We start from the raw sequence: 55553 nt of genomic DNA on the forward strand, positions 1-55553 counted from the left end.
AAACCCAGGCATTGGTGGTGCTTGCTCGCAAGCTCTGCCGGGTGGCATTTGCCTTGATGAAAAATCAGAGCGAATACCAGCCGAAGCCTATGTTGCAGGGTTGCCCTGCAACATAGAATCTCCCACATTGGACTTGGGTTGTCCTGAAACCCTGTGGGAGCGAGCCTGCTCGCGAAGGGGCTGTCCAATTAGCGCATCAAACCGGCGGCAATCGCCAATCGATAGGCGCCTCGCCATGTTGTTCGAGGAACTTGTTGGCCCGACTGAAATGCCCGCACCCCAGAAAACCACGATAAGCCGACAACGGCGACGGGTGGACCGAAGTCAGCACCAGGTGCTTGGTGGCGTCGATCAGCTTCTGCTTGCCCTGGGCATGGGCGCCCCATAGCAGGAAGACCAGGTTCTGCTGGTGTTCGCTGACCACTTCGATGACTCGGTCGGTGAAGTGCTGCCAGCCCTTGCCTGCGTGGGCGTTGGCGGTGGCGCGCTCTACGGTCATGGTGGTGTTGAGCAGCAACACGCCCTGTTCGGCCCAGCTTTGCAGGTAACCGTGATTCGGGATGTCGATGTTCAGGTCGCGCTTCAATTCCTTGAAGATGTTTACCAGCGACGGCGGCGCTGGCACACCCGGCTGTACCGAGAAGCACAAGCCATGGGCCTGGCCCGGGCCGTGGTACGGGTCCTGGCCGAGAATCACCACCTTGACCTTGTCCAGCGGCGTGGAATTGAGGGCATTGAAAATCAGCGGGGCCGGTGGATAAATCTCCTTGCCGGCGGCGTATTCCCGACGCAGGAATTCGCGCAACTCTGCCATGTAGGGCTGGTCGAACTCGGCACGCAGTGCCTGCTTCCAGCTCGGTTCGAGTTTGATACGGTCGTCGGCAGTCATGGTTGCATCCGGTAAAAACAATGGGCGCACCCTAGGAAAGCCTACATGGCTTGTCAATTGATCTGACGCAGAACCAGCACTTTCCTGCGTAGCGGTCATACTGATTATTCAAATTTCTGATCGAGGTCACGATGAATCTGCACTTCGAAGAGCTCACCGGCATCGACGGTGCCCGTATCGGCATCGCCACCCTGGACGCCGAAAAATCCCTGAACGCCTTGTCCCTGCCGATGATCAACGCCTTGCGTGATCGTCTCGATGCCTGGGCCCGGGAGTCGCAGGTCGTTTGTGTGTTATTGCGCGGCAATGGCGCCAAGGCATTTTGCGCCGGCGGTGAAGTGCGCAGCCTGGTGGAGGCCTGCCGTGCCCATCCCGGCGAAGTGCCGCCGCTGGCTGCGCAATTCTTCGCGGCGGAATACCGCTTGGACTTCAACCTGCACACCTACCCCAAACCCTTGCTGTGCTGGGGGCATGGCTATGTACTGGGTGGCGGCATGGGGCTGTTGCAAGGGGCGAGTATCCGCATCGTCACGCCAAGCAGTCGCCTGGCCATGCCGGAGATCAGCATCGGCCTGTACCCGGATGTCGGCGCCAGTTGGTTCCTGTCGCGCCTGCCCGGCAAGCTCGGCCTGTTTCTCGGCCTGACCGGCGCCCACATGAATGCCCGGGACGCCATCGACCTGGACCTGGCCGACCGCTTTTTGCTGGATGAACAACAGGACGACCTGATCGAAGGCCTGCTGCAACTCAATTGGCAGGAACAGACCGAGATGCAGCTCAACAGCCTGCTCAAGGCCCTGCAACAGGAAGCGGTCGGCCAAATGCCCGAAGCCCAATGGCTGCCACGTCGGCAGAAAATCGATGAATGGCTGGATGTCAGCGATGTGCGCTGTGCCTGGAAAGCCCTCAGCCTGCTGGTGGACCACTCGGACCCGCTGATCGCCCGCGCCGCCAAGACCATGACCGAAGGTTCGCCCTTGACCGCTTATCTGGTCTGGGAACAGATCGCCCGTGCCCGGCATTTGTCCTTGGCCGGCGTGTTCCGGATGGAATACACCTTGAGCCTCAACTGCTGTCGCCATCCGGAATTCAGCGAAGGCGTGCGCGCGCGGCTGATCGACAAGGACCACAAGCCCCGTTGGCACTGGCCGGACATCAACCATGTGCCCGAAGCGGCGGTCGAGGCGCACTTTCACAAGGCGTGGGAGGGGCGGCATCCGTTGGCGGATTTGTCCAACGAGTAAAGCCCTGGGTGACACCTGTGGGAGTGACATTCTGTGAGAGTGACATTCTGTGAAAGTGACATCTGTGGGAGCAAAGCTTGCTCGCGATAGCGGTATGCCTGTCACCGGGAAGCTGTCCGATCCCCTGTCATCGCGAGCAAGCTCGCTCCCACAAGCGTTATCCCATCGGGTTTATTGCAGGCACAAAAAAAGCGGCGCTCAATGCGCCGCTTTTTGTTGCCCAAAGGTCAGCGGTGGCTGTTGCGTCCATCGCGATCGCCACGTCCACGATCGCGGTCGCCGCGTCCCCAATGATCACGTCCGCCTCGACCGCCTCGGTCGTCATTCCAGCCGCCCCGGTTATGGCCGTCCCAGCCACCCCGATTCGGATAAGACCGGTACGCCGCTCGCGGTGGCGAGTAGTAGCGTGGGCCTTGTTGATAGTAACGCGGTGCCGAGTAATAGCGCGGCGCCGGTTGGTAATACCGCGGTGCGTAATAGCCACGCGGAGCCGAATAATAACTCCCGCCACCGTAATAGACCGGCGCCGGTGAGGTGTAGACATCGGAACGGTAGTAGCTCGAGTCTCCGTCGTAATAAGGCACGCATGCCGAAAGAGTCAAACCGAGAAACGCAATGAGCAGCAGTCGTCGATACATGGCGGCCTCCTGGACCGCGAATGGGCCACATCAGCGACGCTGATGGGCGGCAGCCAACTTTGTGTGACTGACGCATATTCAGACAGCAAAATCGGAATCTGGTGCGACCTGGCAACAACTAGAAACATGTCGTTCGTCGCCCTCTTCCGGTGCGCGACGGCACCACAAGCAAGCACAAACCCGCCCTCAATCATCCCTCCTCAACAGCTGCCCTCTCTGGCTCGGGCTTTTGCCCGAATTGGCACGGCTCTCGCTTTAACAAATTCCGTGCAGGAGTCATCACAGGTTCGCGGCACCACAATTTGCAATGGCTGACTAGGGTTCCGGCTCGCTTCTGGCGAGTGGCTGGTCCGAGAGTTGGCGACCTCCAGTTGAGGTTACACGGCGGGACAAAAGCCCGGGAGACAAGCCACCGTTCGCGGTGCCGCGTTGCTCCTGTCCGCCCTTGATCAACTGGAGAACTACCATGCTCAAGCTTCGTCTGTCCGCCCTGCTCCTCGCCGCCCTCTCGGCCCTCGCGAGCTTCTCATCCGCCGCCGCCCAAAAAGACCACTTCAGCGTCTGCTGGACCATTTACGCCGGCTGGATGCCCTGGGAATACGCCGGTAGCCAAGGCATCGTCGATAAATGGGCAAAAAAATACGGCATCAAGATCGATGTCGTGCAGCTCAACGATTACGTCGAATCCATCAACCAGTACACCGCCGGTCAGTTCGACGGCTGCACCATGACCAACATGGACGCCCTGACCATTCCCGCCGCCGGTGGCGTGGACAGCACCGCGCTGATCGTCAGCGACTTCTCCAACGGCAACGACGGCATCGTCCTCAAGGGCGAAGGCAAGAAAGTCGCCGACCTCAAGGGCATGGACGTCAATCTGGTGGAACTGTCGGTGTCCCATTACCTGCTGGCCCGTGCCCTGGATTCGGTAGGCCTCGCCGAGAAAGACCTGAAAGTCGTCAACACCTCCGACGCTGATATCTCTGCCGCCTTCAACACCGACCAGGTCAAGGCCGTCACCACCTGGAACCCGATGCTCTCGGACATCAAGGCCCAGCCAGGCGTGAGCGAAGTATTCAATTCCAGCCAGGTTCCCGGCGAAATCATGGACATGATGGTGGTCAACACCCAGACCCTCCAGGACAACCCAGCCCTGGGCAAAGCGTTGACCGGCGCCTGGTTTGAAGTAGTGGCGCTGATGAACGCAAAAAACGCCGCGAGCAAGACGGCGCTGGAACACATGGCGAAAGCCTCGGGCACCGACCTGGCCGGCTTCCAGGCGCAACTGGACACCACCAAGCTGTTCGCCACCCCCAAGGAAGCCCTGAGTTTCGCCACCAGCGAGCAACTGCCCGCCACCATGGGCAAGGTGGCCGAGTTTTCGTTCCAGCACGGCTTGTTGGGCGAAGGCGCCAAGAGCACCGACGCGGTCGGCATGACGTTCGCCAATGGCGTGACCCGCGGCGACAAGGCCAACCTCAAGCTGCGCTTTGACCCGACCTACGTACAGCTGGCCGCCGACGCCAAGTTGTAAACCGGAGGACCTGGCATGCGCCTGATCAACCGCTACCCGGATCGTCCCAGCCGCTTGTTGCTGGTGATCCTGCCATTCGCGCTGGTGTTGTTCGCCTACTTCATGGGCTCGGCCGAACGGTTGACGGACAACCCCAACGACAAGCTCCTGCCCAGCGCCGTGCAGATGGCCGATGCGGTGAAACGCCTGGCCTTCACCGCCGACGCCCGCAGCGGCGAATACCTGCTCTGGCAAGACACCGCGTCGAGCCTGAGTCGGTTGGCCATCGGCCTGGGCATCAGCGCCCTGGCCGGGTTATGCCTGGGCATAGCCGCCGGTACGCTGCCACTGTTTGGCGCACCGCTGTCACCGTTGCTCACCGTGGTATCGATGGTGCCGCCGCTGGCCATCCTGCCGATCCTGTTCATCGTCTTCGGCCTGGGCGAACTGTCGAAAGTGATGCTGATCGTGATTGGCATCACACCGTGCCTGGCTCGCGACCTGGAACAGCGCGCCCGGGAAATTCCGCCCGAACTGCTGATCAAGGCCCAGACCCTCGGTGCGTCGACCTGGACCCTGCTGCTGCGGGTGGTGCTGCCGCAACTGCTGCCGCGCCTGTTGATTTCCCTGCGGCTGATGCTCGGTTCGGCCTGGTTGTTTCTGATCGCCGCCGAAGCCATCGCCTCCACCGATGGACTGGGCTATCGGATTTTCCTGGTGCGTCGTTACCTGGCGATGGACGTGATCTTGCCGTACGTGGTGTGGATCACCCTGCTCGCCTGGCTGATGGACTGGGGCCTCAAACGCCTGACCCGGCAAGCGTTCCCCTGGTACGAGGGGGCGAAGGCATGAGCTTCATTACGGTGAACAACGTCTGGCAACAATATGCCGACCAGGTGGTACTGGAGCGTTTGAACCTGAGCGTCTCTGAGGGTGAGTTCTGCACGTTGGTGGGCGCCTCGGGTTGTGGCAAGTCGACCTTCCTGCGCCTGTTGCTGGGCCAGGAACGCGCCAGCCGCGGACAGATTCTCCTGGATGGCGAACCCTTGGCCGGCGAGCCGGATGCCAGCCGGGGCGTGGTGTTCCAGCGCTATTCGGTGTTCCCGCACCTGAGCGTGCTGGACAACGTGGCCCTGGGCCTGGAGTTGCCGCGCTCGCCGCTGCTGGGACGGCTGTTCGGCAGCGCCAAGCGCCAGGCCCGCGAAGAAGCCGCGCAACTGCTGGACAAGGTCGGCCTCGGCCATGCGCTGGATAAATACCCGGCGCAACTGTCCGGGGGCATGCAACAGCGGCTGGCGATTGCCCAGGCACTGATCATGAAGCCGCGTGTCCTGCTGCTGGACGAGCCCTTCGGCGCCCTCGACCCAGGCATTCGCAAAGACATGCACGTCCTGTTGCTTGAGCTGTGGCGCGAAACCCGGCTGACGGTGTTCATGGTCACCCATGACCTGTCCGAAGGTTTCAGCCTCGGCACGCGCCTGCTGGTGTTCGACAAGGTCCGCAGCGACCCGCACGCCCCCGGCGCCTATGGCGCACGCATTACCTACGACATTCCATTGAACAGCGACCGCCGCACCGCCCGTGCCGCCGTCGACGCCCTGCCCGCCGAACTGGCCGGCACGTTGCGTATCGCTTGAAAGGAGCTCTCCCCATGACCGACTCGACCCAATTGTTTACACCCTTCGCCGAAGAACTGCTGCCCGGCGGCGGCCACCGTTCCTTCGTACTCAAGCGCGGCCAACTGCTGCGCCTGACCGACCTGCGCGGCGGGGCCAACGTGAGTCTGACGCTGCTCAACGCCAACGAAAAAACCGAACGCCTGAACCTGCCCGACAGCCTCAAATGCCAACACACCGCCAAGCTTACCGCCGGCCATTGCCTCTACTCCGACATGGGCCGGGTGCTGGCGGCCATCACCGCCGATACCTGCGGCTGGAGCGACAGCCTCGGCGGCGTGCTCTGCGCTGAGGAAGTCGCTGAAAAATACGGTCAGGGCCGCTACCAGGAACTGCGCAACGGCTTCTTTCGCAACGGCACCGACAACCTGCTGGTGGAGCTGGGTAAATGGGGTCTGGGCCTGTCCGACCTGCTGATGACCCTCAACCTGTTCAGCCGGGTCGATGTCGATGAGGCTGGCGGCTTTCACTTCGTTGAAGGCAACTCCCAGGCCGGCGACTACATCGAGCTGTACGCGCCGATGGACACCCTGGTGGTGCTGACCGCGCTGCAACATCCGATGGACCCGAACCCGCAATACGCCCCGCAACCGCTCAAGCTCAGTTGGATGAATGCCGACGCCAGCGTCGCCGAGCACTGTCGCCATTCGCGCCCGGAAAACCAGCGCGGCTTCATCAACACCGACCGCCTGTTCGCCTGAGGATCGTAGCCATGTCACTCACCATCGCCACCGCACACAAGCAACCCGATACCGCCGTCTACCGCGCCACGATTCCCGCCGGGGAACCGTGGCTGACAGAGGTCAAGGCCGGCCAGACCCTGCGCATCCTCGACCTGGAAGGCAACCAGGCGGTCGACACGTTGTTCTACAGCCTGGCCAACCCCAAGGAACGCTACGACGTGCAGCGCACCCTGCGCCGGCAGAACAGCGTCTACCTGAGCACCGGCAGCGTGCTGTATTCCAACCTCGGCCACCCGATGCTGACCATCGTCGAAGACACTTGCGGACGCCACGACACCCTCGGCGGGGCCTGCGCCCAGGAAAGCAACACCGTGCGCTACGCCCTGGAAAAACGCTACATGCACAGCTGCCGCGACAACTACCTGCGAGCCTGCGCCCACGACGGTCGGCTGGGCAAGGGCGACATCGGACCGAACATCAACTTCTTCATGAACGTGCCGGTCACCGCCGATGGCGGCCTGACCTTCGAAGATGGGATCTCGGCGCCAGGCAAATACGTCGACCTGCGGGCCGAGATGGACGTGATCGTGTTGATCTCCAACTGCCCGCAACTGAACAACCCGTGCAACGCCTACAACCCTACGCCAGCGGAGCTCTTGATATGGAACTGAAACTCACCCGCCTGCGCCGCTGGTTGTTTGTGTTGTGCCAGAGCCGGTCGGGGCAGTGCATCAAATAAACACAGATTTTATGAACACCACCCATCCCCTGTGGGAGCGAGCCTGCTCGCTCCCACAGGGGGGTAGTGGTGTTTGGAGGTTTGTCGCCAGGGACGACCCCGGCGGCCATCGAAAACTGCGGGACGGCCCGCATCCCAGTTCAGGCAGTACGCATGCCTGAGGGGGCAATGCCATGTTCGAAAAAATCCTGATCGCCAACCGTGGCGCCATCGCCTGCCGCATCTTGCGGACCTTGCGTGAGCTGAAGGTCGAAGGCGTCGCGGTGTATTCCCAGGCCGACGCCGCCAGCTTGCATATCTTGCAGGCCGATGAAGCCCACTGCCTGGGCGAAGGCGCGGCGGCCGGTACTTACCTGGCGGTGGACAAGCTTTTGGCGATTGCTAAAAGCAGCGGCGCGACCGCGATCCATCCCGGCTACGGCTTTCTCTCGGAAAACGCCGCCTTCGCGCAAGCGTGCGAGGCCGCTGGCATCGCCTTCATCGGTCCGACGCCAGAACAACTGCGCGTGTTCGGCCTCAAGCACACCGCCCGCGACCTGGCGCGCCGACATGGTGTGCCACTGCTCGAAGGCACCGAACTGCTCGACAGCCTCGATGCCGCGCTATTGGCGGGCACTCAGCTCGGCTATCCGGTGATGCTCAAAAGTACCGCGGGCGGTGGCGGCATCGGCATGCGTGTGTGCCGCAGCGCCGCCGACCTGAGCGAATCCTTCGAAACCGTGAAGCGCCTGGGCCAGAACAACTTCAGCGACGCCGGAGTGTTCATCGAGAAGTACATCGAACGTGCGCGGCATCTGGAAGTGCAGGTATTCGGCGATGGCCTGGGCCAGGTGATCGCCTTGGGCGTGCGCGACTGCTCGGTGCAACGGCGCAACCAGAAAGTCCTCGAAGAGACCCCGGCGCCGAACCTGCCCGAGGGCATGGCCGATGAACTCTGCGCAGCGGCGATCCAACTGGCCCAGGCCGTGAACTACCGCAGCGCCGGCACCGTGGAGTTCGTGTTCGACAGCGACGCGGGGCGCTTCTATTTCCTGGAAGTGAACACCCGCCTGCAAGTGGAGCACGGCGTCACCGAGCAGGTGTGGGGCGTGGACCTGGTGCGCTGGATGGTGCAACTGGCGGCCGGTGATTTGCCGCCACTGAGCGAACTGGGCCAAGGTTTGAAAGCCGAGGGCCACGCGATCCAGGCGCGCTTGTATGCCGAGGACCCAGGCCGGGATTTCCAGCCAAGCCCGGGGCTGCTGACTGCGGTGAGATTTCCCCAGGCCGACGGCAAGGCACTGCGCATCGACACCTGGGTCGAGGCCGGTTGCCAGATCCCGCCCTACTTCGACCCGATGATCGCCAAGGTCATCCGCTGGGCGCCAACCCGCGAGCAGGCACGCCTGGGCTTGCATCAAGCGCTGGACGAAAGCCTGCTGTACGGCGTCGAGAACAACCGCCACTACCTGCAACAGATTCTCCTCGACACACCGTTTGCCAGCGGCCAGCCCTGGACCCGCTGCCTGGAAGCGTTGGTCTATCGCGCCAACACCGTTGAAGTGCTCAGCCCCGGCACCCAGACCAGCGTCCAGGACTATCCCGGCCGCCTCGGTTATTGGGCGGTGGGGGTGCCGCCGTCGGGACCGATGGACAGCCGTTCGTTGCGCCTGGGCAATCGCCTCTTGGGCAACGCAGAAGGCGCGGCGGCCTTGGAAATCACCATGAACGGGCCGCTGCTGCGCTTCAACTGCGCCGCGCGGGTGGCGGTGACCGGTGCGGTGATTGCCCTCACGCTCGACGGTGAACCGGTGCCGATGAACACGCCGTTGTCGATTGCTGCCGGCGCCACCCTCGCCATCGGCAACATCTCTGGGGCCGGGGCGCGCAGCTACCTGTGCCTGCAAGGCGGCGTGCAAGTGCCGGATTACCTGGGCAGTAAAAGCACTTTCACCCTCGGCCAGTTCGGCGGCCATGGCGGACGGGCGTTGTGTACCGGTGACGTGTTGCACCTGGCACCGCTGGATGAGCACGCGATGCTGCCGCCAACGAGCGCGCCGATCCTGGAACTGCCAAGCGTGCGGCAGATCCGCGTGATCTACGGCCCGCACGGCGCGCCCGAATACTTCACCGAGCGCTACATCCAGACGTTCTTCGACACGGCCTGGGAAGTGCACTTCAACTCCAGCCGCACCGGCGTCCGCCTGATCGGGCCGAAACCCGAATGGGTCCGCGCCGACGGCGGCGAGGCTGGGCTGCACCCTTCCAATATCCATGACAACCCCTACGCCATCGGCGCCGTGGACTTCACCGGCGACATGCCCGTCATCCTCGGCCCCGACGGCCCGAGCCTGGGCGGTTTCGTCTGCCCGGTGACGGTGATCGAAGCGGACCTCTGGCAGTTGGGGCAGCTCAAGGCGGGGGACAAGGTGCGGTTTGTGCCGGTGGATATCTCCACCGCCCGATCTCTGGCCTTGAAATGGGATCACTGTGGGAGCGAGTCTGCTCGCGATGAAGTCGATGCGGTGTCTGATCTGGCCCCATCGCGAGCAAGCTCGCTCCCACAGGGGATGGTGTCGCCCGTGGTGTTGGATATCGGTCAGGACGATACCCGCCTGGTCGCGCGCCTGGCCGGCGACACCCACCTGCTGCTGGAAATCGGCGCCCCCGAATTGGACCTGGTGCTGCGCTTTCGCGCCCATGCCTTGATGCAGGCGTTGGAACACAAATACCTGCCCGGCGTGATCGACCTGACGCCGGGCATTCGCTCGCTGCAAGTGCACTACCAACCCGAGCAAATGCCCCTGGCCGATCTGCTGAATATCGTCGCCGGTGAGTGGGATGCCGTGTGCGCCGCGCAGGACCTGCAAGTGCCGTCGCGCATCGTCCACCTACCATTATCCTGGGATGATCCGGCCTGTCAGTTGGCCATCGAAAAATACATGACCACGGTGCGCAAGGACGCGCCCTGGTGCCCGAGCAACCTGGAGTTCATCCGGCGCATCAACGACCTGCCCAACCTCGATGAAGTGCAACGCACGGTGTTCGACGCCAGTTACCTGGTGATGGGCCTGGGGGACGTCTACCTCGGCGCGCCGGTCGCCACGCCGCTCGACCCGCGCCATCGACTGGTGACCACCAAATACAACCCGGCCCGCACCTGGACCGCGGAAAACTCGGTGGGCATCGGCGGCGCCTATATGTGCGTGTACGGCATGGAAGGTCCTGGCGGCTATCAGTTCGTCGGGCGCACGTTGCAGATGTGGAACCGTTATCGGGACGTCGCCGCCTTCGACGGCAAGCCCTGGCTGCTGCGGTTCTTCGACCAGATCCGCTTCTATCCGGTCAGCGCCGATGAACTGCTGCGCATCCGTCGGGACTTCCCCCTGGGCCGCTTCGATCTGGAGATCGAGCACAGCCAGCTCAACCTCGCTGACTACCAGCGTTTCCTGGTGCAGGAAGCCGACGGCATCGCCGCGTTCCGCCAACGGCAACAAGGCGCCTTCGACGCCGAGCGCGAGCGTTGGATCGCCAGTGGCCAGGCGCACTTCGACAGTGAAGAACCGGCCATCGCACCGAGCGAAGATTCGCCGCTGACTGACGGTCAACTGAGTGTCGACAGCCACATCGCCGGCAACCTCTGGCAGGTGCAGGTAGACGTTGGCGCACGGGTCGCCGCCGGTGATGTGCTGGTTATTCTCGAGTCGATGAAAATGGAAATCCCGCTGCTTGCACCCTCGGCCGGCGTGGTGCGCGAGGTGCGCGTCCAGCCAGGTTCGGCAGTGCGCGCCGGACAGCGCGTCGTGGTGCTGGACCGTGACTGAACTCAATCAAAGGATTAACACCATGAACCTCTCTCTTCGCTTGGACGACCTGCGCAACACCTACCGCAGCGGCACACTGACGCCACGCCAATTGCTGTTGGGCCTGCGGGAAAAAGCCGCGGCGCTGAACCCGGACTATCACCTGTTCATTCACCTGCTGACGGCCGAAGAACTGGAACCCTACCTGACCGCATTGGAAAGCCGCGACCTGGAGAGCCTGCCGCTGTACGGCGTGCCGTTTGCCATCAAGGACAACATCGACCTGGCCGGCATTCCGACCACCGCCGCCTGCCCGGCATTTGCCTACGTACCGCCACGCTCGGCGACCATTGTCGAGCAGTTGCTGGCACTGGGCGCGATCCCCCTGGGCAAGACCAACCTCGACCAATTCGCCACCGGGCTCAATGGCACTCGCTCGCCCTACGGCGCCTGCCGCAACAGCGTGCTGCCCGACTATCCCGCAGGCGGTTCGAGCGCCGGCTCGTCGCTGGCCGTGGCCCTGGGCGTGGCGAGTTTTGCCTTGGGCACCGACACCGCCGGCTCCGGTCGAGTGCCCGCAGCCTTGAACAACCTGGTGGGATTGAAAGCCACCCTGGGGTTGATCTCCACGGCGGGTGTGGTCCCGGCCTGTCGCACGCTGGACTGCGTCACGACCTTCACGGCGACAGCAAAGGAAGCCAGCCAGCTCTTGGCGCTGACGGCCCGTCCAGACCCTCGTGACGACTACAGCCGCCACAACCCGCAGTGGAACGACGGCGCCGCGTTCGGCGTGCCCCGGCGCTTTCGCTTCGGTGTGCCGCGCCAGCAGGACCTGGCATTTTTCGGCTGCCAGGAAGGTCCGCAACTGTTTCTGGAAGCCATCGAGCGACTCGAACGCCTGGGCGGCGAAGCCGTGGAACTGGATTTGTCGCCGTTCCTGGAAGCAGCGCGGCTGCTTTATGAAGGCCCTTGGGTGGCCGAACGCTACAGCGTTGCCGGCCCCTTGATGGAGCGTGAGCCGGAGGCTGTACTGCCGGTCATCCGCGCCGTCCTGGCGAAAGCGCCTACGGTAGATGGCGTACAAACCTTCCGCGCCCGCTACCGTTTGCAAGCGCTCAAAGCCCAATGCGACCGGGCCATGGACGCGCTCGATTGCGTAATCACCCCGACCATCGGCCGACCGGTGACCCTCGCCGAACTGGCCTCCGAACCAGTGCTGCGCAACTCGGAGCTGGGGTATTACACCAATTTCATGAACCTGCTGGACTACGCCGCCGTCGCCGTTCCCAGTGCGTTCATGGCCAACGGCTTGCCCTGGGGCGTGACGCTGTTCGGTCGAGCCTTCACCGATCAATACCTCTTGAGCGTGGCCGATGCCCTGCAGCGTCAACAGGACACGACTTTGCCAGCGCCCGCCAACCCGGCGCGCCACGACCTGGCACGGCTGGTGGTGTGTGGCGCACATCTGGACGGGTTGGCGCTGAACGGGCAGCTCAAGCAACGCGGTGCGCGTCTGATCGAGGCCACCCAAAGCTCAGCGGATTATCGCCTCTACGCCTTGGCCGGCGGCCCTCCCCTGCGCCCCGGCATGCTTCGGGTCAGCGAGGGCGGCGTGGCAATCGAGGTGGAGCTCTGGGAGCTGCCGAGCAGCGAACTGGGTTCATTCCTGACCGGCATCCCCGCACCGTTGGGGCTGGGCAAGGTGCAACTGGCCGATGGTCGCTGGGAAAGCGGATTCATCTGCGAGTCGTATGGCCTGGAAGGCGCACGGGACATCAGTCATCTGGGGGGATGGCGGGCTTATTTGCGTAGCCTGGAATAAAGCCGAATCTGTGGTGAGGGAGCCTGTTCCCTCACCATGGTCCTACAAACCTGCAAATCCGAATGTCTTTTCCCACAAGGCCACTAAACTGACTTCATTGGGTCTGTGCCAAGGGAATCGCCATGTCGTTCCGTTCGCCGTTGTATTCCCAGCGCAAGCCGCTCCTGGCCGTGGTGGCGCTGCTGGGTACTGGTTTCCTGATCATTGCGTTGCTGGGCTATTACGCAGCCCATGCCTCGGTACGCGATAACATCCTCAAGACGCTGTATCTGAACTTGCTGATCGGCATACTCGTGACGCTGGCGGTCCTGGCAATCCTTTATCGGTTGATCAACAGCTACCAACAACGCATCGACGCCCAGGCCACCCTCGACAGCCTGACCGAATTGCCGAATCGCCGTGGCTTCGACCTGCTGGCGGTGCAAGCCCTGCATGAAGCCCAGCGCGAGCCCAAACCCTTGACTGCGCTGCTGGTGGAACTGGACGAGTTCAAGCGGCTGGACAGCACCCATGGTCATATCGCCACCGAACAACTGCTGACCGGGTTCGCGCGCGACCTGACGCAAAGCCTGCGGCATTCGGACATCGTGTGTCGCTGGAGCACTGAAGCCTTTGCCGTCCTGCTCAAGGACACCGATGGACAGACCAGTCTGAAAATCGCAGAGAAAATTCGTCAGCACATCGAAAAGCAGCGCTATTTCTGCAGTGGAAAACAATTGCTGGTCACCGTCAGCCTCGGCCTCACCACCTTGCAGGACGAAGACACCTTGCACAGCCTGCTGTCGCGGACCGATCATGCGCTGCAACGCGCCCGACAGACCGGGTGCAACCGAACCTGCGTGGAAATGCCTCACTCCAGTTATGAATAAACCCGACCTTTGCCCGGCCTGCGGCGGTGCCAACGACTGCACCCTGGCCGACCCACGAACCGCCGATCGCGCCTGCTGGTGTTACGGCGTGAGCATCGACCCGGCCGTGCTCGAGGCATTGCCAACCGAGCTGCGTGATCAGTCCTGCCTGTGCCCACGCTGCGCCCAGGTCGAAGCCCAGTTGCGCGCCAAGCCCCAGCCGATCGCGTAAGATGCCCGCCCTCCGTTGCCTTGCCTGAACTGTCCATGCGCGTCGACCGTTTCCTCAGTAATCTGCCGCGATTCAATCGCCAACAAGTGCGCCTGCTACTGGTGGAACGCAGGGTGCGGATCGATGGCCAGACCGTCAGCGACCCCCATGCACAAGTCCGTGAATTCAGCCGTGTAGAAGTCGACGACGACGTGCTGCAAGCAGGCCGGCCGGCGCGCTACTTCATGCTGCACAAGCCACCCGGCTGTGTCAGCGCGACCCGCGATCCGCAACACCCCACGGTGCTCGACTGGCTGGACGAACCGGACAAGAACGACCTGCACATCGCCGGGCGCCTGGACTTCAACACCACAGGGCTGATGCTGATCACCAATGACGGCAGCTGGTCGCGGCGCCTGACCCAACCGCAGACCAAACTGCCCAAGGTCTACTACGTCGAAACCGAGCAAATCATCACGGCCGAATACGCCGATACCTTCGCCCGGGGCCTGTACTTTGCCTTCGAAGACCTCACCACCCAACCTGCAGAGCTGACGCTGCTGGGGCCCAGATCGGCGCGCTTGAGCATCGTTGAAGGGCGCTATCACCAGGTCAAGCGCATGTTCGGCCACTTCAACAACAAGGTGCTGCGCCTGCACCGCGAGCGCATGGGCCCGTTGACGTTGGACGCCCATCTCGAGCCGGGCCAGTACCGCGCCTTGAGCCCTGAAGAAGTCCATCTCATCTGAACCCGCTACCGCTGGGCAGAAGTGTCGAACAATTTTCCGATAGGTACTTGCGCAACGGTCGCCCCCCTGCTTGAATCAAACCGTCGGCCGAAATGTGACCGATGAGTCACAACATACTTCCAAGAAACCTTTTGCCGGCTGGAACCCTCAGGTTCCGCCTTGTCCCGCCGGCGAACTGCCCGCCTATAACAACACCCGTCGACCGTTTTTTTTGGATCGACATGGGCCTTATCTTCCAGGCGAATGCCTACCTGTCACATTGCCCGTGCAATCTCATTGCGCGCATACCCGCTTGCCAGGAGTCTTATGACATGAGGCCAGAAATCGCTGTGCTGGATATACAGGGTCAGTATCGGGTTTACACGGAGTTCTATCGCGCAGACGCCGCACAAAAGACCATCATTCTGGTCAACGGCTCAATGGCCACTACCGCGTCGTTTGCACAGACCGCCAAAAACCTCTACCCGCAATTCAATGTTGTGCTGTACGACCAACCCTACGCGGGCAAGTCAAAAGCTCACAACCGACATGAGCAAATGCTGACGAAAGAGATCGAGGGCCAGATTCTCCTGGAACTGATCGACCACTTCGCCGCCGAACACGTGCTGTCGTTTTCCTGGGGCGGCGCCGCCACGCTGACCGCCTTGGCGCAGCGGCCACGGCGCATCGAAAAAGCCGTGATCAGTTCGTTCTCGCCGGTGCTCAATGCGCCGATGCGCGACTACCTGGAACGCGGTGTGGATTACCTCGGCAGCCTGGACGGCGACCGTGTCGGGCACTTGGTCAACAGCACCATCGGCAAGCATTTGCCGCCGCTGTTCAAGCGCTTCAACTATCGTCATGTCAGCAGCCTGGCCGAACATGAGTACGGGCAGATGCACTTCCACATCAGCGATGTGCTCCACAGCGACCGCTTGTGCTACGTCAACGCAGCGAAAAAAATCAACGTACCGGTGTTGTTCCTGAACGGCGAATGGGACGAATACACCGCGGCCGACGACGCCAGGCTCTTTGCCGATCACGTGCAGCACAGCAGCTTCAGCACACTGCAAGCCACCGGGCACTTCCTGGACATGGAACACAAAGCCGCCTGTCGCGACAGCCGTAACGCCTTGCTGGGTTTCCTCACACCGGAACACCACGAGAGCCGACCGCGCTATAGCTACGTGCAGGGCTACCATGCACTGGCTATCTGAAACCGAGTCCTGGCGAGCAAACCCCGTCCTGCGCCTTCAGCAACGGGGCTTGCCCGCCAACGACCGCTCTGGTTTGAGGCTCGCATAGACGACTGACCGCACGCTGTGTGAAGAAAAACTTCAAATCCGTGCCCACATCTGGTACAAAGTCAGCCGCTCTGAGCGGGTGTCGTATAATGGCATTACTCCAGCTTCCCAAGCTGATAACGAGGGTTCGATTCCCTTCACCCGCTCCAATCGAATTCTGGTCCTGCGTCGTACGTTTTTGGCGGGGGATTAAAAAACCGGCTCTTGGTGGCCGGTTTTTTTTGGTCTGGAATCTGGTGGGATTGGCGCCCGAGTACCTATGAAGGAGAGCAAGGATGCACCTGATTGACTCATATCTGCCTACGTATCAGTTCAGTGAATTGCATACCGTGGACATCCCCGTAGCCCCTTCCCATGCCATGGCGGCAATCCTCGCCCACCGCCCCGAAGACGACCGTTTTTTTCGGTATGCAATCAAGCTTCGCGAACTCCCCATGCGCCTGCTGGGTCGATCTCGGCATGCGGGCGCTGATCAACGCGTTTCATTCGGCATGGATAATTTCACGTTGCTTCAGCGCAACGGCGACATAGAAGTCGCCTACGGGCTCGCCGGCAAGCTGTGGAAAGCCGACTACGGCCAAGTCGTTGTCGCGGATGCCGAAGCGTTCGAGCTATTCAATGAACCGGGGAATGTGAAACTGGTCATCAGTTTCAGCTGCCAGTTGCTGCGACCGGGCCTGACGAGGGTCACCACGCAAACGCGGGTGCATTGCCTCGACGATGATGCCTTGCGAAGTTTTACGTCGTATTGGTATTTGATTCGTCCGGTCAGCGGGCTTATCCGTCGACGCATGCTGAAGGCTATTGCGAGGCGTTGCGTAGCAGGCGCTTTTTAAATTCTTCATCGCAATACAGATCTGTTGTCACCAAGAGACGCTCAAAGTGAAGCCATTGACTGAGGCGGATCTCTGCGTCATGTCATGTGACGCACATCTCGATTCATCACCTACTAGCTATGCGGAGCGCACCGGCCAATGGGGCCTTGCCACCTCTAGGTTAGAAACACTTGGACAAGGTAAGCACGGCGGATTACGTCGTAATTCCCCCTCCCAGCTGTCGCATGCGGTACGGTAAAGCCCGGAGCACAAACGGCAAATCACCAGTCACACGAAGAGGGTCCGCATTCAGTGCAAGAAGACAAAAGGCTTGGAATGACGGGAGAAGAGCAGGCCATCTGGGATGACGCGATCAGGTTTTCCCGATCAAACAAGAAGGCTATTGGCAAGCGGCTCACGGATCAGACCAAGTATCCCCCCGAAAAAGAACCTGTTTCGGTTTTCATGGCGGGGTCGCCGGGCGCGGGTAAAACAGAAGCATCTTTAGCGCTGCTGAACCTTTTCTGTGATACGCCCATCCTACGAATTGATCCAGACGAGCTCAGAAACGAATTTGAAGCGTATCAGGGTGGCAATGCCTGGCTTTTCCAAGGTGCCGTTTCAATTCTTGTTGAGAAGCTGATTGACCTCGCCCTAGATCGAAAGCAGTCTTTTCTGCTGGATGGGACTCTTTCAAATATAGAGATTGCGAGGAAAAATGTGCAGCGGTGCCTCGACAAGGGGAGATTTGTACAAATACTCTACGTCTATCAAGATCCTAGGCTTGCTTGGGCCTTTGTAACGGCCCGTGAGGAAGCCGAAGGACGGAGGATTCGACCTGAGCATTTCATCGACCAATACTTTGCAGCACGTGACGTGGTAAACACACTTAAGCTAGAGTTTGGCAAGAATCTACATGTCGATCTGCTTGTGAAGCACATTGATAATTCTGGGCGCCTTTACAAGGCTGGCGTTGACAAGATCGACTACCATATCCCCGAGAAGCATACGCGACACGAGCTGATGGCCATGCTTGGGATAAATGACGGAGCAACTCCATGTTTACCATGAAACTCGGATCCACAAAGGAGTCCACGAGCCCATTCGCAGACTTCATTCGTAATGCGAAATCGGAAGAAAAAAAACGCGTCTACAGTGAAGTGCTGACCGAAGCTACCAAAAAACAGAATGAAGTGATGTTGGCTGCACGTGCAAAACAAGCCTGATCACGTTACTGGATTCCAAAACTGCCCGGCCTAACGCCGGGCTTTTTCATTCTGTCGTTAACCTGCTTTTCACGCTCTGGCGCCTACGGGCTCGTCGGCAAGCTTTGGAAAGCTGACTACGGCCAACGAGACATTGCACAACCTCAACAACGGGACCGTTGAAGGAAAGATAGACAATAGTACTGAGAATAAATGAGTCCCGTGGCGAGGGAGCTTGCTCCCGCTTGAGTGCGAAGCGCTCACAAGAGGGGCTGCTGCGCAACCCAGCGGGAGCAAGCTCCCTCGCCACGTATCGCATGTCCCCGGGAGATTTGTAGGCAAAATCCGAAAACTGCGTAGGGGGTGCGCTTAATTGGCTTTTCGGCGAGTTTTCGCCTTGTTGCCCTTGTCCTTCGATGGCTACTCTCCCAGACGTCGCTGCAAATCAGGCGATCGGGCTTGGAAACCCGTGAGTCAAGCAACCGCGCTTCACGGGAGCTAGACAATGCGTACCTCGCAGCAAATCAAATCACATTCAAACCAGCCAAAGCTCAGGCCTCGAACCTACTGTTTCTCGATCGACGGGGGCAGGCCATGAACGAAAACACTGAGCTAAAAACCATCGGCTACACCCCCTTCAACTATTCCGCTGATCGAGCACTGTTCCGTGTCAACGGCGGTGTCCCCATCCAAGAGGCATTGGAACGAGCGTCAGATCTTTTGCATCTCGCTCACCGGCTTGCCGAAGACGCGGCGTTTGAAAAGAGCACCGACCGATACGCCTGGGCTGCGCACTTTTTGTTGGAGATGAGCAAGGCGGTGATTGATGACGTTGTGAAGGTCATTACGCCTAGGCCGGCGGCTGAGTCCAAGAAACAATCCGAGGCGCAGTAGATCGACAGTAAGTCCTGAGCATGGGGACATAGGGAACCCCATCCGATAGGCAGCGCTAAGCCCTGCTTCTTTCGCAGCGGGGCTTAGCAATACCGACGTCCCTAGAGGCTCAAGCATGGGAAGCGTTCGAAAAACTATAACCGTTTCCAATCAGCGCGCTCAGGAACGTAATGCCGAACTGAAGGATATCCGCTCGGCCCTTGAAGACGGTGAGTCCAGCGGCCCCCCTCGCCCATTCAATCCCGACGCATTCAAACAGCGAATGTTATTAGGACGTGGATAAATCCCCATCGTAAAAACTATTCAGCCCCAGGCAAATGCCCCAACGGCAACGCCCCCGGCGTCTTCACCGTATTGATCGCAAAGTTACTCCGGATATCGCTGATGCCGGGCAATTTCAACAAATGCCCCGTGACAAAACGGTCATAAGCCCGCAGGTCCGGCACCACGACTTGCAGTAGAAAATCCGACTCGCCCGATACCAGGAACGCCGAGATCACTTCGGGCAATGCCGTCACTGCCTGGCGAAATGCTTCGGCTCGCTCGTCGTTGTGCCGTTCGACCTTGACGCCGACGAAGATCGTCAGCCCGAGGCCCACTTCGTCGCGGTCCAGGACGGCTTGATAACCGCGAATGACACCGGCTTCTTCAAGCATCCGCACGCGGCGCAAGCAGGGCGACGGGGACAGGCCGATTTCTTCGGCCAGTTGCACGTTGCTCAGGCGGCCGTCTCGTTGCAGCGCGACGAGGATTTTACGGTCGAAGGCGTCCAGTTTCATAAGTTGGCATTTTCCGATTGGATGATGCAGATACGTGGCAGGTTATGCCAATTCGCGAAGCTTTAGAAGCTGACTTCGCAACCACCTGCCCTGCCTCTCAGCCATAGACTGGGCACTTGCGAATCGTTGATGAAGGGGTGTGGCATGGCAGAGCTCGGGTTGTTTTTGATGGCGTTGACGGTGGCGTATCTGTTGCCCGGGCCGGACATGATTCTGCTGCTGCAAACCGGTGCCCGTCAGGGCAGGGGCGCGGCGCTGGCGACGGCGGTGGGCCTGGGGGTTGCTCGTGGGTGTCATGTTGCATTGGCGGCGTTGGGGCTTTCGGCCTTGTTCAAGACCGCGCCGTGGACGTTCGATGTCGTGCGTCTGGCCGGGGCGGCCTACTTGTTATGGATCGGTTTTCAATGCCTGCGGACCACCTTGTTGCCGAATTTTGAAAACGCCGCTGTCGAGGCCGGAAAGCGGCGTTGGCACCAGGCGATTCGGCGTGGGCTGCTGACCAATCTGCTCAATCCAAAGGCCTTGCTGTTTTGCTCGGTGCTGTTGCCGCAGTTCATCGATCCACAAGGCGGACCAGTGCTAGGGCAATTCGCGACCCTGGGCGTGGTACTGGTCGGCGTCGGCCTGCTGTTCGATAGCGCCTATGCGTTGGTGGGTGTCGCACTCGGTCGCTGGCTTCAGCGTTCGCCTTCGGCCCAGCGCGTACAGCAGTGGCTGTTTGGCAGTCTTCTGATTGGTTTTGCGGTACGGCTGACGTTTGTGCAGCAGTCATAGCGACCGTAGTTTCGCGAAGTGGCTCCTGCTATTTGATCTGTAAATCCAGGGCTGCTTCGCACCCCAGCGGGAGCAAGCTCCCTCGCCACCCAAGCATTTGCCCCCTGTCTCACATCCCGAAATAAACCCACCCTGCCCCTCTGCCGCCCTTGTGCGACGCCGCTTCTAGACTTCGTTGCGATGACTGCGCTTACCTGCCGAGGCCACCTTCGATGGTTATAGTGTTGATCATTCATTTTCAGTAGGTATAGTACCCACCAAGCACACCACACGGAGGTGTTGTGAATAGCCGATTCTTGATAAGCCAAATCATTGCAGACGGTTGGTATCTGGTGCGGGTTCGGGGCAGCCACCATCACTTCAAGCACCCGACCAAGCCGGGATTGGTCACGGTTCCTCATCCGAAGAAGGACCTGCTCAAGAAAACGGCCATCAGTATTTTGCAACAGGCGCTGCTTCAGCCGACCCGTTGCGCGACGTTCCCGGAGGACGATGAATATGCTTTACCCGATTGCGATTTCCATGGGCGATGACAAGCACGCCTGGGGTGTTGAAGTACCGGATATTCCCGGATGCTTTTCCGCAGGCGATGACCTGGACGAGGCCATGGCGATGGCGCGTGAGGCCATCGAGGGGCATTTCGAGGTTCTGGCTGAGGACGGCTCGCCGATTCCTTCGGCCAACACCGTCACCTTGCACGCCGCCAATCCGGCATATGCCGGCTGCACCTGGGCGCTGGTGGACATCGATGTGACCAAGTACCTGGGCAAGGCGCAGAAACTCAACATCACGTTGCCCGGCTATCTGCTCAATCGTATTGATGAATACGTGTTGCACCATCCTGAAGAGAAGAGCCGTTCCGGCTTCCTGGCTTCGGCAGCGCTCAAGGTGTTGCAGCAAGGGCGGTGAGCAATCAATGCTGGAGAAAAGAGCCTGTGGGAGCGAGCCTGCTCGCGATAGCGGTACGTCAACACCCTTGATGTTGCTGACCCGACGCCATCGCGAGCAGGCTCGCTCCCACAGGGTTTTGCGACAGCCCATTCGAGGGGTTGCGGGCTGCCTATTTCTTTTCCGCTCCAGACTCTTGCATCTGCACCGAGGACTTGGTGCCATCGGTGTTGTCCTTGGTCTCGTTACCCGAGTTGTCGAAGCAGCCTTGCAGGGCAAACAAACAGCAGGCAAGGCAAACAGTGCGTGCGAGGTTCATGGTGGACTCCGAAGCTGAGGGCCTTAAGGAGTGACCCGCCAACACGGCAATTGGTTGCGATGATTTTCAGGCTGCACGAAAAACCCTGCCGAACAGCGGCGCCTGAAAATGTAAGCAGAATTTTCACCGTTTCGTTGCTGTCACACCAGACAGGTGCATCCATAAGGAACACAGCAATGACCTTCGCAAAAATCGCGCAAAAACTGGCCCTTTGGGCGGGGAGCCCCAAGACGTTTCTGGGGGCCATCGTGTTGTTGGCGCTCTGGGCCCTCAGCGGACCGCTTTTCGACTTCAATGACACATGGCAACTGATCATCAATACATCAACGACGATCATTACCTTCCTGATGGTGTTCCTGATTCAAAACACGCAGAACCGCGATACCGACATATTGCACCTCAAGGTCGATGAGTTATTGCGAGCGACCAAGGAGGCACAGAATGCAATGCTCGGCCTTGAGTCGCTGGACCTCAAGCAACTGGAGGCGCTGAGAAAGCATTACCAGGCCATGGGTCACGGCGAAGCCAAGAGTCTTGAAGGGCTGGAAGAAAAGAACAAAGTAGACCTGAACCAGTGCTGACGCAGACGCGCTGGAAGGTTCTCCTTTTGGCGGGCAAAAATCAGCCGGGACGCGAACGTCCCGGCCCTGAATACAAAAAACGCAGCGGATCAGCGGCTGGCTTGCAGGGCCCTGGCCATTTCGAGATGGGTCTGCAGTTTAGGCAGGGTTTCATCGGCGAAGGCCTTGATCTCCGGCACTTCGGTGGTCTGGGCCTCTTGCTGGATCTGCGCGATGGCCTCCTCGGTGGCCTTGACCTGGGTGGCGGCATACGCAGCCTCGAACGACTCGCCTTCCTTGACCTGCGGCATCAGGGCCTTGGCCTTGTCCGCCACCTCTTCCCGGGGGGCGACAGGCAAGTCGAGCTTCTTGGCGATCTTCGCCAGGTGTTGATTGGCCGTGGTGCGGTCGTTGATCACCATGATGGTGTAGTCCTTGACCTCCCTGGATTCGGCTTTCCCGTGGGCCATGCGACTTGTCTCTATGTCGGCCATGCCTTTGGCTGAAGCATCGTTGATGAATTCGGCAGGCGATTGGGCCCAGGCACTGTTGGCGCCCAGGCCCATCAACACGACAACACTGGTGGTGCGAAAAAAGCTGGCCATACGGCTCATGGTCGCGCCCTCCTCTGATGAAAGTTCTGGTGGGTTATCCACCGTTGAATCAGAACCAGCCATGAATACTCAGCGAGATGTCCGACTCGGCTTTCGACGGTCGTGATGGTGGTTCTCCCACTTCTGCGACCCGCTTCGGACACCTTCGTTCGATCATGAGCAATGTTTGCCAGATAAATACCGCTTGGGCCGGGAATGATCCAACCCTCCCTATTCTCGAATGCAGGGCACGCAGAGCCCTTCTTGTATTCGAATTGGATATGGGCTGAAGGTTTGAGAAAGGTGCTTGTGCCACGACGAACGGTGGCACGCTATCAGATACCGAACACCCTGTGATTCTGGCGTTTGGCCGCATACATCGCCTCGTCGGCGTGGCGGAACAGGGCAACATCTTCAGTGCCATGGTCGGGGAAACAGGCCACGCCGATGCTCGGTTCGATGCTCAGGCAGTGCCCGTCCAGACGCAGCGGCTGGGCCAGTGCATGGCGGATTTTTTCCTGCACGCGTTGGGCATCCTCCAAGGCCTGGATGCTGTGCAGCAGCACCACGAACTCGTCCCCGCCAATACGTGCCACGGTGTCGGTGTCGCGGATACAGCCCTTGAGACGATTGGCCACCGCTTGTAACAGCATGTCGCCAACCCCGTGGCCATAGGTGTCGTTGATCTGCTTGAAACGGTCCAGGTCGATGTACAGCAAGGCCATGCGCCCGGACGCCGCGCGCGCGCTTGCCAGTGCGCACTTGAACCGCTCCCGGAGCAATTCGCGGTTGGGCACCTGGGTCAATTGATCGTACTGAGCCATGTGCTGCAACCGGGCGTGCAATTGCTTGCGCTCGATGGCGACGGTGATCTGTGCGCAGACGTATTGCAGCAGTTCCTTGTCCTGCTCGGTGTAGCGCTCGTTGTGCGGCGCACTCTTGACGATCAGCGCGCCAATCGTGCCGCTCTGCGAGTTCAGCGGCACGCCCAGCCAACACGGCGCATCTGGCCGCGCTACAAGGTCGTCGAACCCCGGCGGCAAGTCGTTGCAACCAGGCGTCAGCAGGATTGGCTGGCCGCTGCGAATCACTTCGGCGCACAAACGCCCGGTGACCGTGCCCGGCAATTCCGGCTGCCCTTCCCGGTCGTCGACGTGATAGGGGAAGTTAAGTTGCGAACATTGTTCGTCATACAGCGCCACCGAAAAATTCAGCGCCGGCAGCCACTCGCCAATAATCAGGTGTATGCGCTTGAACAGCGCCAGCAGGTCTGCCGCGGCATGGGCCGCCTCGGAAATCGCATACAACGCCGCCTGCCGGGACTCGGCCTGCTTGCGTTCGGTGATGTCCCGGGCCACGGCAATGCGCAGTTGGTCCACCGGCGACCAGCGCGCCGACCACAGGATGTGCACCACCCGACCGTCCTTGCGCAGGTAACGGTTCTCGAAATTGAGCTTGGGCTCGCCGTCCATGATCTCCCGCGCCGCCTCAAGGGTCCGCTGACGGTCGGCGGGGTGCACCAGGTCGATCATCGGCTGGCCGATCAGCTCCTGCGGGGTGTAGCCAAAAATCTGTTCGCAGGCAGCACTGACAAACACGAAACGCCCTTGGCCGTCGACGGCACACACGGCGTCCAGCAGAAGGTCGATGTAGCTGGCCAGCGGCGCGGAACTTCGAGTGTCCATGGGGCTGGAGGTCATCCGGATAATGCAACGGTGAGCGAAGCGGGTGATCGTCAGTTCGTGACGCCGATACAACGAGCGAGACCGACGCGCCCCACCAATACCGATGAGGATAGCGCAGGGGATCGACTGTAGGGAGCGAAACGCCCGGGAGATGCAGCCACTCGCTTCAACGCAGCCCCTTCACTCCGTAAAAAACGCCATACCGGCATACGGTGCCTGCCGGCAGGCCTTCAACCGGGACGCCAGGTCGCCCACATGGACTTCGAGCTTGTGCCCGTCCGGGTCGAGAAAGTAGAACGAATCACCCTCGCTGCGATTGTCGCGCCACGATGACACCTGGGCCGCGTTCAGCCGCGCCACCAGCACTGGGAAACTCTCGGCATCGATGCTGAAAGCGTAATGGGTGTAGTCCGCCACCGGCTCAGGCCTGCGCAACGGGTCGAAAGCCAGGCACAACCACAAACCCGGCAGCGACAAATAGGCCCCATGGTCCCACTTGGCTTCGAGACGCAGCTGCAATAGCTCGCCATAAAAAACCACACTGCGATCCAGGTCGGTGACGGCAAGGGTCAGATGATTGAGGCCTGAGAGCATCAGCAAGCAACCTTCAGAAAAGAGTGATAACCCAGCGGGCTTGGGGCGAACCCAGGGTACTTCCAAGCTCCGACATCGCCGACGGATTCCCCGTCCAAGGCCCTAGGCAAAGTCCTACGCAGAACTCTCCAGTGACACTCAAGCACGCCGGAAACAGCCGATTCAAAGCCCTGCACAACAATCTGTAAAGTCTGGAAACACACCGCTATCGAAACACCCCACGGACAGCACCACTCATCAAGGAATGTAATCGCACCATGAACCAGACTGCTCAAGCGCCCCATCACTTCACTCACTACCGCAAGGTGATTTCCCTCGCAGACCAGAACTGGCAGGGCACCGAAGCCGGAAAAATCTCAGGGTTGAATGTCGAGGTCAAGACACCCAATGTGCTGGTCGACCAATACGGTCGCACCTTCCATCACTTCTGTACCACGTCCTACCTGGGCCTGGACTATCACCCCGCGTTGCTGGACGGCGCCATGACTGCCCTGTGGGAAACCGGAACCCTGCGGGTCGCCAACTCAAGGAATCGCTGCAAGCTGGCGATCCTGGACCAGTACGAAACCCAATTGTCGGAGCTGTTTGGCGCCAGTTGCCTCAGTGCTCTGTCGTGCAGTGCGGCAAGCGCCGGTATCCTGCCGCTGCTGGCCAGCGGCGCGTTCACCAACCAGTGTTCGCCGGTCATGGTGTTCGACAAACACGCCCATTACTCGATGAACCACAGCAAGGCCGCCTGCGCCGATGAAACCCAGGTCGTCACCTGCCCGCACAACGACATGGATTTCATCGAAGACCTGTGCAAACGCCAGCGCTGCGTGGCGTACGTGGCCGACAGCGCCTATAGCATGGGCGGATTGGCGGACCTGGACAGCCTGATGTATCTCAAGCAGCGCTATGGCCTGTTTCTCTATCTGGACGACTCCCACGCGCTGTCTGCGGTCGGGGAGTCCGGCGCAGGCCTGGTCCGTTCGCGCGTCCCTGCCGTGGATGAACGCACCCTGATCGTTGCTTCATTGGCCAAGTCATTCGGCGCCAGTGGCGGGCTGGTCATGTTTGGCAGTGAACGGCACAAGGCGCTGGTGCAGCGTTACGGTGGCCCGAGCAATTGGTCCCAGAGCCTGAACGCAGCGGCCATCGGCGCCGGCATGGCGTCGATCCGCCTGCACCGCAGTCGAGAATTCAGCGCCCTGCAGGAGCGTTTGCAAGCTAATATCCGCTTCTTCGACAGCCTCGTGCGCACTGAACAGCGCGGCAATCCCATGGCAATCCGCATGGTGCCCTGCGGTGAAGCGGCCCTGGCCAACAGCCTGGCCGTCGAACTGGCCGAACTGGGGTACTTCACTTCAGCGGTCTTTTTCCCCGTGGTGCCGCAAGGCAAGGCCGCCATTCGCATTACCCTGCGCGCCGATATGGAGCCGAACGTGATTCGCTCGTTTTGCGAAAAGATCACCGAACTGCTGCTGACCCACGGGCGTGACATCCGCCCTTGAGACAGGACGCTCGATGAAGAACCGTACAACCCTGATCGTCACCTGCACCACCGTTTTCCTGGCCCAACTGGGCATGAGCATCTACTTGCCGGCCCTGCCCGATATCGCCCGGGACCTGGGCGCCGATGCGTCCCGGGTTTCCTGGGGCTTGTCGGTGTACCTGATCGGCATGGCGCTGCCGATGTTGCTGTGGGGCAGCCTGGGCCAGCGGCTGGGGCGCAAGCCGGTCTTGCTGGCGGCCTTGGGGTTGTACGGTTTGGGCAACCTGGCCCTGCCGCTGGGCACAACCGTGGAGGCGTTCCTGACGCTCAGGTTGATCCAGGGCATCGGCGCCAGCGGTATCTCGGTGATGGCGCGGGTCTTGATTCGGGACAGTTTCAGCGGCGATCTGTTGGCCAAGGCGCTGTCCTGGATATCGATCGCCTTTGTGATTGCCCTCGGTATCGGCCAGTATCTGGGCTCGCTGATCCAGGCCGCTTTCGGCTGGGAGGCGATTTTCCAGGGCTTGGGCGCCGTCAGCCTGGCGATGGCAGCGGCGGTGTCCCGGGCCAGGTTCCCGGTGCTGGTGCAAGCCGGCAACGGGCAATCGGCGTGGAGCATCTACGGGCAGATCCTGCGTCGACGCGCGTTCCTGCTGCCGGCCTTGGCGGGTGGGCTGGGTTACGGCGTGATCGTCGCCTTCAATACCGCCGCGCCATTGATCCTGCAGGAGAGCTTCCACTGGTCGCCCATTGAATACGGCCTGCTGGGCTGGCCGGTCAGTGCCGCGTACTTGCTTGGGGCGCTGGTGGTGAACGCTTTTGTACTGCGTACCGGTCAACGGCGAATGATGGGTTGGGGCATCGCCCTGGTGCTGGGCGGGAGCATGACCATGCTGGCAGGCAGCCTCACCCTGAGCAGCATCGCGCTGCTCTTCTGGCTGCCGTATTGCTTCGCGGTGTTTGGCCAGTCGTTGATCTACCCCATCAGCCTGTCCCTGGCCAACGAAGGCTCACCGGTGGCCGGCGCGTATGCCATGGCGTTGAGCGGATTCCTGCACCAACTGATGGCCTCGGTGATCGGTGCCATGGCCAGCCTGTTGTTGAGCCAACAGGCCTGGCCGCTGGCGGCGTTGTGCGCACTGTTGGGGGCGGCGGCGATGCTCTGTGTGAAGTTCGTGCCGCCCCGGGTCGCTTAGAACGCGCTGCGGAAAATCTCTTCGATCTGCCGCTGGTCCGCCGCCCGTGGGTTGGTCAGGCCGCAGGCGTCTTTCAAGGCGTTGGCGGCCAGCACCGGTACGTCATTGAGGCGTACGCCCAAATCACGCAAACCGGCCGGAATATCCACGTCAAGGGCCAGTTTACGGATCGCCGCAATGGCGTCGCGGGCGCCCTCTTCCGGGCTGAAGCCGCGCGTATCGGCGCCCATGGCATGGGCCACGTCGGTCAGGCGAACGGCGCACACCGAAGCGTTGAAGCTTTGCACATGAGGCAACAGCACTGCGTTGCAGACACCATGAGGCAGGTCGTAGAAGCCACCCAGCTGATGCGCCATCGCGTGCACGAAACCCAACGATGCATTGTTGAACGCCATCCCCGCGAGAAACTGCGCGTAGGCCATGTTCTCCCGCGCGACCAGGTCATTGCCGTCACGCACGGCCAGGCGCAGGTTGTTGCTGATCAGGGTGATGGCCTTCAGGGCGCAGGCATCGGTGATGGGGTTGGCCGCAGTGGAGACATAAGCCTCGATCGCGTGGGTCAGTGCATCCATGCCGGTGGCGGCTGTCAGGCCCTTGGGCATCGCCACCATCAGCGCCGGGTCGTTCACCGACATCAATGGGGTGACGTTGCGATCAACAATCGCCATTTTCACGTGGCGTGTCTCGTCGGTGATGATGCAAAAACGGGTCATTTCGCTGGCGGTGCCCGCCGTGGTGTTGATGGCGATCAGCGGCAACTGCGGCTTGCTCGAACGATCGACGCCTTCATAATCACGGATCTGCCCTCCGTTGGTGGCGCACAGGGCGATGCCCTTGGCGCAATCGTGAGGCGAACCGCCACCCAGCGATACGACGAAATCACACTGGCTCTCCTTCAGCAGCCCCAGCCCGAGCTCGACATTGGCGATGCTTGGGTTGGGCTTGGCGCCGTCGAAAATCACCGAGTCGATGTCCTGTATCGCCAACAACTCGGCCACCTTGGTGGCGACACCGGCCTTGGCCAGCCCCGCGTCGGTGACGATCAAAGCTTTGCGAAAGCCGTAGTTGCGAATAGCGGTCATCGCTTCATCGAGGCAGCCGAGCCCCATGATGTTCACGGCGGGAATGAAAAAAGTGCTGCTCATGGGGTCACGCTCCTGGTTGAGGCCGGATCGGCAGGGCCTACAGAATGACCGAGTAGTCATGACGCATCTTGATCTGGCTCAAGACTGGGTCGTGATAAAGTCGCGCCCTGCCTTTGCCACGTTTTGAGATGATCCTTGCGATGACCGATTTCCAGGAATACGACACCCGGCTCGAAGACTGGGAGGCCTTGCGCGCCGACACCGCCTTCAGCGGCCTGTTGGTGGGCAATGGGGCCAGCCGCGCAGTGTGGGATGATTTCGGCTATGACTCGCTGTTCGAAAATGCCCGCACCGTCGAGGAGAAACCCCTGAGCCCGTCGGAACTGAGCGTGTTCGATGCGATGCAGACGCGCAGCTTCGAACAGGTGCTCGCTGCGCTGAAAACCACCAGTCGGGTCAACAAGGCCCTGGCCGTCAGCTCCGCTGCCCCGCGTAACCGCTATTACGCGATCAAGGAAGCGCTGATCAACACCGTGCATGCGGTGCACATCCCATGGCGCCTGGTGCAACCGTCGACCCTGGCGACGCTCAACCAGGAGCTGAGCCGCTACCGCACGGTGTTCACCAGCAACTACGACCTGCTCAACTACTGGGCGATCCAGCAGGCACCCGAGAGCATCAGCGACCTGTTCTTCGGCGAAGACCACAGTTTCGACCTGAGCCGGGCGACCACGGACAAACCGCGCCTGCTGTACCTGCACGGCGGCCTGCACATGGTGCGCAACCAGGACGGCACGGCGCGCAAGCTCACGTCCACCGAAGGCACCCTGCTGGGCAGTTTCGCCATCAACAACACGATCAAGACCCTCGACGACGTACCGTTGTTCGTCAATGAAGGCCCAAGCCAGGACAAGCTCAAGACCATCCGCAGCAGCGATTACCTGTCGTTCTGCTACGACCAGTTGCTGCAGCACGGCGACAACCTGTGCCTGTTCGGCCATGCCCTGGGCGAGCAGGACAACCACATTGTGCAAGCCTTGCGCCTGGCCGCACCGAAAACCGTGGCGATTTCAATCTATCCCCGTAGCCAGGCGTTCATCCAGCATCAGAAGCGGCATTACGCCAAGGTGTTCCAGGGACTGGAAGTGCAATTGCGCTTCTTCGATGCCAAGAGCCATCCGCTGGGCGATCCGAAACTGTCGGTGCCGGTGGAGGTTTAAAACACGTGTGGAGAGGGGATCCATGTGTGGGAGCAAAGCTTGCTCGCGATGAACGATGACTCGGTTAGCCTGCACAACCGCAGCGCCTGCATCGCGAGCAAGCTTTGCCCCCACACATAATTCCCCCGCCACAGGCTAGGCGCCCTTGTTGCCGTCCCGTCAGAGCGCAGCCACGGTCTTGTCCTTGATGACAGTCGTCGGTCCGTTGGCCTTTACGCTGGCGATGCCCTTGTCCCGGGCGGCGTCCGATGAATAAGCTTCACTGCTGCCAATCACTTCATGGTTGGCAGCCTTGAGGTTGAAGTACGGATGGCCATCCTTGGTGTTCTTGAGTTCATAGCGCTCGGTCAACGGACTGTTTTTCTGCACCGAAGCAATGCCACCGTCGACACCGCTGCGGGTGGTGTACAGCTCACTGGTCAAGATTGTCTCGGCGTTGGCCGCCTTGAGCACAAACCGAAACTGGCCACTGCTGCTTTTGCTGATTTCGTACCATCCGGACATGATTTTTCTCCTGGCAATGAAGACATGCCCCGAGAGTAAAGACCCGCCGCGCTTGCCCCGCCAGTCCGCTGTGCAGCGTCATTACAAGGTAATGGCCGTGCCCAGCAGCGTCAGGAAACCCGCCAGCCAGCTCGGGTGCGCAGGCCAGGCCGGTGCGGTTGCGAGGTTGCCCTGGACATGGCCCTGGGTCACGGGAATGTCGATATAGGTCCCGCCAGCCAGTCGGACTTCCGGGGCACACGCCGGGTAGGCGCTGCATTCGCGCCCTTCGAGGATGCCTGCCGCCGCCAGCAATTGCGCACCGTGGCACACCGCGGCAATCGGCTTGCCCGCCAGATCGAAATCGCGCACCAGTTGCAGGACGGTTTCATTCAAGCGCAGGTACTCCGGCGCTCGCCCACCCGGCACCAGCAGCGCGTCGTAGTCGGCGGCCTGGACGTTGGCGAAGTCATGGTTGAGGGCAAACAAGTGCCCCGGTTTTTCACTGTAGGTCTGGTCGCCTTCGAAATCGTGGATCGCCGTGCGCACCGTCTGTCCGGCGGTTTTGTCCGGGCACACGGCGTGCACGGTATGGCCGACCATCTGCAGGGCCTGGAACGGCACCATGACTTCATAATCTTCGACGTAATCGCCGACCAGCATGAGGATTTTCTTGGCGGGCATGGGAAGGGCTCCTTTGGGAATGCGTGGGTGGTTAACGCATTAAAGGTAGTCCGGAGTGTTGGCAGGCGAGCGATAACCGCTCATTACCTGACGGGCTGCACCTCAGCCCTTGTGGGAGCGAGTCCTGTGGGAGCAAAGCTTGCTCGCGATGAACGATGGCGCGGTTCTAGCAGTTAAACCATGTCGTCCTCATCGCGAGCAAGCTTTGCTCCCACAGGGTTCGGTATAGCTGCTTCAGGCGAGGTAACCATCCGCCCGCAGCAGCGTTTCGAGGCAATGCTCGGTAACGTGGTAGAAGGTCTTGAGTTCCTGGATCTTGGCCAGCAGCTCGGTGGGGTCCGCAGGTTCGGCGCGTTTGACGGCCAGGATCATCTTGTTTTTGTTGGTGTGGTCCAGGGAGATGAACTCGAAGACCTTGGTCTCGTAGCCGCAAGCTTCCAGGAACAGCGCTCGCAAGCTGTCGGTGACCATTTCCGCCTGCTGGCCCAGGTGCAGGCCGTATTGCAGCATCGGCTTGAGCAAGGCCGGGCTCTGGATCTGCAAGCGGATCTGCTTGTGGCAGCACGGCGAGCACATGATGATCGAGGCGCCCGAGCGAATGCCCATGTGGATCGCGTAGTCGGTGGCGATGTCGCAGGCGTGCAAGGCGATCATCACATCCACCGCGCTCGGCGCCACGCTGCGCACGTCACCGTGCTGGAAGCTCAGGCCCGGGTGTTCCAGGCGCGCAGCGGCTTCGTTGCACAGCTTGACCATGTCTTCGCGCAGCTCGACTCCGGTCACCACGCCTTCAGCCTGCAAGGTGTTACGCAGGTAATCGTGGATGGCGAACGTCAGGTAGCCTTTGCCCGAACCGAAATCCGAAACCCGCACCGGTTTGTCCAGGGCCAGCGGCGAAGACGTCAGCGCATGGCTGAAGACCTCGATGAACTTGTTGATCTGCTTCCACTTGCGCGACATCGCCGGAATCAGCTCGTGCTTGTGGTTGGTCACGCCCAGGTCGGCCAGAAATGGCCGGTTCAGGTCGAGGAAGCGATTTTTCTCACGGTTGTGCTCGGCAGATGGCACTTCCCGCAGTTGCTGGGGCTTGCTCTTGAACAGCGAACTCTTGCCCTTCTTGCTGTACTCCAGCTGGGCCTCGTCGGTGACCGCCAGCAAATGCGCGTTCTTGAACGATGCCGGCAACAGCGCAGCAATGGTTTGCACCCCTTCGGCCAGCGGGAAATTCTTGGTGATGTCGCGGGTCTTGTAGCGGTAGACGAAGGACAGGCACGGCTGGTCCTTGACCGTCAGCTGCTTGATGATCAGCCGCTGGAGGTCCGCTTCTTCACCCACGTACTTGGCCAGCACCAGTTTGATGAAAGCGTTTTGTTCAAGGCTGGTGCGCAACAGCTCGATGAACTGGGCGTGGTGATCCGGCGCGGGACGGACGGGCGTTGCGGTGGCAGACATGGACAAGCGGCCTCGGGGCGGGGCGAATCGGGAATGGCGGTATTTTAGGGGGGATGGGCAGCGAGGGCACGGAAAAGTTCGTGTGGCGAGCAGTAGCCTCGGTGGGAGCAAGGCTTGCCCGCGATAAATACACCGCGATCCAGCAGGCTAAACCGAGCCATCGTTCATCGCGAGCAAGCTTTGCTCCCACAGGCTTGTGCTGGCAGGAAATTTTCAGCCCAGCACCACCAGCCGATTCGGCAGTTCATTGCGTTCCTGGGTCACCGGCACGTGCTCCTTGAGCAATTCGCCGCAAGCTTCGATGCAGGTCACGAAACCCTGCAGGGTCTGTCCCTGGCGAACCTGCTGGGTGAACGCTGCGACGATGGCATCCCAGCATTTGTTGTCCAGGCGCTTGGAAATGCCTTCGTCCACCAGGATTTCCACGTACCGCTCAGCCTCGCAGACAAAGATCAGCATCCCCGTGCTGCCCACCGTGTGGTGCAGGTTCTGTTCGAGGAATTGCCGGCGCGCCAGGTTGGAGGCCCGCCAGTGACGCACGGAACGGGGGATCAGGTGCGTGGTGATCCTGGGGATGCGAAACACCAGGCACAGCACAATGAAACTGACCCACTGCACCAGCAACAGGCTGTGCATCGTCAGCCAGCCGGAGAGGTAATGGACCACGCCGGGCACCACCAGGGCCAGCAGGCTGGCCCACAGCAGCGGGATATAGGCGTAGTCGTCGGCGCGGGCGGCCAGCACCGTGACCAGCTCGGCGTCGGTATGCCGCTCGACCCGGGCGATGGCCTCGGCGACCTTGCGTTGTTCGTGTTCAGTCAGTAATGCCATGTTAAAAGTGCCTGCTCATTATTATTGTCACCAGCCGCCCGACGAACCGCCGCCCCCGAAACTGCCACCGCCACCGCTGAAGCCCCCGCCGCCTCCGCCGCCGAAGCCTCCACCGGAACCGCCCGAACGGCTGGAGCCACCGCCTCCGGTCGGCAAGATACCGAGCATCTGGCAGACCAATATCGTCAAAATAAACAGTATCACCAGGAAGACGAACAGCCCGGGATGGCGCTCGACGAAATCACTCGGCTCTTGCTGCCCGTCCGTACTGTATGCCGGCGCCGGCTCGTCCAACGGGCTGCCGCCCAGCACCACCAGCATCGCCGCGACACCATCGCTGATGCCTTTGTTGAAGTTGCCGGTCTTGAAGGCCGGGGTGATCACCTGGTTGATGATCACCGAACTCTGCGCGTCGGTCAGGCGATCCTCCAGGCCGTAGCCCACCTCGATGCGCAGTTTACGGTCATCCCGGGCGATGATCAGCAGCGCGCCGTTGTTTTTATCCTTCTGCCCGATGCCCCAATGGCGCCCCAATTGATAGCCGAAGTCTTCGATGCTGCTGCCTTGCAGGTCCGCCAGCGTGACCACCACCACCTGTTCGCCGGTGGCCTGTTCATGGGCCTTTAGCTGCGCTTCCAGTTGTGCGCGCACCGACGGTTCGAGCATCTGGGCGGCGTCCACCACCCGTCCGGTCAATGCCGGAAACTTCAGCTCGGCCTGGGCCGTGATGGCAAACACCCAGAGCAACAGCACCAGGCCAAATTTCAACACGCGCATTGGAACTCCTGTGTGGGAGCGAGCTGGTGTGGGAGCTGAGCTTGCTCGCGATGAAGGCACCTCGGTCTTTCCAATGACCGCGTTATCGTTCATCGCGAGCAAGCTTTGTTCCCACAGGCTCGCTCCCACAGTTTTTTCAGAACTTCACTTCAGGGGCTTTTTCGGCATTGGGGCTGGTGGCCTCGAAGGTTTCGCGGATCGGCAGGTCGCTGTACATCACGCTGTGCCACAGGCGCCCCGGGAACGTGCGGATCTCGGTGTTGTACTTCTGCACAGCCAGGATGAAGTCGCGGCGGGCCACGGCGATGCGGTTCTCGGTGCCTTCAAGCTGCGATTGCAACGCCAGGAAGTTCTGGTTGGCCTTGAGGTCCGGGTAACGCTCGGACACCACCATCAGCCGGCTCAACGCGCCGGTCAGCTGGTCCTGGGCCTGCTGGAACTGCTTGAGTTTTTCCGGGTTGTCCAGGGTGCTGGCGTCGACCTGGATCGACGTCGCCTTGGCCCGCGCTTCAATCACTGCGGTCAGGGTTTCCTGCTCGTGCTGGGCGTAGCCCTTGACGGTTTCCACCAGGTTGGGAATCAGGTCGGCGCGGCGCTGGTACTGGTTCTGCACCTGGCCCCAGGCGGCCTTGGCCTGTTCGTCCAGGGTCGGGATGTTATTGATGCCGCAACCGGCCAGCAACGTAGTGAGCAGCATCAGGGCCAGCATCGGCAAGCTGCGAAGGTGGTTCAGTCGTGGATTCATCGGGTGGAGCTCTCCGTTGCATGACATTGGAAAAACACGGCCACCTATCTCACCGGCGCCTGGGGCATAATCTGCCGCCGCACTGGATTGAAACGGGTCGATGGGCTAAAAGATGCGCAGTGCGAAACTAAGTTCAGCCCAATGGGTTCGAAAGTGTGCTGCATTTAACTGAACAACAATAGCCGCTCCTCACATTTTGGCTGACCGGCGTGTCCTGATCACCGCCCTTTAGGCTTGCGAGAAAATTATTCATGAAGAAGCTGTGTTTGCTGGGCCTGTTTGTCAGTCTGGCCAGTCACCCCGTATTTGCCGACAACCTGCCAGCCCCCATAGAGAACAAGGACGCCTTCATCAGCAACCTGATGAAGCAGATGACCCTCGAAGAGAAGATCGGCCAATTGCGCCTGATCAGCATCGGCCCGGAAATGCCCCGGGAGATGATTCGCAAGGAAATCGCCGCCGGCAACATCGGTGGCACGTTCAACTCCATCACCCGCGATGAAAACCGTCCGATGCAGGACGCGGCCATGCGCAGCCGGTTGAAGATCCCGATGTTCTTCGCCTATGACGTGATCCACGGCCACCGCACGATTTTCCCGATTCCCCTGGCCCTGGCCTCGAGCTGGGACATGGACGCGATCTACCACTCCGGCCGCATCGCGGCCAAGGAAGCGGCCGCCGACAGCCTGGACATCACCTTCGCGCCGATGGTCGATATTTCCCGCGACCCGCGCTGGGGCCGCACCTCCGAAGGTTTCGGCGAGGACACCTACCTGGTGTCGCGCATCGCCGGGGTGATGGTCAAGGCGTTCCAGGGCAACGGCGCCAACGCGGCCGACAGCATCATGGCCAGCGTCAAGCACTTCGCCCTGTACGGCGCGGTGGAAGGCGGCCGGGACTACAACACCGTGGACATGAGTCCGCTGAAAATGTACCAGGACTACCTGCCCCCCTACCGCGCCGCCATCGACGCGGGTGCCGGTGGGGTGATGGTCGCGCTGAACTCCATCAACGGCGTGCCGGCCACGGCCAACACCTGGCTGATGAACGACCTGCTGCGCAAGGAATGGGGCTTCAAGGGCCTGGCGGTCAGTGACCACGGCGCCATCTTCGAACTGATCAAGCACGGCGTCGCCAAGGACGGTCGCGAAGCGGCGAAACTGGCGATCAAGGCCGGCATCGACATGAGCATGAACGACTCGCTCTATGGCAAGGAACTGCCAGGCTTGCTCAAGGCCGGTGAAATCGAGCAGAGCGACATCGACAACGCCGTGCGCGAAGTGCTCGCGGCCAAATACGACATGGGCCTGTTCAAGGACCCGTACCTGCGCATCGGCAAGGCCGAGGACGACCCGGCCGACACCTACGCCGAAAGCCGCCTGCACCGCTCCGATGCCCGTGACGTGGCGCGCCGCAGCCTGGTCCTGCTGGAAAACCGCAACCAGACCCTGCCCCTGAAGAAGACGGCGAAAATCGCCCTGGTCGGCCCGTTGGCCAAGGCACCGATCGACATGATGGGCAGTTGGGCTGCGGCCGGGCGGCCGGCGCAGTCGGTCACCCTGTTCGACGGCATGACCCGCGCCCTGGGCGCTGACTCGAAGCTGATCTACGCCCGTGGCGCCAACATCACCGGCGACAAGAAGGTGCTCGACTACCTGAACTTCCTCAACTTCGATGCCCCGGAAGTGGTAGACGACCCGCGTCCGGCCCAGGTGCTGATCGACGAAGCGGTAAAAGCCGCCAAGGATGCCGATGTGGTGGTGGCCGCCGTAGGCGAGTCCCGTGGCATGTCTCATGAATCGTCGAGCCGTACCGACCTGAACATCCCGGCCAGCCAACGCGAGCTGATCAAGGCCTTGAAGGCTACCGGCAAGCCTCTGGTGCTGGTGCTGATGAATGGCCGTCCGCTGGCGTTGCTGGACGAGAAGCAGCAGGCCGATGCGATCCTGGAAACCTGGTTCAGCGGCACCGAAGGCGGCAACGCCATCGCCGACGTGCTGTTCGGCGACTACAACCCATCGGGCAAACTGCCGATCACCTTCCCACGCTCGGTGGGGCAGATTCCGACCTACTACAACCACCTGAGCATCGGCCGGCCATTCACGCCGGGCAAGCCGGGCAACTACACCTCGCAGTATTTCGATGACACCACCGGCCCGCTCTATCCGTTCGGTTACGGCTTGAGCTACACCGAGTTCAGCCTGTCGGACATGGCCCTGTCGTCGACCACGCTGAACAAGACCGGCAAGCTCGATGCCAGCGTGACATTGGAAAACACCGGCAAGCGTGACGGCGAAACCGTGGTGCAGCTGTACATCCAGGATGTGACCGGCTCGATCATTCGCCCGGTGAAGGAACTGAAGAACTTCCGCAAGGTGATGCTCAAGGCCGGCGAGAAGAAAGTCATCCACTTCACCATCACCGAGGACGACCTGAAGTTCTTCAATGCCCAACTCAAGTACGCGGCGGAACCGGGCAAGTTCAACGTACAGATCGGCCTGGATTCCCAGGACGTGAAGCAGCAGAGTTTTGAGTTGCTCTGATCCCCAGGCAACACAAGAACCATGTGGGAGCGAGCTTGCTCGCGATAGCGGCTTAACATTCAACTCAGATGTTGAATATCAGACCGCCATCGCGAGCAAGCTCGCTCCCACAGTTGTATCTGGGTGTTCGGGCTAACCGCGTCGATCCAGCAAGTTCACCACCACCCGATCCACCAACCCCCACACCCGCTGCTTGAAGCGCTTCCACAATGGCCGGCGCTGCCAGGCGTCGAGGCTGACTTGCAGGCTCTGGGTGAAGTCCCGCTCGAAACTGGCCGCCACTGCACTGCTGAGCCTGGAATCCAGGGCTTCGAGGTTGGCTTCCAGGTTGAAGCGCAGGTTCCAGTGATCGAAATTGCAGGAGCCGATGCTGACCCAGTCGTCCACCAGCACCATCTTCAGGTGCAGGAAACACGGCTGGTATTCGAAGATTTTCACGCCAGCCTTGAGCAATCGCGGGTAGTAACGGTGCCCGGCGTAGCGCACGGACGGGTGATCGGTGCGCGGGCCGGTCAGCAGCAGGCGCACGTCGATGCCGCGGGCGGCGGCCTTGCGCAAGGAACGGCGCACGTTCCAGGTCGGCAAAAAATACGGCGTCGCCATCCAGATGCGTTTCTGGCCGCTGTTCAATGCCCGCGACAGCGATTGCAGGATGTCGCGATGCTGGCGGGCGTCGGCATACGCCACCCGGCCCATGCCCTCACCCACCGGTGGTACGCGCGGCAGACGCGGCAAGCCGAAGTTGGACGCCGGTTTCCAGGCTCGCCGATGGCGGTTGGCGAGCCACTGGCGGTCGAACAGCAACTGCCAGTCGAGCACCAGCGGGCCGACTATTTCCACCATCACCTCGTGCCACTCACTGCGGTCGTCGAGGGGGTTCCAGAATTCATCGGTCACCCCGGTGCCGCCAACCACCGCCAAGCGTTGGTCTACCAACAACAGCTTGCGGTGATCCCGGTAAAGGTTGCGCACCCAGCGGCGCCAGCTCAGGCGATTGTAGAAACGCAACTCCACCCCAGCCTCGGTCAGACGCTTGCGCAGGGCCAGGGTAAACGCCAGGCTGCCGTAGTCATCGAACAGGCACCGCACGCGAACGCCACGCTCGGCGGCCTGCACCAGCGCCTGGACCATCGCCTCGGCGCAAGTACCCGCCTCCACCAGATAGAGTTCCAGCTCGACCTGTTCCTGGGCACGGGCGATTTCCACCAGCATGCGCGGGAAGAACTGCGGGCCATCGATCAACAGCTCGAAGCGATTGCCTTCTCGCCAGGGAAAAACCGCGCCGCTCATGTCAGCGCGCCGTGAAAATCAGCACCGCATTCACCGGCACCGAGAGGCTGATGGCCGACAACCCGGCCAGGTTTCGCAGCTTTTCCAGCCCCGGCGCCAGATCGAAATCCGCCGCGTTGAGCACCACCGGTTCCAGGGTCACCACTTGGAAGCGGCGTTCGTCCAGGCGCGTCGCCAGCAGTTCGACGTTGTATTCGTGCTGCTTGCCGTGCAGGTTCACCGTCAGCGGCAGGCGCAATTCCAACTGCGCGCCGCTGGCCAGGTCCTGGATCGGCGCCAGGTCGATCTTGGCGGTGACGGTGGCTTCGGCAAATTGTTTGATCTCGAACAGCTCGGCCCGCATGCGCTCATCGCGCAGAGGAATGCCGCTGTTGATGGATTCCAGCTCCACTTCCAGGCGCGCCAAGCCCTCGGGCTGGACTTGACCGTGCAGCACCAGGAAACGCTGGACCTCGGAAACATTGCCGTTTTTGCTGCTGATAAACGACAGCCGCGACGACTCGCCGTCCAGGTACCAGTCGGCCTGGGCTGGCAACGCGGCGCAGGCCAGCAGCAAGCTGGCGGCAGCGTGAGGGAAAAACCGCTTGAACATACACACTCGCAGGGCACATAAACCTGTGGCGAACCTTAACCGGGCCGAGGGCGCTTGCAAACTGTCTGTTTCAACAACTGCCCAGGAATACAGAGAACCTGGGGTGAAGGGGTTTATCTATGGGAGCAGGGCTTGCCAAAGGTTGGTTCAGGGCTCCAACCGACACCCCTGCCGCTCCCCCATCCACCGCGCGCTGTTGCTACGCCCCAACCCGCTGACGGTGATGCGTTTCGCTTCAGCGGTCTCGAGAAAGTCGCTGATGGGCACCGACTGCTTCACATAGCCACGGCAGTAGTCCGCCGATTGCTCCATCACGTAGCGGCACGAGCAGTATTCCTTGGCGGTGTAGGCACTGATGATGTCGGGGAAGGCCCGCAATGCCACCCGCTCCAGCCAGACCCAACTGAACAGGGCGATGAGCAGCACCGACAACAGGGTGAGCAACACTTTGCGCTTCATGGCTGCACCGTCCCGGCGAACGCCGCCATGGCGCGCTTGAGCAGTTCGTTATGGCGATAGCTGCCGTCGCGGTCGTCGCCGTAACGCACGATCACCAGTTTGGCGCTGGGGATGACATACAGCGCCTGGCCCCAATGGCCCAGCGCGGCAAAGGTATCCGGCGGCGCATCGGGCCAGGGGTGGATTGCCGGATCGGCGGCGCGGTTGAGCCACCAATGCCCGCCGGGCACGGCTTCGTCCTGGCCGGCCTGGAAGTGGGCAAAAGGCTGGCGATTGAACGCGACCCACGCCATGGGTACCAGTTGCCGTTCGCCCCAGCGGCCGTCCCGCTGCATCAACAACCCGACACGCGCCAGGTCCCGTGCGGTGAGGTAGGCATAGGACGATCCCACGAACGTGCCGCTGGCGTCGGTTTCCCAAGTGGCGTGGCGGATGCCGAGGGGTTCGAACAAGGCCGTCCAGGGGTAGTCGGGGTAGCGCGCCGGGCCGACGATGGTTTTCAAGGCCACCGCCAGCAAGTTGCTGTCACCGCTGGAATAACGGAACGCCTGCCCCGGCGGACTGGCGCTTTCATGCTGCGCAGTGAACGCCGCCATGTCATGACGCCCACGGGTATAAAGCATCGCCACCACTGAAGAGTTGAGCGGCGCGTATTCGTAGTCTTCCTGCCAGTCCAGGCCTGAGGCCCAGTGGAAAAGATCGGCCAAGGTCAGGCCCGGGTGCCGGCTCAGTGGCGGGTAGTACTTGGCGGCTGGGTCTTGCAGGCCAAACAGTTTTTCACCGTAGGCCACGCCAAACACCGTCGCCAGCAGGCTTTTGCTGATGGACCAGGTCAGGTGCGGGGTCTGGGCGCTGGTCGGCCCGGCGTAGCGTTCGTAGACCAGCCGACCGTCCTGGATCACCAGCAGCGCGTCGGTGCGAATGCCCTCGCGGCTCGCATCGTCCCGGGGTGGGAAGGCGTATCGCTCCAAGGCTTCGATGGCCGGCCCGCTCGGGGTCGGGCCACTTGGCCATTGCTCGCCGGGCCAGTCTTCGGCGTGGGCGCTCAGGTTGAGCAACAGCAGCGGGATCAGGAACCAGCCTTTGGACATGCTTGGGGCTCGCAGGATTGAACCTTCAGAGCCTATTCAGACTTGATGACAGTTTCGAGGCTTGTGTGACCCCCTGTGGGAGCGAGCTTGCTCGCGATAGCTGTTTGTCAGTCGCCATATGCTTAGCTGACACTCCGCTATCGCGAGCAAGCTCGCTCCCACAGGGGTCAGTCGCTTGAAGGACTAACCCAACGCCTTGGCCAAGCGCTTGGCCCGCGCCCCCGCCCCAATCTCCATCACGCCTTTATCCCGCGTCCACATCTCGCGCCACGTCGCAGGCCCGGCGGCCAGGGCAGCGTTGAGTTCGCCGTCGAGCCCCTGGAACTGGGCGAACAACCCGCCCAGCAGCACATGCCCGACCGCACTGGACGGGTTATGCCGACTCACCTCCGCGCAACCGGCGAGCAACGCCAGCAGGCGCAATTGCAGTGCCTGGGGCCAGGCAGATTCCTGCCCGACGCCATACAACCAGGCAGTCATAGCGCTGAGCACATAAAGGTCTTCCAGGGTGCGGAACGGTTTGACGTAGGCGTCCCAACCGTCGCCCGCCAGCAACTCGCACAACGCGCCGTCGAGCAGGACCCGGCCATGGCTGATGTCCGGCATCAGGGCAATGGCGGGCAGTTTTTCCAGGGTTACGCCGGGCTCACCCGCATAGGCCACTGCCAGGTTCAGCCGTGGCGTTTCACCGGGTGCTTCGCAGCGAGCGGCAATCAGCAGCCACTCGGCGGCATCGCCGGCGGTGACGAAATCCTTGCGTCCGCTCAGGCGCAAGTCGTCGAGGCGGGTTTGCATGTCCGCCGGGCGCAGGCTGCGCTGTTCGGTGGCACACAAGGCGCCGAGGCTCTGGGGCGCGCTGGGCCAAAGCACCCGCAGCGCCGCCTGATACCCCACCAGAAACGCCAGCCCCGGTGTCGCCATCAACCGCGCCCCGGTTACGGCCAGTTCGAACGGCGCCACCGGCCCCAAGCGTTGCAACAACGCAGCATAACCTTCGGCCAGGTCCGGATGGGCGGGCAGGCGTTCGCCGCGTTCGATCAGGGTGTGCCAGGGCATGGGGGCTCCTCGAGGGCTGTCATATAAGCATCACCAAAGCTTCATGGCGATGACACCGGGGCTACATAGCCTGACTTTGCACAACATGGCTGCATAAAGAAAGTCGACAGGCTGCAACTGAACAGCCCGCACGGAGATTCGCTATGACCCAGATCGCCCGCATCAGCGACACCGGCAATGAACGCCGCCTGCAAGCCGAACGCCTGATCGGCGCCCAAGCCTTGCAAGAAGCACAGGCCCTGCGTTTCAACGTCTTCAGCGGCGAATTCAACGCCAAGCTCAAGGGCGCGGAAATGGGTCTGGACATGGATGACTATGATGTTCACTGCGCCCACATCGGCGTACGCGACCTGAACACCGGCCGCCTCGTGGCGACCACTCGCCTGCTCGACCACCAGGCCGCCAGCAGCCTGGGCCGGTTCTACAGCGAAGAAGAATTCAGCCTCCACGGCCTGGTCCACCTCAAGGGCCCAATCCTGGAAATCGGTCGTACCTGCGTCGACCCGGCCTACCGCAACGGCGGCACCATCGCGGTGCTCTGGGGCGAACTGGCCGAAGTCCTGAACGAAGGCGGCTACAGCTACCTGATGGGCTGCGCGAGCATTCCGATGCAGGACGGCGGTATCCAGGCCCAGGCGATCATGCAGCGTCTGCGCGAACGCTACCTGTGCACCGAACACCTGCAAGCCGTGCCGAAAAAACCCTTGCCGACCCTGGACGTGCCGTCCAACGTCATCGCCGAGATGCCACCGCTGCTCAAGGCCTACATGCGCCTGGGCGCGAAGATTTGCGGCGAACCGTGCTGGGACGAGGATTTCCAGGTGGCCGACGTGTTCATCCTGCTCAAGCGCGACGAGCTCTGCCCGCGCTACGCCCGCCACTTCAAGGCGGCGGTCTGATGAGCCGGCTGCGGGTGTACGCGCGAATCGCGCGAGTATTGCTGGTGGTGGCGCTGGGCCTGAGCATGGCCAGCGTGTTCGGCCTGTTCGAACGTGCAGGAATCGCCAACTCGATGGTCCGTCGCCAGCGCTGGTCACGGTTCTTCATGGCACGGCTGAGCCGTGCCCTGCCCTTTTCAGTCACCGTCCACGGTCAACTGCCGCAACGGCCGATGCTGTGGGTCAGCAACCATGTTTCCTGGACCGACATCCCGTTGCTGGGGATGCTCACGCCGCTGTCGTTCCTGTCCAAGGCCGAAGTGCGCACCTGGCCGGTCGCCGGATGGCTGGCAGCCAAGGCCGGCAGCCTGTTTATCCGGCGCGGTTCGGGTGACAGCCAATTGATTCGCAAGCAAATGAGCCGCCACCTGGAACAAGCCCATCCGCTGTTGATGTTCCCGGAAGGCACCACCACCGATGGCCGCACCCTGCGCACCTTCCACGGCCGCTTGTTGTCGGCGGCCATCGATGCCGATGTCGCGTTGCAGCCGGTGGCGATCCGTTACCTGCGCAACGGCGAGCCGGATTCGCTGGCGCCGTTCATTGGCGATGATGATTTGCTGTCGCACCTGATGCGCTTGTTTGCCAATGATCGGGGTGAGGTGGAAATCCATCTGCTGGAACCGATTGCCTGCCACGGCCAGGAACGCGCGGCACTGGCATTCCAGGCGCAGCAGGCGGTGCACAAGGCGTTGTTCGGGGCGCTTCCAGAAAAACAGCAAGCGCCGATGCGACCTGCTGCGATTGCGGCCTGATTCGGATCGCTACGCAGCCCCTTGTGGGAGCGAGCTTGCTCGCGATAGCGGCTTAACATTCAGCAGATGTGCTGGCTGATACACCGCTATCGCGAGCAAGCTCGCTCCCACAATTAGTCCTGCAGCGTGACTTGGTTTTGAGCAAAATCCTGCAGTTGCGGGTAGAACAACCGAAAATCTTCGCTCAACGGCTCATAGAGCCTGATCAACTCCGGCATCGCCCCGGCCAGTTCCTCGGGCCGGGACAAACGGCGGGAAATGCCGCGCAACACCTGCCCAAGCACCTCGAACTCTTGATAAGACCCCAGCCAGTCATCCGCCGCCATATGCGGCGCGATGTGCGCCAGGCGCCCCGGCAGCTGCGGTTCGGTGCCGAGTACCTGGTACACCCGGGAAGTGAACTCCAGCAGCGGCCCTTCGCTGTACAACGTCCAGTCCCGGGCCAGGCAGTGGTCGAAAAACACGTCGAGCACGATCCCGGCATAGCGCCGTCGCACGGTGGAAAAGCGCGACAGCGCGATGTCCACCACGGGATGGCGGTCGGTGTACATGTCAATGCGCCGATGCAGGGCAATCGCCGCTTCGATCCGTGGGTCGTAGAGCCCTTGCAGCGGTCCCTTGACGAAATCACCGTAGAGGCTGCCGAGCAGTTGTTCCCGGCCAGGGCCGCCGAGGTGCAGGTGCGCGAGATAGTTCATGGCCGCAGCTTAGCACCACCCTGCCAATATCGTTATAACCCGATATAGCGATTTGTTCGGCATTCAGATCAAATCCATATTTGTATATCGCTAAATAACGATTTAAGGTTCGCTCCATCGCGATATAGCGTTTTATCAACCCCGAGCTTGCCAACCATGACCCTCGACCTCGACGAAATAATAAAAGCCCTGGCGCACCCAGTACGGCGAGACATCCTCAACTGGCTCAAAGACCCCAAGGTCCAGTTCCCGGAACAGTTGCACAACCACGAATTCGGCATTTGCGCCGGGCAGATCGACCAGCGTTGCGGCCTGTCGCAATCCACGGTGTCTGCGCACTTGGCGGTGTTGCAACGGGCGGGGCTGATCACCAGCCAGAAGGTCGGTCAATGGCACTTCTTCAAACGCAACGAGGAAGTGATCCAGCAGTTCCTCAAGCAAATGAGCCAAGAGCTCTGACCTGACAAGGACCTCATCATGCCCCTCTCACTCCTGATCCTGGCCCTGAGCGCCTTCGCCATCGGCACCACCGAGTTCGTCATAATGGGCCTGTTGCCCGACGTGGCGGCCGACCTGGGCGTGTCGATTCCTGGCGCCGGCTGGCTGGTGACCGGCTACGCCCTGGGCGTGGCCATCGGTGCGCCGTTCATGGCCCTGGCCACCGCCCGGCTGCCGCGCAAGGCCGCCCTGGTGGTGTTGATGGGGATTTTCATCGTCGGCAACCTGCTCTGCGCCATCGCCAGCGACTACAACGTGCTGATGTTCGCCCGGGTCGTCACGGCCCTGTGCCACGGCGCGTTCTTCGGTATCGGTTCGGTGGTGGCCGCCGGCCTGGTGGCACCCAACAAGCGCGCCTCGGCCGTGGCCTTGATGTTCACCGGCCTGACCCTGGCCAACGTGCTCGGCGTACCGCTGGGCACCGCACTGGGCCAGGAAGCCGGCTGGCGCTCGACCTTCTGGGCGGTGACTGTGATTGGCGTAATTGCGCTGATCGGCCTGATCCGCTTCCTGCCGGCCAAGCGCGATGAAGAAACACTCGATATGCGCTCGGAACTGGTAGCGCTCAAGGGGGCCGGCCTGTGGCTGTCCCTGAGCATGACCGCGCTGTTCTCCGCCTCGGTGTTCACCCTGTTTACCTATGTCGCCCCGCTGTTGGGTGAAGTGACCGGCGTATCGCCCCGCGGCGTGACCTGGACCCTGGTGCTGATCGGCCTGGGCCTGACCCTGGGCAACATCATCGGCGGCAAGCTGGCGGACAAGAGCCTGGCGAACACGCTGATGGGCGTCTTCCTCACCATGGCCGTGGTGTCCACCGTATTGAGCTGGACCAGCGTGGCGCTGATCCCCAGCGAAATCACCCTGTTCCTCTGGGCCACCGCCTGCTTCGCCGCCGTGCCGGCCCTGCAAGTCAACGTGGTGACCTTCGGCAAAGATGCGCCCAACCTGGTGTCCACCCTGAACATCGGCGCCTTCAACATCGGCAACGCCCTGGGCGCCTGGGTCGGCGGCAGTGTCATCGACCATGGCCTGGGCCTGACCTCCGTGCCCCTGGCCGCCGGCGCGCTGGCCGTGCTGGCGCTGCTGGTCACCCTGATCACTTTCCGCCAGGGCGGTAATGCCGACCTGGTGCCGGCAACTCACTGATTTTTAACCCTTCCACTTTCGAGGTTGTATTTCATGGCGACTATTTTCGACCCCATCAAACTCGGCGACATCGAGTTGAAGAACCGCATCATCATGGCCCCGCTCACCCGCTGCCGCGCCGACGCAGGTCGCGTGCCCAACGCTCTGATGGCCGAATATTACGTGCAACGCGCCTCCGCCGGCCTGATCCTCAGCGAAGCAACTTCGGTCACGCCGATGGGCGTGGGCTACCCGGACACCCCGGGCATCTGGTCCAACGACCAGGTGCGCGGCTGGTCCAACGTCACCAAGGCGATCCACGGCGCTGGCGGCAAGATCTTCCTGCAACTGTGGCACGTGGGCCGGATCTCCCACCCGTCGTACCTGAACGGCGAAACCCCGGTGGCGCCCAGCGCGATCCAACCCAAGGGCCACGTGAGCCTGGTGCGTCCGCTGGCCGACTACCCGACCCCACGCGCACTGGAAACCGCTGAAATCGCCGACATCGTCGAGGCGTACCGCGTCGGTGCCGAGAATGCCAAGGCTGCCGGTTTCGATGGCGTGGAAATCCACGGCGCCAACGGCTACCTGCTCGACCAGTTCCTGCAAAGCAGCACCAACCAGCGCACCGACAGCTACGGCGGCTCCCTGGAAAATCGTGCCCGCCTGCTGTTGGAAGTGACCGACGCGGCCATTGAAGTCTGGGGCGCCGGCCGGGTTGGCGTGCACCTGGCACCGCGCGCCGACTCCCATGACATGGGTGACGAGAACCGCCTGGAAACCTTCAGCTACGTGGCTCGCGAGCTGGGCAAACGTGGCATCGCCTTCATCTGCTCCCGTGAAAAGGAAGGCGATGACAGCATCGGCCCGCAACTCAAGCAGGCTTTCGGCGGCCCGTACATCGCCAATGAACGCTTCACCAAGGACAGCGCCAATGCCTGGCTGGCCGAGGGCAAGGCCGATGCCGTGGCCTTCGGAGTGCCGTTCATTGCCAACCCGGACCTGCCAGCACGCTTGAAAGCCGATGCACCACTGAACGAAGCACATCCGGAAACCTTCTATGGCAAAGGGCCGGTGGGGTACATCGATTACCCTGTGCTCTAATTAATAGCCGGTAAAAAAAGCCCTGCCTCGAAAGAGCCAGGGCTTTTTATTTACCTTTAAATATCCGGTCAAACTTCCAAACTTTCTAAAAACCGTTCAACTCATCATATTATCGCCAACAACAAAACAAACCGAGCTGTCGTAGCACAGCCACTAACAACCAATATTGAAAAGGAATTCAAAGTGAACAACCTCACTGAAAACGCTCAACCGGTCAACAGCAGTATTTACGAAAACCTACTCTCCCAATTCAACTACGCGCCACTGACGATCCTGTATGAATACATCAAGTCGCTCGACACGCAAGACTATACCCAGATGCTCAAGGCCTTGATGGAAAAGGCCAGGCAGAACGACGATGTCAACAGGCAGCTTCAAGCCTGGAGACAGGAAAGCGTGCGCCCAAACCGCAGCCGTTTCCTGGTGAAGTTAATCAATCATACCGACCAGCCCCTTGAAGTCGGCGAAAACGATCTCAGCTTGAATGCCGACGAGCAAGCGTTCATGAATATTCTCCCCTGGGATATCCAAGCCCTGAAGTTCGACTTCTTTTATTCCAGACCACTGGGCAGTCGCAGCAAGGATATATTCAAGCGCTTTATTATATTTGGCGACCAGGCTCTCGGCTTTCGCTTCGACTTCGGTTTACGCGTCAATACTTCTTTCGGTGTTATTTCACCAACGCTGACACCCGTCCGAACAAACAAGGTGGCCTCTATCGGCACAACCCCCATCAAATGCGTGACCCGGATCATTCATTCGTCCAATGAGGAACCGTATGGTTTTACCGTGGAGATCACACTGAGCTGAGCAGGCGACCCCGTCAGATCGGTCTGACGGGGCATCTACCTACCGCTTCAGACGCCCTTGCCTGAGCGGAATTTTCATCCGTTTTGACAGGCGCGAAACAAATTTCCTACAAAATTCGCCGCTGATTGCCTATCAACCGCGCCAGTGTCGGTTTATAAAAGCATCCTTACGTGGACGTATTGACACAAACCGACGCAATTACGCATTTTGTTTCATTTGCGCAGGCTAGGGCTCAAGTGCAGCATGTCCAGCCCGATCTCCACCCAGCGCTCGGCCTCAGCCGCCAGGGCGAAGCTGTCGGGGGCCAGTAGCCATTGGTACAAGATGCCGTCGATGTAGGCATGAATGGCAACTGCCGCCCTTTCGGGATCCAGATCATCCGGCAACTGGCCGCGTTTCATCGCATTGCGCAACGACAGGGCGATGCGCACATTGCAGTCGAGGCTGACCTCGCGTCGCTGCTGGCGCAAATCGCACATTTCATCGGTGAATTCACACTTATGGAACAGAATCTCATTAATGCGCCGGGTTTTCGGGTCCAGGGCCACCTGCTGGAACAACCGTACCAGCAGCTTGCGAATACAGCCCAGCGGATCAAGCTCCTCTTCATTCTCACTGGCACGGGCCAACTCATCGAGCGGCTCGTGCAGGGTATCGAGCATGGCCTGGAGCAGGTCCGCCTTGTTGCTGAAGTGCCAATAGATGGCGCCGCGCGTCACTCCGGCCAGTGTCGCGATGTCGGCCAGGGTCGTACGCGCCACGCCTCGCTCGAAAAACGCCCTTTCGGCGGCTTCGAGTATCTGGCTGCGAGTCTCCTGGGCTTCCTCTTTGGTACGACGGACCATGGCAGTAAACACCTCAATCAGGATGCGTCAGCAACGCGTCAGCAATGCGTAAGAATCAGTTGGACAAAATATGAGGCGACGTCTCTTGGAACGCGTCCCCGATCTACGCTGGCCTTTGTCAGGCTTTTGTAAATCCGGATATTACGCAATTTGGCTGTTTACAAACAACCGTGTACGTAAGTATATTTCTTAGCATCCTACTAATTGAAATAGTGCGCCTTTTACCTTTCCACCTTTCGAGTGCGCCAGTTGCGCGCCTGGACCCGAGGATTTCCATGCAATTCAAGCCAGCTGTTACTGCCCTGGTTACTGCCATCGCCCTGGCATCGCTGCTCAGCGGATGCAAAAAGGAAGAGGCTGCACCTGCTCCTCCGCCTCCTCAGGTCGGCGTCGTAACCCTCAAGACCCAGCCTTTCACCCTGACGTCGGAGCTTCCGGGGCGCACCAGCGCGTTCCGCGTCGCGGAAGTACGGCCGCAGGTCAACGGCATCATTCTCAAGCGCCTGTTCAAGGAAGGCGCCGACGTCAAGGCCGGCCAGCAGTTGTACCAGATCGACCCGGCCGTCTATGAAGCGACCCTCAAGAGCGCCGAGGCCAACCTGCGTTCCACCAAGTCGATTGCCGACCGCTACAAGCAACTGGTGGACGAACAGGCGGTGAGCCGTCAGGAATACGACACCGCCGTGGCCAACCGCCTGGAGTCGGAAGCCAACCTGCAGACCGCCCAGATCAATGTGCGCTACACCAAGGTCTACGCGCCGATCTCCGGCCGTATCGGGCGTTCCTCGGTGACCGAAGGCGCATTGGTAAGCAATGGTCAGACCGACGCCCTGGCGACCATCCAGCAACTGGACCCGATCTACGTCGACGTGACGCAGAGCTCGGTCGAGCTGCTGCAACTGCGCCGCGAGCTGCAGAGTGGTCGTTTGCAGAAGGCCGGTGACAATGCAGCCATGGTCAAGCTGACCCTGGAAGACGGCAGCCAATACCCACACGAAGGCAAGCTGGAATTTTCCGAAGTGTCGGTCGACCAGACCACCGGTTCGGTGACCTTGCGCGCCGTATTCCCCAACCCTGACCACACCCTGCTGCCGGGCATGTTCGTCCATGCACAACTGCAGGCCGGCGTGAACAGCGCGGCGATCCTCGCCCCGCAACAAGGCGTGACCCGCGACCTCAAAGGCATGCCGACTGCCCTGGTGGTGGGCCCGGACAACAAGGTCGAGCTGCGTCAGCTCAAGGCCAGTCGCACCGTCGGCAGCCAGTGGCTGATCGAAGATGGGCTCAAGGCCGGCGACCGCCTGATCACCGAAGGGTTGCAATACGTACGGCCCGGAGTGGAAGTCAAAGCCACCGAAGCCACCAATGTCGATGCCAAGAACCCGGCCCCCGCTCAGGCAGCTGATAAAGCAGCCGGCGGCAAAGGGGAGTAAACCATGTCGAAATTTTTTATCGACCGTCCGATTTTCGCCTGGGTAATTGCCTTGGTGATCATGCTGGTCGGGGCTCTATCGATCCTCAAATTGCCGATCAACCAGTACCCGAGTATCGCGCCACCGGCCATTGCGATCCAGGTGACCTACCCGGGTGCGTCCGCGCAAACCGTGCAAGACACCGTGGTGCAGGTCATCGAGCAGCAACTCAACGGCATCGACAACCTGCGTTATGTGTCCTCGGAAAGTAACTCCGACGGCAGCATGACCATCACCGCGACCTTCGAACAGGGCACCAGCTCCGATACGGCGCAGGTCCAGGTCCAGAACAAGCTGAACCTGGCCACCCCGCTGCTGCCGCAAGAAGTGCAGCAGCAGGGTATCCGCGTGACCAAGGCCGTGAAGAACTTCCTGATGGTCATCGGCGTGGTGTCGCGCGACGGCAGCATGACCAAGGACGACTTGGCCAACTACATCGTGTCCAACCTGCAAGACCCTATCTCGCGTACCGCCGGTGTCGGTGACTTCCAGGTCTTCGGTGCCCAGTACGCCATGCGCATCTGGCTCGACCCGGCCAAGCTGAACAATTTCAACCTGACTCCGGTGGACGTCAAAAACGCCATTGCCGCGCAAAACGTCCAGATCTCGTCCGGCCAACTCGGCGGCTTGCCTGCCCTGCCCGGCCAGCAACTGAACGCCACCATCATCGGCAAGACTCGTTTGCAGACCGCCGAGCAGTTCAAGGCGATTCTGCTCAAGGTCAACCCGGACGGCTCGCAAGTGCGCGTCGGCGATGTTGCCGAAGTGGGTCTGGGTGGTGAGAACTACAGCGTCAGCGCCCAGTTCAACGGCGCCCCGGCGTCGGGCCTGGCGGTAAAACTGGCCAACGGTGCCAACGCCCTCGACACGGCCAAGGCCCTGCGCAAGACCATCGACGACCTCAAGCCGTTCTTCCCGCAAGGCGTGGAAGTGGTGTTCCCGTACGACACCACGCCGGTGGTGAGCGAATCGATCAAGGGTGTGGTTGAAACCCTGGTCGAAGCGGTCGTGCTGGTGTTCCTGGTGATGTTCCTGTTCCTGCAGAACTTCCGCGCGACCATCATCACCACGATGACGGTGCCGGTGGTGTTGCTGGGTACCTTCGGGATCCTCGCGGCGTTCGGCTTCAGCATCAACACCCTGACCATGTTCGGCATGGTGCTGGCCATCGGCTTGCTGGTGGACGACGCCATCGTCGTGGTGGAAAACGTCGAACGGGTGATGAGCGAAGAAGGCCTGTCACCCAAGGAAGCCACCAAGAAATCCATGGGCCAGATCCAGGGCGCCCTGGTAGGTATCGCCCTGGTGCTTTCGGCGGTACTGCTGCCGATGGCGTTCTTCAGTGGCTCCACGGGGGTGATCTACAAGCAGTTCTCCATCACCATCGTCTCGGCCATGGCCTTGTCGGTCATGGTGGCCTTGATCTTCACCCCGGCCCTGTGCGCCACCATGCTCAAGGCGATCCCCAAGGGTGAGCACGGCACGCCGAAACGCGGCTTCTTCGGCTGGTTCAACCGCAACTTCGACCGTGGCGTGCGCAGCTACGAGCGTGGTGTGGGCAATATGCTCAAGCACAAGGCCCCGTACCTGCTGGCCTACGTGCTCATCGTGGTTGGCATGATCTGGCTGTTCACCCGCATCCCGACTGCGTTCCTGCCCGAAGAAGACCAGGGCGTACTGTTTGCCCAGGTACAAACGCCGGCGGGCTCCAGTGCCGAGCGTACCCAGGTGGTGGTGGACAAGATGCGCGAGTTCCTGTTGCGCCCCAGCAAGGACGGCGGTGAAGGCGATGCGGTGGCCTCGGTATTTACCGTGACCGGCTTCAACTTCGCCGGTCGTGGCCAGAGCTCCGGCATGGCGTTCATCATGCTCAAGCCATGGGAAGAGCGTAACGCCGACAACAGCGTGTTCAAACTCGCGGCCCGCGCCCAGCAGCACTTCTTCACGTTCCGTGATGCGATGGTGTTCGCCTTTGCTCCGCCAGCGGTACTGGAGCTGGGTAACGCCACTGGTTTCGACGTGTTCCTGCAGGACCGTGCCGGCATTGGCCACGATAAGTTGATGCAAGCCCGTAACCAGTTCCTGGGAATGGCATCCCAAAGCAAGATCCTGTCCCAGGTGCGTCCAAACGGCCTGAACGACGAGCCGCAATACCAACTGGAAATCGATGACGAGAAGGCCAGCGCGCTGGGCATCACCTTGTCGGACATCAACAACACCCTGTCGATTGCCCTGGGCAGTAGCTACGTGAACGACTTCATCGACCGTGGTCGGGTGAAGAAGGTGTATGTACAGGGTCAACCCGGCGCTCGCATGAGCCCGGAAGACCTGAAGAAATGGTACGTGCGCAACAGCGCCGGGACCATGGTGCCGTTCACAGCATTCGCCAAGGGCGAGTGGGTCTATGGCTCGCCGAAACTGGCCCGATACAACGGCGTGGAAGCGATGGAAATACTTGGCGCCCCCGCCCCGGGTTACTCCACTGGCGAAGCCATGGCCGAAGTCGAAGCCATCGCCAAGAAGCTGCCGGCCGGGGTTGGTATTTCCTGGACGGGCCTGTCCTACGAGGAGCGCCTGTCGGGCTCCCAGGCACCTGCGTTGTACGCCCTGTCGCTGCTGATGGTGTTCCTGTGCCTGGCGGCGCTGTATGAAAGCTGGTCGATTCCGATCGCGGTCATGCTCGTGGTGCCGCTGGGGATCATCGGTGCCCTGATGGCGACCAGCCTGCGCGGCCTGTCCAACGACGTGTACTTCCAGGTGGGCTTGTTGACAACCATCGGTTTGGCGGCGAAAAACGCCATTCTGATCGTCGAGTTTGCCAAGGAACTTCATGAGCAGGGCCGCACGCTGATGGAAGCCGCGATCGAAGCCTGCAGGATGCGTCTGCGGCCGATCATCATGACGTCCCTGGCATTCATCCTCGGGGTAGTCCCGTTGGCCATCTCCACCGGTGCCGGTTCGGGCAGCCAGCACGCCATCGGTACCGGCGTGATTGGCGGTATGCTCACCGCTACCATCCTGGCAATCTTCTGGGTGCCATTGTTCTTCGTGACGGTGTCGTCAATGGGTCGTCGCAAACCTATCGACCAGGACGACACTCCTGAAACTTCTAAAGAGGCTGGCCAATGAGCAAGTCGCTACTCTCCCTGACCATCGCCGCCGTCGTGCTCAGCGGTTGCTCGCTGATCCCCGACTATCAGCGGCCCGAAACACCGGTCGCGGCGCAATACCCGCAAGGGCCGGCCTACGAGGCGGCCAATGCGCCCGGCCAGGCCGCCGCCGAGCAAGGCTGGAAGCAGTTTTTCCATGATCCGACCCTGCAACAGCTGATCCAGGTCGCGCTGGAAAACAACCGCGACCTGCGCGTCGCGGCACTGAACATCGATGCCTATGCCGCGCAATACCGCATCCAGCGCGCGGACCTCTTCCCGGCGGTCTCGGCCACCGGCTCCGGCAGCCGCCAGCGGGTACCGGCACGGGCTTCGCAAAGCGGTGAAGCGGCCATCAGCAGCTCCTACTCGGCCACCCTGGGCATCAGCGCCTATGAACTGGACCTGTTCGGTCGGGTTCGCAGCCTGAGCGAGCAAGCGCTGCAAAGCTACTTCGCCACCGAAGAAGCCCGTCGCAGCACCCAGATCAGCCTGGTGGCCAACGTCGCCAATGCCTACCTGACCTGGCAAGCGGACAAGGAACTGCTCAAGCTGACCCAGGAAACCCTCGGAGCCTACGAGCAAAGCTTCAAGCTGACCTCGCGCAGCGCCGAAGTCGGCGTGTCCTCGGCCCTGGACCTGAGCCAGGCGCGCACCGCCGTGGAAAACGCCCGTGTGCAACTGGCCCGCTACACCCGCCAGGTCGCACAGGACGAAAACAGCCTGACCCTGCTGCTGGGCACCGGCCTGCCGGCGAACCTGAGCTCGCAACCGTTGAACGATGACCTGCTCAGCGAAGTGCCGGCCGGGCTGCCGTCGGACCTGCTGCAACGTCGTCCGGACATCCTCCAGGCCGAACGCAACCTGCTGGCCGCCAACGCCAACATCGGCGCCGCGCGGGCCGCGTTCTTCCCGAGCATCAGCCTGACGGCCAACGCCGGCACCCTGAGCCCGGACCTGTCCGGCCTGTTCAAGGGTGGTTCGGGCACCTGGACCTTCGCGCCGCAAATCAACCTGCCGATCTTCAACGCCGGCAGTCTGCGTGCGAGCCTGGACTACGCCAAGATCCAGAAAGACATCAACGTCGCGCAGTACGAGAAGTCGATTCAGACGGCGTTCCAGGAAGTCTCCGACGGCCTGGCCGCGCGCCAGACCTATAACGAACAGTTGCAGGCCCAGACCGACTTCGTCGCCGCCAACCAGGATTACTACCGCCTGGCCGAGCGTCGCTATCGCATCGGCGTCGACAGCAACCTGACCTTCCTCGACGCCCAACGCCAGTTGTTCAGCGCGCAACAGTCGCTGATCACTGACCGTCTTGCGCAACTGACCAGTGAGGTCAATCTGTACAAGGCATTGGGCGGTGGTTGGAATGCCGAGACGGGCAAGAACGAACCGGTGAAAGAAGAAGCGCCGAAGATGAAGTTGTTCTGATTTGATGCCTGAAGACTGAAACACGAAGCCCACCGAAAGGTGGGCTTTTTGTTTGTGTGCGCTTTAACGCTGGCCTATGTGGGAGCAAGGCTTGCCCGCGATGAAGGCGATGCGGGCTTTCAGGAGCCGAGGCGCCTGTTTCGCGAGCAAGCTTTGCTCCCACAGCCCAGCGGGGCGATGCGACGCTTCGCTAAATCCCCTCGCCACACTTGGTTAACGCGGGTCGATGAGATCCAGCGCTCGATTGGCCAACAACTCACTCAAGTCAATCATCTGCGCCACGCCTAGCGCGACATGCCGCCGAGAGCCTTTCAGGTCGAACGCCAGGTCGTTGACCATGGCACTGGCCGAGGCCAGGGTTTCGCTGAGGTTCGCCAGTAGACATTCGGTGTCGAGGGTATCGATGACGGTGAAAACTTGAGTTGAGGTTTTTGGCTTGGGATCAGGGTGGGTGCCCAGATGGTAATCGAGTGCTCGGTCTGCGGCCTCTTGGAGCTTTTCTGAATCGGGGTCGTTGTAGGGGAAGGTGCTCTCTGATGGCGAAGAAGGATGATGTTTTTTCAT

General features: G+C 61.1%; 54 protein-coding genes, 1 tRNA gene, 3 pseudogenes and 1 riboswitch. Of the genes and pseudogenes, 36 read left to right on the plus strand and 22 right to left on the minus strand.

Going from position 1 to position 55553, the window contains the following annotated elements:
• Positions 1 to 116: pseudogene (locus tag F7R20_RS32035) on the plus strand (IS110 family transposase); the annotation flags it as partial.
• 80 nt (positions 117 to 196) lie between these two features.
• Here the strand turns inward: F7R20_RS32035 and ung are convergent.
• Positions 197 to 889, minus strand: a complete 693-nt coding sequence (gene ung / locus F7R20_RS30730) for a uracil-DNA glycosylase (RefSeq protein WP_003198768.1) — start codon at positions 887 to 889, stop codon at positions 197 to 199.
• Positions 890 to 1020: 131 nt separating this feature from the next.
• Here ung and F7R20_RS30735 point away from each other — a divergent pair, with 131 nt between their 5' ends.
• Complete coding sequence (locus tag F7R20_RS30735) at positions 1021 to 2133, plus strand: enoyl-CoA hydratase/isomerase family protein (protein ID WP_003198766.1); 1113 nt, start codon at positions 1021 to 1023, stop codon at positions 2131 to 2133.
• Positions 2134 to 2360: 227 nt separating this feature from the next.
• On the opposite strand, the gene F7R20_RS30740 is transcribed toward F7R20_RS30735, so the two are convergent.
• The gene (locus F7R20_RS30740) at positions 2361 to 2771 is read right to left on the minus strand and encodes a hypothetical protein (protein WP_003198764.1); all 411 of its coding nucleotides are present in this window, start codon (positions 2769 to 2771) and stop codon (positions 2361 to 2363) included.
• 304 nt (positions 2772 to 3075) lie between these two features.
• A riboswitch (guanidine-I (ykkC/yxkD leader) is annotated at positions 3076 to 3177 on the plus strand.
• 60 nt (positions 3178 to 3237) lie between these two features.
• Between F7R20_RS30740 and F7R20_RS30750 the strand changes: the two genes are divergently transcribed.
• The 17 genes and pseudogenes from F7R20_RS30750 to F7R20_RS30830 all read left to right on the plus strand — a co-directional run bounded on the left by F7R20_RS30750 (position 3238) and on the right by F7R20_RS30830 (position 19274).
• Positions 3238 to 4305, plus strand: a complete 1068-nt coding sequence (locus F7R20_RS30750; protein WP_003198763.1) for a putative urea ABC transporter substrate-binding protein — start codon at positions 3238 to 3240, stop codon at positions 4303 to 4305.
• Positions 4306 to 4320: 15 nt separating this feature from the next.
• Entirely contained in the window at positions 4321 to 5136 is an 816-nt protein-coding gene (locus tag F7R20_RS30755; protein ID WP_003198760.1) for an ABC transporter permease, read from the plus strand.
• Complete coding sequence (locus F7R20_RS30760; RefSeq protein WP_003198758.1) at positions 5133 to 5921, plus strand: ABC transporter ATP-binding protein; 789 nt, start codon at positions 5133 to 5135, stop codon at positions 5919 to 5921. The genes F7R20_RS30755 and F7R20_RS30760 overlap by 4 nt, the downstream gene beginning before the upstream one ends.
• A gap of 14 nt (positions 5922 to 5935) precedes the next feature.
• The gene (locus tag F7R20_RS30765; protein WP_003198756.1) at positions 5936 to 6661 is read left to right on the plus strand and encodes an urea amidolyase associated protein UAAP1; all 726 of its coding nucleotides are present in this window, start codon (positions 5936 to 5938) and stop codon (positions 6659 to 6661) included.
• A gap of 11 nt (positions 6662 to 6672) precedes the next feature.
• Positions 6673 to 7314, plus strand: coding sequence for an urea amidolyase associated protein UAAP2 (locus F7R20_RS30770; RefSeq protein ID WP_003198754.1), 642 nt, complete (start codon positions 6673 to 6675; stop codon positions 7312 to 7314).
• A 241-nt stretch (positions 7315 to 7555) separates the two neighbouring features.
• Positions 7556 to 11185, plus strand: coding sequence for an urea carboxylase (uca, locus tag F7R20_RS30775; protein ID WP_003198752.1), 3630 nt, complete (start codon positions 7556 to 7558; stop codon positions 11183 to 11185).
• Between the two features lie 22 nt (positions 11186 to 11207).
• Positions 11208 to 12986: an allophanate hydrolase gene (gene atzF, locus F7R20_RS30780; RefSeq protein ID WP_003198749.1), complete on the plus strand. Its 1779-nt coding sequence runs from the start codon at positions 11208 to 11210 to the stop codon at positions 12984 to 12986.
• Between the two features lie 251 nt (positions 12987 to 13237).
• Positions 13238 to 13855, plus strand: a pseudogene (locus tag F7R20_RS30785) (GGDEF domain-containing protein); the annotation flags it as partial.
• Positions 13848 to 14066 (plus strand): cysteine-rich CWC family protein, encoded by a 219-nt coding sequence (locus F7R20_RS30790; protein WP_003198746.1) that lies wholly within the window; start codon positions 13848 to 13850, stop codon positions 14064 to 14066. The pseudogene F7R20_RS30785 and the gene F7R20_RS30790, both read left to right, overlap by 8 nt.
• A 35-nt stretch (positions 14067 to 14101) precedes the next feature.
• The gene (locus F7R20_RS30795; protein WP_003198744.1) at positions 14102 to 14794 is read left to right on the plus strand and encodes a pseudouridine synthase; all 693 of its coding nucleotides are present in this window, start codon (positions 14102 to 14104) and stop codon (positions 14792 to 14794) included.
• A gap of 311 nt (positions 14795 to 15105) precedes the next feature.
• The gene (locus F7R20_RS30800) at positions 15106 to 15990 is read left to right on the plus strand and encodes an alpha/beta fold hydrolase (RefSeq protein WP_003198742.1); all 885 of its coding nucleotides are present in this window, start codon (positions 15106 to 15108) and stop codon (positions 15988 to 15990) included.
• A 162-nt stretch (positions 15991 to 16152) separates the two neighbouring features.
• A tRNA-Gly gene (locus F7R20_RS30805) sits at positions 16153 to 16226 on the plus strand.
• A gap of 126 nt (positions 16227 to 16352) precedes the next feature.
• Positions 16353 to 16913 (plus strand): hypothetical protein, encoded by a 561-nt coding sequence (locus F7R20_RS30810; RefSeq protein WP_003198740.1) that lies wholly within the window; start codon positions 16353 to 16355, stop codon positions 16911 to 16913.
• A gap of 315 nt (positions 16914 to 17228) precedes the next feature.
• The gene (locus F7R20_RS30815) at positions 17229 to 17963 is read left to right on the plus strand and encodes a zeta toxin family protein (RefSeq protein WP_033028063.1); all 735 of its coding nucleotides are present in this window, start codon (positions 17229 to 17231) and stop codon (positions 17961 to 17963) included.
• Positions 17951 to 18118 carry a hypothetical protein gene (locus F7R20_RS31765; RefSeq protein WP_003198738.1) on the plus strand — a complete coding sequence of 56 codons (168 nt, stop codon included), beginning with the start codon at positions 17951 to 17953 and terminating at the stop codon, positions 18116 to 18118. Before F7R20_RS30815 ends, F7R20_RS31765 begins: the two co-directional genes overlap by 13 nt.
• Before the next feature lie 573 nt (positions 18119 to 18691).
• Positions 18692 to 18991, plus strand: a complete 300-nt coding sequence (locus tag F7R20_RS30825; protein WP_028236970.1) for a DUF3077 domain-containing protein — start codon at positions 18692 to 18694, stop codon at positions 18989 to 18991.
• A gap of 115 nt (positions 18992 to 19106) precedes the next feature.
• Entirely contained in the window at positions 19107 to 19274 is a 168-nt protein-coding gene (locus F7R20_RS30830; protein WP_114731082.1) for a ribbon-helix-helix domain-containing protein, read from the plus strand.
• A gap of 16 nt (positions 19275 to 19290) precedes the next feature.
• Here the strand turns inward: F7R20_RS30830 and F7R20_RS30835 are convergent, their stop codons facing one another.
• Complete coding sequence (locus tag F7R20_RS30835) at positions 19291 to 19770, minus strand: Lrp/AsnC family transcriptional regulator (RefSeq protein WP_003198732.1); 480 nt, start codon at positions 19768 to 19770, stop codon at positions 19291 to 19293.
• Positions 19771 to 19914: 144 nt separating this feature from the next.
• Between F7R20_RS30835 and F7R20_RS30840 the strand changes: the two genes are divergently transcribed.
• From F7R20_RS30840 to F7R20_RS30850, 3 genes and pseudogenes are all read left to right on the plus strand, one after another.
• A complete protein-coding gene (locus F7R20_RS30840) occupies positions 19915 to 20544 on the plus strand; it encodes a LysE family translocator (protein WP_003198730.1) in 630 nt (209 codons plus the stop codon).
• A gap of 281 nt (positions 20545 to 20825) precedes the next feature.
• Positions 20826 to 21002 (plus strand): annotated as a pseudogene (locus F7R20_RS30845) (type II toxin-antitoxin system HicA family toxin); the annotation flags it as partial.
• A gap of 40 nt (positions 21003 to 21042) precedes the next feature.
• Entirely contained in the window at positions 21043 to 21453 is a 411-nt protein-coding gene (locus tag F7R20_RS30850; protein ID WP_003198726.1) for a type II toxin-antitoxin system HicB family antitoxin, read from the plus strand.
• A 151-nt stretch (positions 21454 to 21604) separates the two neighbouring features.
• On the opposite strand, the gene F7R20_RS31770 is transcribed toward F7R20_RS30850, so the two are convergent.
• On the minus strand, positions 21605 to 21751 hold the full coding sequence (locus tag F7R20_RS31770; RefSeq protein ID WP_003198724.1) for a hypothetical protein: 147 nt from the start codon (positions 21749 to 21751) through the stop codon (positions 21605 to 21607).
• Positions 21752 to 21927: 176 nt separating this feature from the next.
• On the opposite strand from F7R20_RS31770, the gene F7R20_RS30855 reads away from it, so the two are divergent.
• Complete coding sequence (locus tag F7R20_RS30855) at positions 21928 to 22332, plus strand: low affinity iron permease family protein (protein ID WP_013692463.1); 405 nt, start codon at positions 21928 to 21930, stop codon at positions 22330 to 22332.
• 89 nt (positions 22333 to 22421) lie between these two features.
• On the opposite strand, the gene F7R20_RS30860 is transcribed toward F7R20_RS30855, so the two are convergent.
• The 3 genes from F7R20_RS30860 to fos form a co-directional block, all read right to left on the minus strand.
• On the minus strand, positions 22422 to 22925 hold the full coding sequence (locus F7R20_RS30860) for a DUF4142 domain-containing protein (RefSeq protein ID WP_027911683.1): 504 nt from the start codon (positions 22923 to 22925) through the stop codon (positions 22422 to 22424).
• A gap of 314 nt (positions 22926 to 23239) precedes the next feature.
• On the minus strand, positions 23240 to 24589 hold the full coding sequence (locus F7R20_RS30865) for a sensor domain-containing protein (RefSeq protein WP_003198716.1): 1350 nt from the start codon (positions 24587 to 24589) through the stop codon (positions 23240 to 23242).
• Positions 24590 to 24769: 180 nt separating this feature from the next.
• Positions 24770 to 25183 (minus strand): fosfomycin resistance glutathione transferase, encoded by a 414-nt coding sequence (gene fos / locus F7R20_RS30870; protein WP_003198713.1) that lies wholly within the window; start codon positions 25181 to 25183, stop codon positions 24770 to 24772.
• Positions 25184 to 25440: 257 nt separating this feature from the next.
• Here fos and F7R20_RS30875 point away from each other — a divergent pair, with 257 nt between their 5' ends.
• Entirely contained in the window at positions 25441 to 26676 is a 1236-nt protein-coding gene (locus F7R20_RS30875; RefSeq protein ID WP_003198711.1) for an aminotransferase class I/II-fold pyridoxal phosphate-dependent enzyme, read from the plus strand.
• A gap of 13 nt (positions 26677 to 26689) precedes the next feature.
• Positions 26690 to 27853, plus strand: a complete 1164-nt coding sequence (locus F7R20_RS30880; RefSeq protein WP_003198708.1) for an MFS transporter — start codon at positions 26690 to 26692, stop codon at positions 27851 to 27853.
• On the opposite strand, the gene yiaY is transcribed toward F7R20_RS30880, so the two are convergent.
• Positions 27850 to 28998, minus strand: a complete 1149-nt coding sequence (gene yiaY, locus F7R20_RS30885) for an L-threonine dehydrogenase (protein ID WP_003198706.1) — start codon at positions 28996 to 28998, stop codon at positions 27850 to 27852. The two genes, F7R20_RS30880 and yiaY, sit on opposite strands and share 4 nt — an antisense overlap.
• Before the next feature lie 140 nt (positions 28999 to 29138).
• On the opposite strand from yiaY, the gene F7R20_RS30890 reads away from it, so the two are divergent.
• Positions 29139 to 30158 (plus strand): DUF4917 family protein, encoded by a 1020-nt coding sequence (locus F7R20_RS30890; RefSeq protein ID WP_003198704.1) that lies wholly within the window; start codon positions 29139 to 29141, stop codon positions 30156 to 30158.
• 159 nt (positions 30159 to 30317) lie between these two features.
• Here F7R20_RS30890 and F7R20_RS30895 read toward each other — a convergent pair whose 3' ends face one another.
• From F7R20_RS30895 to F7R20_RS30920, 6 genes are all read right to left on the minus strand, one after another.
• Positions 30318 to 30662, minus strand: coding sequence for a YegP family protein (locus F7R20_RS30895; RefSeq protein WP_003198702.1), 345 nt, complete (start codon positions 30660 to 30662; stop codon positions 30318 to 30320).
• A gap of 81 nt (positions 30663 to 30743) precedes the next feature.
• Complete coding sequence (locus F7R20_RS30900; RefSeq protein WP_003198700.1) at positions 30744 to 31325, minus strand: DJ-1/PfpI family protein; 582 nt, start codon at positions 31323 to 31325, stop codon at positions 30744 to 30746.
• A 234-nt stretch (positions 31326 to 31559) separates the two neighbouring features.
• A complete protein-coding gene (locus F7R20_RS30905; RefSeq protein WP_003198698.1) occupies positions 31560 to 32777 on the minus strand; it encodes a class I SAM-dependent methyltransferase in 1218 nt (405 codons plus the stop codon).
• Between the two features lie 213 nt (positions 32778 to 32990).
• Positions 32991 to 33608, minus strand: coding sequence for a TPM domain-containing protein (locus F7R20_RS30910; protein WP_003198695.1), 618 nt, complete (start codon positions 33606 to 33608; stop codon positions 32991 to 32993).
• A gap of 27 nt (positions 33609 to 33635) precedes the next feature.
• Positions 33636 to 34385, minus strand: coding sequence for a TPM domain-containing protein (locus tag F7R20_RS30915; RefSeq protein WP_003198694.1), 750 nt, complete (start codon positions 34383 to 34385; stop codon positions 33636 to 33638).
• A 136-nt stretch (positions 34386 to 34521) separates the two neighbouring features.
• A complete protein-coding gene (locus F7R20_RS30920) occupies positions 34522 to 35130 on the minus strand; it encodes a LemA family protein (protein WP_003198691.1) in 609 nt (202 codons plus the stop codon).
• A gap of 251 nt (positions 35131 to 35381) precedes the next feature.
• On the opposite strand from F7R20_RS30920, the gene bglX reads away from it, so the two are divergent.
• Positions 35382 to 37673 carry a beta-glucosidase BglX gene (bglX, locus tag F7R20_RS30925; protein WP_003198689.1) on the plus strand — a complete coding sequence of 764 codons (2292 nt, stop codon included), beginning with the start codon at positions 35382 to 35384 and terminating at the stop codon, positions 37671 to 37673.
• Positions 37674 to 37805: 132 nt separating this feature from the next.
• Here the strand turns inward: bglX and F7R20_RS30930 are convergent, their stop codons facing one another.
• From F7R20_RS30930 to F7R20_RS30950, 5 genes are all read right to left on the minus strand, one after another.
• On the minus strand, positions 37806 to 38963 hold the full coding sequence (locus F7R20_RS30930) for a phospholipase D-like domain-containing protein (protein ID WP_003198687.1): 1158 nt from the start codon (positions 38961 to 38963) through the stop codon (positions 37806 to 37808).
• Between the two features lies 1 nt (position 38964).
• On the minus strand, positions 38965 to 39555 hold the full coding sequence (locus F7R20_RS30935; protein ID WP_003198685.1) for a YceI family protein: 591 nt from the start codon (positions 39553 to 39555) through the stop codon (positions 38965 to 38967).
• 147 nt (positions 39556 to 39702) lie between these two features.
• A complete protein-coding gene (locus F7R20_RS30940) occupies positions 39703 to 40014 on the minus strand; it encodes a hypothetical protein (RefSeq protein WP_003198684.1) in 312 nt (103 codons plus the stop codon).
• Entirely contained in the window at positions 40011 to 41105 is a 1095-nt protein-coding gene (locus F7R20_RS30945) for a serine hydrolase domain-containing protein (RefSeq protein ID WP_003198683.1), read from the minus strand. Before F7R20_RS30945 ends, F7R20_RS30940 begins: the two co-directional genes overlap by 4 nt.
• A gap of 183 nt (positions 41106 to 41288) precedes the next feature.
• The gene (locus F7R20_RS30950) at positions 41289 to 42161 is read right to left on the minus strand and encodes an acyl-CoA dehydrogenase middle domain-containing protein (RefSeq protein WP_003198681.1); all 873 of its coding nucleotides are present in this window, start codon (positions 42159 to 42161) and stop codon (positions 41289 to 41291) included.
• A 143-nt stretch (positions 42162 to 42304) separates the two neighbouring features.
• Here F7R20_RS30950 and olsB point away from each other — a divergent pair, with 143 nt between their 5' ends.
• Together olsB and F7R20_RS30960 are read left to right on the plus strand one after the other, a co-directional pair.
• Positions 42305 to 43060: an L-ornithine N(alpha)-acyltransferase gene (gene olsB, locus F7R20_RS30955; RefSeq protein ID WP_003198679.1), complete on the plus strand. Its 756-nt coding sequence runs from the start codon at positions 42305 to 42307 to the stop codon at positions 43058 to 43060.
• Complete coding sequence (locus F7R20_RS30960) at positions 43060 to 43854, plus strand: lysophospholipid acyltransferase family protein (protein WP_003198676.1); 795 nt, start codon at positions 43060 to 43062, stop codon at positions 43852 to 43854. The genes olsB and F7R20_RS30960 overlap by 1 nt, the downstream gene beginning before the upstream one ends.
• 113 nt (positions 43855 to 43967) lie before the next feature.
• Here the strand turns inward: F7R20_RS30960 and F7R20_RS30965 are convergent, their stop codons facing one another.
• On the minus strand, positions 43968 to 44552 hold the full coding sequence (locus tag F7R20_RS30965; protein ID WP_003198674.1) for an acyl carrier protein phosphodiesterase: 585 nt from the start codon (positions 44550 to 44552) through the stop codon (positions 43968 to 43970).
• A 156-nt stretch (positions 44553 to 44708) separates the two neighbouring features.
• On the opposite strand from F7R20_RS30965, the gene F7R20_RS30970 reads away from it, so the two are divergent.
• The 4 genes from F7R20_RS30970 (at position 44709) to F7R20_RS30985 (ending at position 48089) form a co-directional block, all read left to right on the plus strand.
• Positions 44709 to 45011 carry an ArsR/SmtB family transcription factor gene (locus F7R20_RS30970; protein WP_003198672.1) on the plus strand — a complete coding sequence of 101 codons (303 nt, stop codon included), beginning with the start codon at positions 44709 to 44711 and terminating at the stop codon, positions 45009 to 45011.
• A gap of 18 nt (positions 45012 to 45029) precedes the next feature.
• Positions 45030 to 46196, plus strand: a complete 1167-nt coding sequence (locus F7R20_RS30975; RefSeq protein WP_003198670.1) for an MFS transporter — start codon at positions 45030 to 45032, stop codon at positions 46194 to 46196.
• A 33-nt stretch (positions 46197 to 46229) separates the two neighbouring features.
• On the plus strand, positions 46230 to 47279 hold the full coding sequence (locus F7R20_RS30980; RefSeq protein ID WP_003198668.1) for an alkene reductase: 1050 nt from the start codon (positions 46230 to 46232) through the stop codon (positions 47277 to 47279).
• A 183-nt stretch (positions 47280 to 47462) separates the two neighbouring features.
• Complete coding sequence (locus F7R20_RS30985) at positions 47463 to 48089, plus strand: hypothetical protein (RefSeq protein WP_003198666.1); 627 nt, start codon at positions 47463 to 47465, stop codon at positions 48087 to 48089.
• 212 nt (positions 48090 to 48301) lie between these two features.
• On the opposite strand, the gene F7R20_RS30990 is transcribed toward F7R20_RS30985, so the two are convergent.
• Positions 48302 to 48934, minus strand: a complete 633-nt coding sequence (locus F7R20_RS30990) for a TetR family transcriptional regulator (protein ID WP_003198664.1) — start codon at positions 48932 to 48934, stop codon at positions 48302 to 48304.
• Between the two features lie 275 nt (positions 48935 to 49209).
• Between F7R20_RS30990 and F7R20_RS30995 the strand changes: the two genes are divergently transcribed.
• From F7R20_RS30995 to adeC, 3 genes are read left to right on the plus strand one after another with little or no spacing between them, the layout of a single operon-like run.
• The gene (locus F7R20_RS30995; protein ID WP_003198662.1) at positions 49210 to 50367 is read left to right on the plus strand and encodes an efflux RND transporter periplasmic adaptor subunit; all 1158 of its coding nucleotides are present in this window, start codon (positions 49210 to 49212) and stop codon (positions 50365 to 50367) included.
• 3 nt (positions 50368 to 50370) lie between these two features.
• A complete protein-coding gene (emhB, locus tag F7R20_RS31000; RefSeq protein WP_003198660.1) occupies positions 50371 to 53535 on the plus strand; it encodes an efflux RND transporter permease subunit EmhB in 3165 nt (1054 codons plus the stop codon).
• Positions 53532 to 54989: an AdeC/AdeK/OprM family multidrug efflux complex outer membrane factor gene (gene adeC / locus F7R20_RS31005; protein ID WP_003198658.1), complete on the plus strand. Its 1458-nt coding sequence runs from the start codon at positions 53532 to 53534 to the stop codon at positions 54987 to 54989. Before emhB ends, adeC begins: the two co-directional genes overlap by 4 nt.
• A 213-nt stretch (positions 54990 to 55202) precedes the next feature.
• Here the strand turns inward: adeC and F7R20_RS31015 are convergent, their stop codons facing one another.
• Positions 55203 to 55553 carry a DUF6124 family protein gene (locus F7R20_RS31015; protein WP_003198657.1) on the minus strand — a complete coding sequence of 117 codons (351 nt, stop codon included), beginning with the start codon at positions 55551 to 55553 and terminating at the stop codon, positions 55203 to 55205.

It is taken from the genome of Pseudomonas brassicacearum subsp. brassicacearum (assembly GCF_008801605.1).
Taxonomy (GTDB): Bacteria; Pseudomonadota; Gammaproteobacteria; order Pseudomonadales; family Pseudomonadaceae; genus Aquipseudomonas; species Aquipseudomonas brassicacearum.

Coding starts and splice junctions, on each gene's coding strand:
- ung (WP_003198768.1), bottom strand. CDS start 889: ATGACTGCCGACGACCGTATCAAACTCGAACCGAGCTGGAAGCAGGCA.
- F7R20_RS30735 (WP_003198766.1), top strand. CDS start 1,021: ATGAATCTGCACTTCGAAGAGCTCACCGGCATCGACGGTGCCCGTATC.
- F7R20_RS30740 (WP_003198764.1), bottom strand. CDS start 2,771: ATGTATCGACGACTGCTGCTCATTGCGTTTCTCGGTTTGACTCTTTCG.
- F7R20_RS30750 (WP_003198763.1), top strand. CDS start 3,238: ATGCTCAAGCTTCGTCTGTCCGCCCTGCTCCTCGCCGCCCTCTCGGCC.
- F7R20_RS30755 (WP_003198760.1), top strand. CDS start 4,321: ATGCGCCTGATCAACCGCTACCCGGATCGTCCCAGCCGCTTGTTGCTG.
- F7R20_RS30760 (WP_003198758.1), top strand. CDS start 5,133: ATGAGCTTCATTACGGTGAACAACGTCTGGCAACAATATGCCGACCAG.
- F7R20_RS30765 (WP_003198756.1), top strand. CDS start 5,936: ATGACCGACTCGACCCAATTGTTTACACCCTTCGCCGAAGAACTGCTG.
- F7R20_RS30770 (WP_003198754.1), top strand. CDS start 6,673: ATGTCACTCACCATCGCCACCGCACACAAGCAACCCGATACCGCCGTC.
- uca (WP_003198752.1), top strand. CDS start 7,556: ATGTTCGAAAAAATCCTGATCGCCAACCGTGGCGCCATCGCCTGCCGC.
- atzF (WP_003198749.1), top strand. CDS start 11,208: ATGAACCTCTCTCTTCGCTTGGACGACCTGCGCAACACCTACCGCAGC.
- F7R20_RS30790 (WP_003198746.1), top strand. CDS start 13,848: ATGAATAAACCCGACCTTTGCCCGGCCTGCGGCGGTGCCAACGACTGC.
- F7R20_RS30795 (WP_003198744.1), top strand. CDS start 14,102: ATGCGCGTCGACCGTTTCCTCAGTAATCTGCCGCGATTCAATCGCCAA.
- F7R20_RS30800 (WP_003198742.1), top strand. CDS start 15,106: ATGAGGCCAGAAATCGCTGTGCTGGATATACAGGGTCAGTATCGGGTT.
- F7R20_RS30810 (WP_003198740.1), top strand. CDS start 16,353: ATGCACCTGATTGACTCATATCTGCCTACGTATCAGTTCAGTGAATTG.
- F7R20_RS30815 (WP_033028063.1), top strand. CDS start 17,229: ATGACGGGAGAAGAGCAGGCCATCTGGGATGACGCGATCAGGTTTTCC.
- F7R20_RS31765 (WP_003198738.1), top strand. CDS start 17,951: ATGTTTACCATGAAACTCGGATCCACAAAGGAGTCCACGAGCCCATTC.
- F7R20_RS30825 (WP_028236970.1), top strand. CDS start 18,692: ATGAACGAAAACACTGAGCTAAAAACCATCGGCTACACCCCCTTCAAC.
- F7R20_RS30830 (WP_114731082.1), top strand. CDS start 19,107: ATGGGAAGCGTTCGAAAAACTATAACCGTTTCCAATCAGCGCGCTCAG.
- F7R20_RS30835 (WP_003198732.1), bottom strand. CDS start 19,770: ATGAAACTGGACGCCTTCGACCGTAAAATCCTCGTCGCGCTGCAACGA.
- F7R20_RS30840 (WP_003198730.1), top strand. CDS start 19,915: ATGGCAGAGCTCGGGTTGTTTTTGATGGCGTTGACGGTGGCGTATCTG.
- F7R20_RS30850 (WP_003198726.1), top strand. CDS start 21,043: ATGCTTTACCCGATTGCGATTTCCATGGGCGATGACAAGCACGCCTGG.
- F7R20_RS31770 (WP_003198724.1), bottom strand. CDS start 21,751: ATGAACCTCGCACGCACTGTTTGCCTTGCCTGCTGTTTGTTTGCCCTG.
- F7R20_RS30855 (WP_013692463.1), top strand. CDS start 21,928: ATGACCTTCGCAAAAATCGCGCAAAAACTGGCCCTTTGGGCGGGGAGC.
- F7R20_RS30860 (WP_027911683.1), bottom strand. CDS start 22,925: ATGAGCCGTATGGCCAGCTTTTTTCGCACCACCAGTGTTGTCGTGTTG.
- F7R20_RS30865 (WP_003198716.1), bottom strand. CDS start 24,589: ATGGACACTCGAAGTTCCGCGCCGCTGGCCAGCTACATCGACCTTCTG.
- fos (WP_003198713.1), bottom strand. CDS start 25,183: ATGCTCTCAGGCCTCAATCATCTGACCCTTGCCGTCACCGACCTGGAT.
- F7R20_RS30875 (WP_003198711.1), top strand. CDS start 25,441: ATGAACCAGACTGCTCAAGCGCCCCATCACTTCACTCACTACCGCAAG.
- F7R20_RS30880 (WP_003198708.1), top strand. CDS start 26,690: ATGAAGAACCGTACAACCCTGATCGTCACCTGCACCACCGTTTTCCTG.
- yiaY (WP_003198706.1), bottom strand. CDS start 28,998: ATGAGCAGCACTTTTTTCATTCCCGCCGTGAACATCATGGGGCTCGGC.
- F7R20_RS30890 (WP_003198704.1), top strand. CDS start 29,139: ATGACCGATTTCCAGGAATACGACACCCGGCTCGAAGACTGGGAGGCC.
- F7R20_RS30895 (WP_003198702.1), bottom strand. CDS start 30,662: ATGTCCGGATGGTACGAAATCAGCAAAAGCAGCAGTGGCCAGTTTCGG.
- F7R20_RS30900 (WP_003198700.1), bottom strand. CDS start 31,325: ATGCCCGCCAAGAAAATCCTCATGCTGGTCGGCGATTACGTCGAAGAT.
- F7R20_RS30905 (WP_003198698.1), bottom strand. CDS start 32,777: ATGTCTGCCACCGCAACGCCCGTCCGTCCCGCGCCGGATCACCACGCC.
- F7R20_RS30910 (WP_003198695.1), bottom strand. CDS start 33,608: ATGGCATTACTGACTGAACACGAACAACGCAAGGTCGCCGAGGCCATC.
- F7R20_RS30915 (WP_003198694.1), bottom strand. CDS start 34,385: ATGCGCGTGTTGAAATTTGGCCTGGTGCTGTTGCTCTGGGTGTTTGCC.
- F7R20_RS30920 (WP_003198691.1), bottom strand. CDS start 35,130: ATGAATCCACGACTGAACCACCTTCGCAGCTTGCCGATGCTGGCCCTG.
- bglX (WP_003198689.1), top strand. CDS start 35,382: ATGAAGAAGCTGTGTTTGCTGGGCCTGTTTGTCAGTCTGGCCAGTCAC.
- F7R20_RS30930 (WP_003198687.1), bottom strand. CDS start 38,963: ATGAGCGGCGCGGTTTTTCCCTGGCGAGAAGGCAATCGCTTCGAGCTG.
- F7R20_RS30935 (WP_003198685.1), bottom strand. CDS start 39,555: ATGTTCAAGCGGTTTTTCCCTCACGCTGCCGCCAGCTTGCTGCTGGCC.
- F7R20_RS30940 (WP_003198684.1), bottom strand. CDS start 40,014: ATGAAGCGCAAAGTGTTGCTCACCCTGTTGTCGGTGCTGCTCATCGCC.
- F7R20_RS30945 (WP_003198683.1), bottom strand. CDS start 41,105: ATGTCCAAAGGCTGGTTCCTGATCCCGCTGCTGTTGCTCAACCTGAGC.
- F7R20_RS30950 (WP_003198681.1), bottom strand. CDS start 42,161: ATGCCCTGGCACACCCTGATCGAACGCGGCGAACGCCTGCCCGCCCAT.
- olsB (WP_003198679.1), top strand. CDS start 42,305: ATGACCCAGATCGCCCGCATCAGCGACACCGGCAATGAACGCCGCCTG.
- F7R20_RS30960 (WP_003198676.1), top strand. CDS start 43,060: ATGAGCCGGCTGCGGGTGTACGCGCGAATCGCGCGAGTATTGCTGGTG.
- F7R20_RS30965 (WP_003198674.1), bottom strand. CDS start 44,552: ATGAACTATCTCGCGCACCTGCACCTCGGCGGCCCTGGCCGGGAACAA.
- F7R20_RS30970 (WP_003198672.1), top strand. CDS start 44,709: ATGACCCTCGACCTCGACGAAATAATAAAAGCCCTGGCGCACCCAGTA.
- F7R20_RS30975 (WP_003198670.1), top strand. CDS start 45,030: ATGCCCCTCTCACTCCTGATCCTGGCCCTGAGCGCCTTCGCCATCGGC.
- F7R20_RS30980 (WP_003198668.1), top strand. CDS start 46,230: ATGGCGACTATTTTCGACCCCATCAAACTCGGCGACATCGAGTTGAAG.
- F7R20_RS30990 (WP_003198664.1), bottom strand. CDS start 48,934: ATGGTCCGTCGTACCAAAGAGGAAGCCCAGGAGACTCGCAGCCAGATA.
- F7R20_RS30995 (WP_003198662.1), top strand. CDS start 49,210: ATGCAATTCAAGCCAGCTGTTACTGCCCTGGTTACTGCCATCGCCCTG.
- emhB (WP_003198660.1), top strand. CDS start 50,371: ATGTCGAAATTTTTTATCGACCGTCCGATTTTCGCCTGGGTAATTGCC.
- adeC (WP_003198658.1), top strand. CDS start 53,532: ATGAGCAAGTCGCTACTCTCCCTGACCATCGCCGCCGTCGTGCTCAGC.
- F7R20_RS31015 (WP_003198657.1), bottom strand. CDS start 55,553: ATGAAAAAACATCATCCTTCTTCGCCATCAGAGAGCACCTTCCCCTAC.